At 59.1% G+C, this 55,282-nt stretch carries 58 protein-coding genes and 2 tRNA genes (2 of these 60 cut by a window edge); 27 read left to right on the top strand and 33 right to left on the bottom strand.

Features of this window, described 5'->3' with window-relative positions; genetic code table 11:
• The 6 genes from Z947_RS0119960 to Z947_RS0119935 all read right to left on the bottom strand — a co-directional run.
• Positions 1–881, bottom strand: the 5' portion of a protein-coding gene (locus Z947_RS0119960) for a hypothetical protein (RefSeq protein WP_025046048.1). 232 nt of this gene lie to the left of the window's left edge; 881 of the gene's 1,113 nt are visible here — the first part of the coding sequence; it begins with the start codon at positions 879–881; its stop codon lies off the left edge, out of view.
• Between the two features lie 15 nt (positions 882–896).
• Positions 897–2,171, bottom strand: a complete 1,275-nt coding sequence (locus Z947_RS0119955) for an HNH/endonuclease VII fold toxin-2 domain-containing protein (protein WP_025046047.1) — start codon at positions 2,169–2,171, stop codon at positions 897–899.
• Complete coding sequence (locus tag Z947_RS0119950) at positions 2,171–2,977, bottom strand: hypothetical protein (protein ID WP_025046046.1); 807 nt, start codon at positions 2,975–2,977, stop codon at positions 2,171–2,173. Before Z947_RS0119950 ends, Z947_RS0119955 begins: the two co-directional genes overlap by 1 nt.
• Positions 2,974–3,594 carry a DUF4123 domain-containing protein gene (locus Z947_RS21610; protein ID WP_025046045.1) on the bottom strand — a complete coding sequence of 207 codons (621 nt, stop codon included), beginning with the start codon at positions 3,592–3,594 and terminating at the stop codon, positions 2,974–2,976. The genes Z947_RS0119950 and Z947_RS21610 overlap by 4 nt, the downstream gene beginning before the upstream one ends.
• A gap of 195 nt (positions 3,595–3,789) precedes the next feature.
• Positions 3,790–3,865: transfer RNA gene (locus tag Z947_RS0119940), tRNA-Ala, on the bottom strand.
• Positions 3,866–3,959: 94 nt separating this feature from the next.
• Positions 3,960–4,292: a TIGR02300 family protein gene (locus tag Z947_RS0119935; protein WP_025046044.1), complete on the bottom strand. Its 333-nt coding sequence runs from the start codon at positions 4,290–4,292 to the stop codon at positions 3,960–3,962.
• A 125-nt stretch (positions 4,293–4,417) separates the two neighbouring features.
• Between Z947_RS0119935 and Z947_RS0119930 the strand changes: the two genes are divergently transcribed.
• Entirely contained in the window at positions 4,418–5,104 is a 687-nt protein-coding gene (locus Z947_RS0119930; RefSeq protein ID WP_025046043.1) for a M48 family metallopeptidase, read from the top strand.
• Here Z947_RS0119930 and Z947_RS0119925 read toward each other — a convergent pair.
• Positions 5,101–5,418, bottom strand: coding sequence for a DMT family transporter (locus Z947_RS0119925; RefSeq protein ID WP_025046042.1), 318 nt, complete (start codon positions 5,416–5,418; stop codon positions 5,101–5,103). The two genes, Z947_RS0119930 and Z947_RS0119925, sit on opposite strands and share 4 nt — an antisense overlap.
• A 148-nt stretch (positions 5,419–5,566) precedes the next feature.
• On the opposite strand from Z947_RS0119925, the gene Z947_RS0119915 reads away from it, so the two are divergent.
• A complete protein-coding gene (locus Z947_RS0119915) occupies positions 5,567–6,211 on the top strand; it encodes a GntR family transcriptional regulator (protein WP_386625206.1) in 645 nt (214 codons plus the stop codon).
• A gap of 161 nt (positions 6,212–6,372) precedes the next feature.
• Positions 6,373–6,759, top strand: coding sequence for a GNAT family N-acetyltransferase (locus Z947_RS0119910; protein ID WP_025046040.1), 387 nt, complete (start codon positions 6,373–6,375; stop codon positions 6,757–6,759).
• Between the two features lie 62 nt (positions 6,760–6,821).
• On the opposite strand, the gene Z947_RS0119905 is transcribed toward Z947_RS0119910, so the two are convergent.
• The 3 genes from Z947_RS0119905 to Z947_RS0119895 form a co-directional block, all read right to left on the bottom strand.
• Entirely contained in the window at positions 6,822–7,784 is a 963-nt protein-coding gene (locus Z947_RS0119905) for an acetyl-CoA carboxylase carboxyltransferase subunit alpha (RefSeq protein WP_025046039.1), read from the bottom strand.
• 60 nt (positions 7,785–7,844) lie between these two features.
• A complete protein-coding gene (locus Z947_RS0119900; RefSeq protein ID WP_025046038.1) occupies positions 7,845–8,441 on the bottom strand; it encodes a LysE family translocator in 597 nt (198 codons plus the stop codon).
• A gap of 64 nt (positions 8,442–8,505) precedes the next feature.
• Positions 8,506–9,462 carry an L-malyl-CoA/beta-methylmalyl-CoA lyase gene (locus Z947_RS0119895; RefSeq protein WP_025046037.1) on the bottom strand — a complete coding sequence of 319 codons (957 nt, stop codon included), beginning with the start codon at positions 9,460–9,462 and terminating at the stop codon, positions 8,506–8,508.
• A gap of 248 nt (positions 9,463–9,710) precedes the next feature.
• Here Z947_RS0119895 and dgcN point away from each other — a divergent pair, with 248 nt between their 5' ends.
• From dgcN to Z947_RS0119880, 3 genes are read left to right on the top strand one after another with little or no spacing between them, the layout of a single operon-like run.
• A complete protein-coding gene (dgcN, locus tag Z947_RS0119890; RefSeq protein WP_025046036.1) occupies positions 9,711–10,712 on the top strand; it encodes an N-acetyltransferase DgcN in 1,002 nt (333 codons plus the stop codon).
• 56 nt (positions 10,713–10,768) lie between these two features.
• Positions 10,769–11,734 (top strand): N-acetyl-D-Glu racemase DgcA, encoded by a 966-nt coding sequence (gene dgcA / locus Z947_RS0119885; protein ID WP_025046035.1) that lies wholly within the window; start codon positions 10,769–10,771, stop codon positions 11,732–11,734.
• A 3-nt stretch (positions 11,735–11,737) separates the two neighbouring features.
• Positions 11,738–12,598 carry a D-amino-acid transaminase gene (locus Z947_RS0119880; protein ID WP_025046034.1) on the top strand — a complete coding sequence of 287 codons (861 nt, stop codon included), beginning with the start codon at positions 11,738–11,740 and terminating at the stop codon, positions 12,596–12,598.
• On the opposite strand, the gene Z947_RS0119875 is transcribed toward Z947_RS0119880, so the two are convergent.
• Together Z947_RS0119875 and Z947_RS0119870 are read right to left on the bottom strand one after the other, a co-directional pair.
• Positions 12,595–13,485, bottom strand: coding sequence for a calcium-binding protein (locus tag Z947_RS0119875; RefSeq protein WP_156026673.1), 891 nt, complete (start codon positions 13,483–13,485; stop codon positions 12,595–12,597). The two genes, Z947_RS0119880 and Z947_RS0119875, sit on opposite strands and share 4 nt — an antisense overlap.
• 124 nt (positions 13,486–13,609) lie before the next feature.
• A complete protein-coding gene (locus Z947_RS0119870; protein ID WP_025046032.1) occupies positions 13,610–13,936 on the bottom strand; it encodes a DUF1244 domain-containing protein in 327 nt (108 codons plus the stop codon).
• Between the two features lie 199 nt (positions 13,937–14,135).
• Here Z947_RS0119870 and pyk point away from each other — a divergent pair, with 199 nt between their 5' ends.
• Both pyk and Z947_RS0119860 read left to right on the top strand, forming a co-directional pair.
• A complete protein-coding gene (gene pyk, locus Z947_RS0119865) occupies positions 14,136–15,581 on the top strand; it encodes a pyruvate kinase (RefSeq protein ID WP_025046031.1) in 1,446 nt (481 codons plus the stop codon).
• Positions 15,582–15,611: 30 nt separating this feature from the next.
• Positions 15,612–15,836, top strand: a complete 225-nt coding sequence (locus Z947_RS0119860; RefSeq protein WP_025046030.1) for a hypothetical protein — start codon at positions 15,612–15,614, stop codon at positions 15,834–15,836.
• Here Z947_RS0119860 and Z947_RS0119855 read toward each other — a convergent pair.
• Positions 15,833–16,225: a nuclear transport factor 2 family protein gene (locus Z947_RS0119855; protein ID WP_025046029.1), complete on the bottom strand. Its 393-nt coding sequence runs from the start codon at positions 16,223–16,225 to the stop codon at positions 15,833–15,835. The genes Z947_RS0119860 and Z947_RS0119855 overlap by 4 nt on opposite strands.
• 197 nt (positions 16,226–16,422) lie before the next feature.
• Here Z947_RS0119855 and rpmI point away from each other — a divergent pair, with 197 nt between their 5' ends.
• The 3 genes from rpmI (at position 16,423) to Z947_RS0119840 (ending at position 17,346) form a co-directional block, all read left to right on the top strand.
• Positions 16,423–16,623, top strand: coding sequence for a 50S ribosomal protein L35 (rpmI, locus tag Z947_RS0119850; RefSeq protein ID WP_025046028.1), 201 nt, complete (start codon positions 16,423–16,425; stop codon positions 16,621–16,623).
• Between the two features lie 15 nt (positions 16,624–16,638).
• Complete coding sequence (rplT, locus tag Z947_RS0119845; RefSeq protein ID WP_025046027.1) at positions 16,639–17,004, top strand: 50S ribosomal protein L20; 366 nt, start codon at positions 16,639–16,641, stop codon at positions 17,002–17,004.
• A 265-nt stretch (positions 17,005–17,269) separates the two neighbouring features.
• Positions 17,270–17,346: transfer RNA gene (locus tag Z947_RS0119840), tRNA-Met, on the top strand.
• Between the two features lie 64 nt (positions 17,347–17,410).
• Here the strand turns inward: Z947_RS0119840 and Z947_RS21605 are convergent.
• Positions 17,411–19,342, bottom strand: a complete 1,932-nt coding sequence (locus Z947_RS21605) for a DUF4214 domain-containing protein (protein ID WP_025046026.1) — start codon at positions 19,340–19,342, stop codon at positions 17,411–17,413.
• A gap of 201 nt (positions 19,343–19,543) precedes the next feature.
• Between Z947_RS21605 and aspS the strand changes: the two genes are divergently transcribed.
• From aspS to Z947_RS0119815, 4 genes are all read left to right on the top strand, one after another.
• Positions 19,544–21,394, top strand: a complete 1,851-nt coding sequence (aspS, locus tag Z947_RS0119830) for an aspartate--tRNA ligase (RefSeq protein WP_025046025.1) — start codon at positions 19,544–19,546, stop codon at positions 21,392–21,394.
• Between the two features lie 33 nt (positions 21,395–21,427).
• The gene (locus Z947_RS0119825) at positions 21,428–22,927 is read left to right on the top strand and encodes a DUF1800 domain-containing protein (RefSeq protein ID WP_240477549.1); all 1,500 of its coding nucleotides are present in this window, start codon (positions 21,428–21,430) and stop codon (positions 22,925–22,927) included.
• A gap of 9 nt (positions 22,928–22,936) precedes the next feature.
• Positions 22,937–24,103, top strand: coding sequence for a DUF1501 domain-containing protein (locus Z947_RS0119820; protein WP_025046023.1), 1,167 nt, complete (start codon positions 22,937–22,939; stop codon positions 24,101–24,103).
• 71 nt (positions 24,104–24,174) lie between these two features.
• Positions 24,175–24,900: a GNAT family N-acetyltransferase gene (locus Z947_RS0119815; protein WP_025046022.1), complete on the top strand. Its 726-nt coding sequence runs from the start codon at positions 24,175–24,177 to the stop codon at positions 24,898–24,900.
• Between the two features lie 7 nt (positions 24,901–24,907).
• Here the strand turns inward: Z947_RS0119815 and Z947_RS0119810 are convergent, their stop codons facing one another.
• On the bottom strand, positions 24,908–25,627 hold the full coding sequence (locus tag Z947_RS0119810; RefSeq protein WP_025046021.1) for a response regulator: 720 nt from the start codon (positions 25,625–25,627) through the stop codon (positions 24,908–24,910).
• Between the two features lie 129 nt (positions 25,628–25,756).
• Between Z947_RS0119810 and mce the strand changes: the two genes are divergently transcribed.
• Both mce and Z947_RS0119800 read left to right on the top strand, forming a co-directional pair.
• Entirely contained in the window at positions 25,757–26,161 is a 405-nt protein-coding gene (mce, locus tag Z947_RS0119805; protein ID WP_025046020.1) for a methylmalonyl-CoA epimerase, read from the top strand.
• Between the two features lie 3 nt (positions 26,162–26,164).
• Positions 26,165–26,458, top strand: a complete 294-nt coding sequence (locus tag Z947_RS0119800) for a DUF1467 family protein (RefSeq protein WP_025046019.1) — start codon at positions 26,165–26,167, stop codon at positions 26,456–26,458.
• On the opposite strand, the gene Z947_RS0119795 is transcribed toward Z947_RS0119800, so the two are convergent.
• The 5 genes from Z947_RS0119795 to trpS all read right to left on the bottom strand — a co-directional run bounded on the left by Z947_RS0119795 (position 26,418) and on the right by trpS (position 30,528).
• The gene (locus Z947_RS0119795; RefSeq protein ID WP_025046018.1) at positions 26,418–27,113 is read right to left on the bottom strand and encodes an EI24 domain-containing protein; all 696 of its coding nucleotides are present in this window, start codon (positions 27,111–27,113) and stop codon (positions 26,418–26,420) included. The genes Z947_RS0119800 and Z947_RS0119795 overlap by 41 nt on opposite strands.
• On the bottom strand, positions 27,110–27,688 hold the full coding sequence (locus Z947_RS0119790) for a nitroreductase family protein (RefSeq protein WP_025046017.1): 579 nt from the start codon (positions 27,686–27,688) through the stop codon (positions 27,110–27,112). The genes Z947_RS0119795 and Z947_RS0119790 overlap by 4 nt, the downstream gene beginning before the upstream one ends.
• A 3-nt stretch (positions 27,689–27,691) precedes the next feature.
• Positions 27,692–28,798, bottom strand: coding sequence for a class II histone deacetylase (locus Z947_RS0119785; RefSeq protein WP_025046016.1), 1,107 nt, complete (start codon positions 28,796–28,798; stop codon positions 27,692–27,694).
• An 82-nt stretch (positions 28,799–28,880) separates the two neighbouring features.
• Complete coding sequence (locus Z947_RS0119780; RefSeq protein ID WP_025046015.1) at positions 28,881–29,363, bottom strand: VOC family protein; 483 nt, start codon at positions 29,361–29,363, stop codon at positions 28,881–28,883.
• A gap of 145 nt (positions 29,364–29,508) precedes the next feature.
• Positions 29,509–30,528: a tryptophan--tRNA ligase gene (gene trpS / locus Z947_RS0119775; protein ID WP_025046014.1), complete on the bottom strand. Its 1,020-nt coding sequence runs from the start codon at positions 30,526–30,528 to the stop codon at positions 29,509–29,511.
• Positions 30,529–30,603: 75 nt separating this feature from the next.
• On the opposite strand from trpS, the gene Z947_RS0119770 reads away from it, so the two are divergent.
• Positions 30,604–31,290, top strand: a complete 687-nt coding sequence (locus Z947_RS0119770; protein ID WP_025046013.1) for a rhomboid family intramembrane serine protease — start codon at positions 30,604–30,606, stop codon at positions 31,288–31,290.
• Here the strand turns inward: Z947_RS0119770 and murJ are convergent.
• The 3 genes from murJ to Z947_RS0119755 all read right to left on the bottom strand — a co-directional run bounded on the left by murJ (position 31,287) and on the right by Z947_RS0119755 (position 36,902).
• Positions 31,287–32,828 (bottom strand): murein biosynthesis integral membrane protein MurJ, encoded by a 1,542-nt coding sequence (gene murJ, locus Z947_RS0119765; protein WP_025046012.1) that lies wholly within the window; start codon positions 32,826–32,828, stop codon positions 31,287–31,289. The two genes, Z947_RS0119770 and murJ, sit on opposite strands and share 4 nt — an antisense overlap.
• Positions 32,829–32,931: 103 nt before the next feature.
• Positions 32,932–35,721, bottom strand: coding sequence for a [protein-PII] uridylyltransferase (locus tag Z947_RS0119760; protein ID WP_052880633.1), 2,790 nt, complete (start codon positions 35,719–35,721; stop codon positions 32,932–32,934).
• A complete protein-coding gene (locus tag Z947_RS0119755; RefSeq protein WP_025046010.1) occupies positions 35,718–36,902 on the bottom strand; it encodes a penicillin-binding protein activator in 1,185 nt (394 codons plus the stop codon). Before Z947_RS0119755 ends, Z947_RS0119760 begins: the two co-directional genes overlap by 4 nt.
• 86 nt (positions 36,903–36,988) lie before the next feature.
• On the opposite strand from Z947_RS0119755, the gene rsmI reads away from it, so the two are divergent.
• The 4 genes from rsmI to Z947_RS0119735 are packed head-to-tail and all read left to right on the top strand — an operon-like array spanning position 36,989 to position 40,162.
• Positions 36,989–37,849, top strand: coding sequence for a 16S rRNA (cytidine(1402)-2'-O)-methyltransferase (gene rsmI / locus Z947_RS0119750; protein ID WP_025046009.1), 861 nt, complete (start codon positions 36,989–36,991; stop codon positions 37,847–37,849).
• 15 nt (positions 37,850–37,864) lie between these two features.
• The gene (locus tag Z947_RS0119745; protein WP_025046008.1) at positions 37,865–38,245 is read left to right on the top strand and encodes a YraN family protein; all 381 of its coding nucleotides are present in this window, start codon (positions 37,865–37,867) and stop codon (positions 38,243–38,245) included.
• Between the two features lie 58 nt (positions 38,246–38,303).
• Positions 38,304–39,239, top strand: coding sequence for a glutathione synthase (gene gshB, locus Z947_RS0119740; RefSeq protein WP_025046007.1), 936 nt, complete (start codon positions 38,304–38,306; stop codon positions 39,237–39,239).
• Positions 39,236–40,162 (top strand): alpha/beta hydrolase, encoded by a 927-nt coding sequence (locus Z947_RS0119735; protein WP_025046006.1) that lies wholly within the window; start codon positions 39,236–39,238, stop codon positions 40,160–40,162. The genes gshB and Z947_RS0119735 overlap by 4 nt, the downstream gene beginning before the upstream one ends.
• Here Z947_RS0119735 and Z947_RS0119730 read toward each other — a convergent pair.
• From Z947_RS0119730 to cobU, 4 genes are all read right to left on the bottom strand, one after another.
• Positions 40,128–41,642, bottom strand: coding sequence for a YifB family Mg chelatase-like AAA ATPase (locus tag Z947_RS0119730; RefSeq protein ID WP_025046005.1), 1,515 nt, complete (start codon positions 41,640–41,642; stop codon positions 40,128–40,130). The two genes, Z947_RS0119735 and Z947_RS0119730, sit on opposite strands and share 35 nt — an antisense overlap.
• Positions 41,643–41,731: 89 nt before the next feature.
• Entirely contained in the window at positions 41,732–42,415 is a 684-nt protein-coding gene (locus tag Z947_RS0119725; RefSeq protein ID WP_025046004.1) for a glutathione S-transferase, read from the bottom strand.
• 60 nt (positions 42,416–42,475) lie between these two features.
• The gene (locus tag Z947_RS0119720) at positions 42,476–43,054 is read right to left on the bottom strand and encodes a histidine phosphatase family protein (RefSeq protein ID WP_025046003.1); all 579 of its coding nucleotides are present in this window, start codon (positions 43,052–43,054) and stop codon (positions 42,476–42,478) included.
• Complete coding sequence (cobU, locus tag Z947_RS0119715) at positions 43,051–43,572, bottom strand: bifunctional adenosylcobinamide kinase/adenosylcobinamide-phosphate guanylyltransferase (RefSeq protein WP_025046002.1); 522 nt, start codon at positions 43,570–43,572, stop codon at positions 43,051–43,053. Before cobU ends, Z947_RS0119720 begins: the two co-directional genes overlap by 4 nt.
• A gap of 95 nt (positions 43,573–43,667) precedes the next feature.
• Between cobU and Z947_RS0119710 the strand changes: the two genes are divergently transcribed.
• The 5 genes from Z947_RS0119710 (at position 43,668) to Z947_RS0119690 (ending at position 49,400) form a co-directional block, all read left to right on the top strand.
• Positions 43,668–44,546 carry an RNA polymerase factor sigma-32 gene (locus tag Z947_RS0119710; protein WP_025046001.1) on the top strand — a complete coding sequence of 293 codons (879 nt, stop codon included), beginning with the start codon at positions 43,668–43,670 and terminating at the stop codon, positions 44,544–44,546.
• Between the two features lie 78 nt (positions 44,547–44,624).
• The gene (coaBC, locus tag Z947_RS0119705; RefSeq protein ID WP_025046000.1) at positions 44,625–45,824 is read left to right on the top strand and encodes a bifunctional phosphopantothenoylcysteine decarboxylase/phosphopantothenate--cysteine ligase CoaBC; all 1,200 of its coding nucleotides are present in this window, start codon (positions 44,625–44,627) and stop codon (positions 45,822–45,824) included.
• On the top strand, positions 45,821–46,273 hold the full coding sequence (gene dut, locus Z947_RS0119700) for a dUTP diphosphatase (RefSeq protein ID WP_025045999.1): 453 nt from the start codon (positions 45,821–45,823) through the stop codon (positions 46,271–46,273). Before coaBC ends, dut begins: the two co-directional genes overlap by 4 nt.
• A complete protein-coding gene (locus tag Z947_RS0119695) occupies positions 46,273–47,313 on the top strand; it encodes a HesA/MoeB/ThiF family protein (RefSeq protein WP_025045998.1) in 1,041 nt (346 codons plus the stop codon). Before dut ends, Z947_RS0119695 begins: the two co-directional genes overlap by 1 nt.
• Before the next feature lie 74 nt (positions 47,314–47,387).
• Positions 47,388–49,400, top strand: coding sequence for a M3 family metallopeptidase (locus Z947_RS0119690; protein WP_025045997.1), 2,013 nt, complete (start codon positions 47,388–47,390; stop codon positions 49,398–49,400).
• Positions 49,401–49,409: 9 nt separating this feature from the next.
• Here the strand turns inward: Z947_RS0119690 and Z947_RS0119685 are convergent, their stop codons facing one another.
• The 6 genes in view from Z947_RS0119685 to Z947_RS0119660 are tightly spaced (at most 52 nt apart) and all read right to left on the bottom strand, a layout consistent with a single transcriptional unit that may run on beyond the window.
• On the bottom strand, positions 49,410–50,345 hold the full coding sequence (locus tag Z947_RS0119685) for a 2-hydroxyacid dehydrogenase (RefSeq protein WP_025045996.1): 936 nt from the start codon (positions 50,343–50,345) through the stop codon (positions 49,410–49,412).
• A gap of 3 nt (positions 50,346–50,348) precedes the next feature.
• Positions 50,349–51,488 carry a rod shape-determining protein RodA gene (rodA, locus tag Z947_RS0119680; protein ID WP_025045995.1) on the bottom strand — a complete coding sequence of 380 codons (1,140 nt, stop codon included), beginning with the start codon at positions 51,486–51,488 and terminating at the stop codon, positions 50,349–50,351.
• Positions 51,485–53,428 (bottom strand): penicillin-binding protein 2, encoded by a 1,944-nt coding sequence (gene mrdA, locus Z947_RS0119675; protein WP_025045994.1) that lies wholly within the window; start codon positions 53,426–53,428, stop codon positions 51,485–51,487. Before mrdA ends, rodA begins: the two co-directional genes overlap by 4 nt.
• Positions 53,429–53,441: 13 nt before the next feature.
• A complete protein-coding gene (locus tag Z947_RS0119670; protein ID WP_025045993.1) occupies positions 53,442–53,981 on the bottom strand; it encodes a hypothetical protein in 540 nt (179 codons plus the stop codon).
• On the bottom strand, positions 53,978–54,874 hold the full coding sequence (gene mreC / locus Z947_RS0119665) for a rod shape-determining protein MreC (protein ID WP_025045992.1): 897 nt from the start codon (positions 54,872–54,874) through the stop codon (positions 53,978–53,980). The genes Z947_RS0119670 and mreC overlap by 4 nt, the downstream gene beginning before the upstream one ends.
• 52 nt (positions 54,875–54,926) lie before the next feature.
• Positions 54,927–55,282, bottom strand: the final stretch of a protein-coding gene (locus Z947_RS0119660; RefSeq protein ID WP_025045991.1) for a rod shape-determining protein. It continues 691 nt past the right edge of the window; only the last 356 of its 1,047 coding nucleotides appear in the window; the start codon falls outside the window, past its right edge — the gene reads right to left on this strand; it ends in the stop codon at positions 54,927–54,929.

Below are 55,282 nucleotides of genomic sequence, written 5' to 3'. Positions count from 1 at the left end.
CCGGCAAAGGGTGCCGGTACCCAGCTGTTTTCCTTGAAATCAAAGGTGAATAATCCGGCGTCAATGGCCCCGTAAAGCACATCCTTGAACCAGCACAGGTTCATGCCGGGCAAGGCGTTTTGCACCTGCGGTGCGAGGACGACAAAACCCTCGCGCCCGCCCAGCAGCAATTCGCCCTTGGTCCCTGACACGAAAACCTGACCATCGGGCGTGCAACAGATGTCATGGGCGCGAAACGGCGCCCAAGGCACATCTTCAAAGAGTTCTGTGGGAAGCGGGACTTGTCTGAAATCGGTACCGTTCCAGTGCTCGATGCCGGGTTTGCGGTCTGTGGCATTGCTGTCGTAAGGGCCAGCGTACCACATGAAGATGTCTGCGTCGCTGAACCCGTCAAACGGACCAAAGGCGCCAAGGTCGGTTTCCCGACTGACAAAGGGCACATGGTTGAAGACGGTCCAAGCATCGGGCGCGTCGCGGCGCAACAGGGACCGCCCGTCGCCGCAGATATAAAAGTGATCGCCGATGAAGCGCAGGCGATTTGCGCCGCGCACCTCTACGGGATGTTCCTTGCCACGGGGGCCATCGGGAAAGGTGAAGGCAGTGATATTGCCCATCGCATCCGTGAACAGCGCCTGAGGCGCGCCTTGCGCCGTCTGCCCGCCTGCAACACGGGCGAAGTCAAAGCCGCCGTCATATTGCTTGCCACCCCATGTGCCGGCGTTCAGATCGCAAAACACCAGTCGATTGTGGTATTTTGCAGGTGGCTTGGGGCCAGTATAGGTTTCATCCCAATTCGCGCCGAACGCAAATATGCCATCGTCGACAACCGCCGCCGAGACAATCGACAATCCCGTCAACGAGTCCTGCCATGTCTTACTCATTGTGGTTTTCCTCGTTTAGAAGTCACTTTCGGTGGGGCTGCTTGTCGGGGCTCTGCCGTTGCGGTCCAGCGTGTTCGGTGTGCAGCCCAAGGTGTCGTAGTAGCGTTCAAGTTGTTCCTTGATGCAGTCCTCGCGGCAGTGATCGCCAACACCGCTGTCGCTTAGCGAATCCGCTGCGGCATTCACGCCGTCTTGCATGGTCATCGGCTGCCCCGGCGGATGTCTTCGGGTCAGAATGCCGTTGAGCGCGCTATGGATGGCACCGTGGCTGCCCTGACTGCTGTTGACCCCTTCGACACAGACGGTTGGTGCCGCGCTGTGGTTATAGTTGGGGCAATTCGCCATCATCGCTTCGGGGATCAGGTGGTGTTTTGTCTGGCCCGGACAACATCCGCGGCTGTCGGACAGGTCCATCGGACCGGTGTCAAACAAACCCGGGGTGCCGCTGCCGCCCTGGTTCATGCTTGAGGGACCTTGGGTTCTGGTATTCTGGTAGGGCACGAGGAAACACTTGCGCCAGCGCAGGCAATCGTTGGCCGCTGCCGCAACTTGCATGGCGTTGGAAATGTCGGTTTGGGCCCGCGCCAAGGCTTCGGGATCCTGCGCCGCTTGCAAAACCGCTTCGGCGTTACCGCGAATGGTGGTCAGGGAATCAAGCATGCTGTTGATCTGGCGACCGGACCGGAACACATCCAAGGCCCCCGAAAACAGGTTCCATACCCCCGAGACCACGGTGAGCGCGGTTGCGCCCACGGCGCAGACGCCACCGCCCACGGCAGCACCGGGAACCGCCCCGACGCCAGCAGTCGGCGTGCCAGCGACAGCTGCGCCCCCGGCAGCGCACAGACCGGTCACCGCATAGCGTCCCGCCGTCGCCGCGCCCCAGCGTTGAAGCCGTTCCGCTGCGATATCAAAACCTGCATCAATCGCGTAATCTGTGATGTCCTGAAACATGGTGTCGGCCAGATCGTTTAACTGCTCCATCCGCTCGGTGATGTTTTCACTGTTCAGTTTCAGCAAGGCCGCGCCGCAGTGTTCGTCTTTCCACGTCATGTTGCGGACCTGAACCGCGCGCCGTGGCCGGTTGTTTCTGGGGCGGCGGTTGTTGTAGCGTTCGCGGCCCTGCACAAAGCGGTTGTTCTGGCGATTGCCGATGCCACATTCGCTGTTGATCCGGCGGCGCTCGCGGTTGCAATCCTCGGGGCCACCGGGGCAGTGTTCGCAAAACCCGCCGGCGGTGTCGTTGTTAAAACCAACCGCTGATCTGGCGTCGAATCGACCGCGTGCCATCAGGTGTCTCCGTTGTTGTCGTTGTCAGGCGCTTCCGGTGTCTCCGGTTCCGATTGCCATGCTAACGCAGGTTGGATCACATTTTCTATGAAAGATGTCCGAAGGGCCGAGGCGACATCGGTATCGGGCAATCGCTGGCGGTTTTGCAATGCGGGTAGGGCCCAGTCGTGTAACGGGTCGGCGTCAAAGGACTGGCCGATGAGAAACGCGATGCGGCAAAACCAGACACGCGCGCCGTGATCCTTGATGCCCAGTGCAGCGGCGCGTTTGCCTGCGCCCAGAATATGTTCGCGCAGGGCATCCGGTGCCAAATGCGATACCTTTTCCGGCCAAAGTGCAGCCATATCCGCGATCACGGGCGCAAAGGTGCCATCATCCGGCGGTGGCGGGGGCAGGGCCAGAAATCGCGCATATGCCGGTTCGGGGAAGATCGCATCCGCGTCCGGCCCCATCACAAATTCGCAATACTCGGTATAGGTGTTCCACAGGTCGTCAATCATCTCGTTGGTGAGATAGGAGCCGTCGTTCACGATATCGCGCGCCCATGGCAAGGCCGGATCGGTAAAGAAATAGGCCCCCAGCGACACTGCGATATTGCTAAACAGGAACAGCGCGCGTTCGCTTTCCAGATCAAAGGACTGACCGTGTTCAACAGCGGTCGTGGCGGCCTGAAACAGCGTTGTGCGCGTGCGACCTGCGACAACGGGGCCGCGATATCCGGGCAATTCATCAACCACCCGGCTGATAAAGCGGTGCATGGACGTATTTTCCAATGCCAGCATTTGTTCGCGCGAAAAGCGGATCATGCCACATCCTTTTGCAAGCGGGACAGTTGGCACAGCTCGCCCAAGGCGTTTTCAAACACAAACAGGTCGATCACCTCGCCGAAGATCGTACCGAGCTGGTCGTCGAACAGAGTTTCGGCCAGCATGCACAGAACGCGCGGATCAAAGAAACGCAAAATACAAAGCTCGCCGTCCGGATCCTCCACATAAAGGTTTTGTTTAAGGTGGGGAACAAGTGCGTCCGGCGCGGCGGTGGCAAAGACAATACTTGCAATGCCCTTGCCCCAAAAGCTGTGAAAACTCTCAAGGATAACGCGATGGTCCGAACAGGTGACCAACCGTGGCGCTGCATCAAGGAGGTCTGCATCGGTGTCTTCGGGAAACAGCGGGAAAATCTGTTCGCCTTGTTGGCCCAGATCGTCGAGGAGCGCGCCCCCCGACAGCCCGTCAACAAGCAGATAGGGCGTCCCGCGGGGGTGTTTTAACGCCTGAACAAGATCGTCGTACCCATCGGCGAATGTCTTTGCTTTTTGCGGGCATAGGAACACCAGCGGATTGCCCAGTGCGGAGGCCGCGCGCAGGCTGTCAACAACAGGGTGGCCACTGCCGGGACGTATGAAAGATCGTTTCTGCGGCATTGATCGGTAAATGTCCGGTTTTGGGTCTGCTCTACAGGCTTACAAAGACCAAAATACGGAAAGTTGTCCAGTGCCGATTGGGGCATTGTTAGCACGGGCGCTGGGTGGTGAAGTTGAGTTTTGCTGGAATGATTTACGGCTTCATTGTTCTTGCGGAACAGTTTTCGAAGCGGGGGCTTTTCAGAAGAAAAGCCTTGGTGGAGCATAGCGGGATCGAACCGCTGACCTCCTGCATGCCATGCAGGCGCTCTCCCAGCTGAGCTAATGCCCCGTTTGACCAATGGCCTAGGGTAGTGGCGCGTGACTAGAGCCAAGCGCGGGCGGGATCAAGAGGAAAATCCGTCCTGAACCCGCCTTTCGTTCATTTAGTCGTCGTCGGGCGCTGCAACGTCGGCGAGATCGTCCAATGGAACGGTATCATCGTCGTCGTCATCATCGTCCAGAATATCGTCGTCGAGATCTACATCAACGTCGTCATCATCGTCGAGTACGACATCCTCGTCGACATCGTCCTCCATCTTCTTGGCCTTGGCTGTCACGGCATCCTCGGCATCGGCTGCGATCATCCGCGATTTGGATGCGTCGATCTCAAGCACTTCGCCGGTGTACGGGCTGACGATAGGATCTTTGTTCAGGTCGTAGAACCGCTTGCCCGAGGTTGGGCAAAGACGTTTGGTTCCCCATTCTTCCTTGGGCATGAAACACCCCTTCTTGGTAAATTGCGTTTGCGTGGTGATGTTGGTCTAGCTGATTCAGGGCAAGTGCCATATGAGGGGGGGATAGTCAAAGGCTTTAGCCCCAAGTTGCGATGTGAGACGCCCCGTTGAGCGATATCTTTCTGCCCGGTAGCCCCCCGATCGGGCTGATTTTGCGTCGATCTGCGCGCGCAAGGCGGATCACGTTGCGCATTTCCCAACTGGACGGGCGGGTGACGCTGACGATTCCCAAACGGCTTGCCGCGCGGGAGGCCGTGGCCTTTGCCCAGTCCAAAGAGAGTTGGATCCGGAAGCATCTGGAGGCGCGCGGGGCAGATATCTGCGTCGGGCTTGGGTCAGAGCTGCCCGTGGGCGGGCAGATGTTGCGTGTTGTGGCAGGCAAGGGGCGGTCGGTGCGGATTGGCGCGGATGAAATTGCCGTGCCAGGGGCTGCGGATCGTGTGGGCGCGCGGCTGGGTGCCTATCTGAAACAGGTGGCGCGTGATCGGTTGGCGGGGGCTTGCGATGATTATGCGGCGCTGCTGGGCCGGCCCTACAACCGCATCACCATGCGCGATACGAGGTCACGCTGGGGATCGTGTACCAGCGATGGCGGTCTGATGTTTTCGTGGCGTTTGATTATGGCTCCGCCCGAAGTGCTGGATTATGTCGCGGCCCATGAAGTCGCGCATCTGGCGGAAATGAATCATTCGCCGGCGTTCTGGGCGGGGGTCGAGCGGATTTACGGCCCCTATAAAGCGCCGCGCGGCTGGTTGCGTAAAGAGGGTAACCAGCTGCACCGGTACAAGTTTTAAGCCAGTTTAAGCGTGGCGATACCGGCGATGATCAGGCCGATGCCCGCAAGGCGCTGCACTGTTGCACCATCGCCAAACAGAATCATGCCGGTCAGGGCCGCTCCGACGACGCCGATGCCTACCCAGACGGCATAGGCCGTCCCCAGTGGCAGGTCTTTCATCGCGGCGGCCAACAGCCAGAAGCTGGCAAAGGCGGCCACCGCAGTCAGAACACTTGGCCCGATCTTTGTGAACCCGTCGGAGGCTTTCATCGAGGTGGCCCAGACGATTTCAAGGAGACCCGCGATGACAAGCAAGAACCACGGTGACGACATTTCAATTCCTTTTTGAAAACGGGAGGGCAGGACAGATCAGGGTCTGTGATCCGCCCGCACGTTCGGGCGCGCGGGGGCAAAGGTCAAGGCGATGTCGTGCAAATCTTGTTGACCGGCGCGGCGGTTGTGATCACAAGGGCGCATGGCCATGACTGCCCGCCCTTCCGACGCCACCACTGTGGCCCATGACCGCGTGTTCCGGCACCTGCGCAGCCGTATCATGCATGGCGATCTGCCGCCCGGTCAGGCATTGACCCTGCGCGGCATCGCAAAGGATTACGAAGTTTCGATGACACCTGCACGCGAAGCGGCACGGCGGCTGGTCGCCGAAGGGGCGCTGACCATGTCGAATTCGGGGCGTATCGCCACACCGGAGCTGAGCAACGACCGGATCGAAGAACTGGCGGCGCTTAGGGCATTGCTGGAGGTGGAGCTGGCAAGCCGCGCCTTGCCGCGCGCGCATATGGCGCTGATCGAGCGGATGCAGACGATCAATGCGGTGATTGCCGATGCCGTCCAACGCGGCGATGCGGTGGCTTACATCCGCACCAACCTTGAATTTCACCGGACCCTCTATTTGCGGGCCCAAGCGCCGGCGATGCTGGCTATGGCCGAAACGGTCTGGTTGCAAATGGGGCCGACGATGCGGTCGCTTTACGGGCGTCTTAGGCGGACCGAGCCGCCGCAGTTCCACAGGTTGATAATTGCCGCGCTCAAGGCCGGGGACGAACCGGGGCTGCGGTTGGCCGTGCGTTCGGATGTCACGCAGGGGCTAAGGATGCTGGCGGGTTGACCTGCGGGCGCTTGTTTTGCATATCTGCTGGCATGTCTATGACAACAAATACCCGTTATTACCGCCGCTTCCCCTGAAAGCGACCCTTTTCCCTATTGTAGAAAAACCAGCCGCCACTTGCGCGGTTTTTTCGTTTGTGGCGTCCGGTTCGGAGATCTCAAATGAACGATATTCTGATCAGAGAAATACGGGAGGCGGATCTGCCTTCCGTTTTGGACATGGTCCGCGGATTGGCCGCGCATCATGGTGACGTGGCACAAGTTACGTTGGGCGATCTAAGGCGTGATTGTCTGGGCGATGTGCCGTGGTTGCGGGTTCTCGTGGCGGGCAAGGCGGGCGCCCTGTTGGGGTACGCTGCCCTTTGTCCCTTAGCACAAATGCAGTTCGGGGTACGCGGGATGGACCTGCATCATCTGTTTGTCACGGCGCAGGCACGGGGGAGTGGCGTCGGGCGTGCCTTGATCGACGCGTCGACCGCCCTGACCAAATCGCTGGGGTGCCGGTATATGACCGTCGGCACGCATCCTGATAACACAGCAGCTGCGTAAGTGTACCGTGCAGCGGGGTTCGACTGTTCGCCGCCCCCCGGTCCGCGTTTTCGGGTGAAATTTTAGGCGGCGAGACCCTTGCCGCCGATATCGAGGTATTTGCGGCGACGGTCCGCGATCAGGGATTTGGCGTCCTTGCCGCTTAGGTCCTTCAGCATGCCGGTAATCGCCTTGCGGACCGACTGAATCGCGGCTGCGGGATCGCGGTGCGCGCCGCCTTTGGGTTCGGGGATGATCTGGTCGGTGACGCCGAGCTTGCGCAGATCGTCAGCGGTCAAACGCATGGCTTCTGCCGCTTCGCGCATTTTCTCGCTGTCTTTCCAAAGGATTGATGCGCAGCCTTCGGGCGTGATCACAGAGTAAACGGAATGTTCCATCATCGCGACGCGGTTGGCGGTGGCAAAGGCAACGGCGCCGCCGGAGCCACCCTCACCGATGATTACGCTGATCAGGGGCACACCGATTTGCAGGCATTTCTCGGTCGAGCGGGCAATCGCTTCGGACTGGCCGCGTTCCTCGGCACCTTTGCCGGGGTAAGCACCGGGGGTGTCGACCAAGGTGATCACCGGCAGATTGAATTTGCCGGCAAGTTCCATCAGGCGCACGGCTTTGCGGTATCCTTCGGGGCGGGCCATGCCGAAATTGCGTTCGATGCGGGATTTGGTGTCATTGCCTTTTTCGTGGCCGATCACCACGACCGGCTGGTCGTTGAACCGCGCCAGACCGCCCATAACGGCCAGATCGTCCGCAAAATTACGATCACCGGCCAATGGCGTATATTCGGTGAACAATTCCTCGATGTAATCCTTACAGTGAGGACGGTTGGGATGGCGGGCCACCTGGCACTTGCGCCAAGGTGTCAACGATCCGTAAAGGTCATCGAGGATTTTCGCGGCTTTGGCATCCAGTGCCTTGGCCTCGTCGGTGATATCCATTTCCTCGTTCGCGCGGGCGAGGGCGCGCAGCTCTTCTGCTTTGCCTTCGATTTCGGCTAATGGTTTTTCAAAATCGAGATACTGGGTCATCGTTCACTCCGCCTTTGCGATTGCCCTTATATGGCGGCTGTGCAGCAGGTTTGCAATCTGTCAGCCCATTTGTAGCAGAGGATAAAGGGAAGCGAGCAACAAGGCGGCCATCGTCCAGTTGAACAGACGCAAACGCACGGGGTTTGTCAGGATGCGCGCCATCTGTTGGCCCATCACGGTCCAGATGCACACCGATGGCAGGTTGACTGTGACAAAGCACAAGGCACCGATGAGCAACATCCAAACCCCGCTGTCGGCGATGTAGACGGTGATCGCAGTCAGCGCCATGGCCCACGCCTTGGGGTTGACCCATTGAAAGGCGGCGGCTTGCAGGAAGGTCATGGGGCGGCTGCCTGCGTCGCGTTCCTTGATCGGGGCGGCATTGGCGATCTTCCACGCCAGATAGAGCATGTAGGCGACGCTTGCAATTTTCAGCAGGGTATAGCTGTGCGGAAAACGGTCGAAGACTTGGGCAAGGCCGAGACCGGTCAGCACGATCATCACCCCGAAGCCGACAGATATTCCAAGCATATGCGGCAAGGTGCGGCGAAAGCCGTAGTTGGCCCCCGATGCCATAAGCATCAGGTTGTTCGGTCCCGGCGTGCCGGAGCTGACAAAGGCGAAAAGCGCAAGCGCGGGGAGGGTGTCGAGGGTCATGGCGCGAACCATGGCAGGGTTCCTGCCCTATTACCATAGGACAGGAACATCTTTGCAACCGGTGTCAGCCTGCCAGCATTTCGGACTGGTGCACGATCACTTCGGCCTGTTTGATGCTGGCGATATCGACCAGGCGGCCCTTGTAAACCGTCGCGCCCTCGCCGTTGGCTTTGGCCGTTTCCATCGCGGCCAGAATTTCGCGGGCTTCGGCCACGGCTTCGTCGGAGGGGGTGAAGACCTCGTTCGCCAAGGCGATTTGTTTGGGGTGGATGGCCCATTTCCCGACCATGCCAAGCGTGGCAGAGCGGCGGGATTGGGCGCGGTAGCCTTCGTCATCCGAGAAATCGCCAAACGGCCCATCGACGGGCAGCACGCCATGGGTACGGCACGCGGCGACGATGGCGGCCTGCGCCCAGTGCCACGGGTCGGACCAATGCTGTGTGCCGTCGCGCAGCATATAATAGTTTTCCTGCGTGCCGCCGATACCGGTGGTCTGCATGCCCATGGAGGCCGCAAAGTCGGCCGCACCCAGGCTCATCGCCTCAAGGCGGGGGGAGGAGGCGGCGATTTCCTCGACGTGGGCGATGCCGGCGGCGGATTCGATGATCACCTCGAAGGCGATCTTTTTACTGCGGCCTTTTGCGGCCTCGATCGCCGTGACCAGCGCATCGACGGCATAGACATCTGCGGCGCAGCCGACCTTGGGGATCATGATCTGGTCAAGACGGTCGCCGGCGTTTTCCAAAAGCTCGACCACGTCTTTGTACCAATACGGCGTATCCAATCCATTGATGCGCACGGAAAGCGTTTTATTGCCCCAATCCACAGTGTTGATGGCGTCGATGACGTTCGTGCGCGCGATATCCTTGTCCGTCGGGGCAACAGAATCCTCGAGGTCAAGGTTGATCACATCCGCCGCAGAGGCGGCCATCTTTGCAAAGAGTTTGGTGTTGGAGCCGGGGCCGAAAAGCTGGCAGCGGTTCGGGCGGGCAGGGGCAGCAGGTTGAAGGCGGAATGACATGAGGAGATCCTTGGCGAAAGATTGTTGCGGGATGTTGCTGTTACGGAGGTATTAAATTGCGCGGAGTGCTGCAAGGGTCATTTCGCACGTGCAGCATTTGTTGTTGGCATCTAGCGCAATGAATGTGCGCCATACGGTATATGAGCGCACAATTCTTGCATTCGCTTGGCTGGTGCCCGCAAAGTTGCAAGCGAATTGCGCTGTAGATTGCTCAATATGAGGCGAAACCCTCTGCCGGAGTATATCCCATGATCCAAACACCATATTTGCTTTTCCTCGGCGACGCGCCTGATCAATTGTCCGCCAAGGTCGCGCAGGGCATCAAGGACTGGCGTCCTGACAATGCCGTTGGCCAGTTTCGTATGGAAGGCTGTCAGGCCGATGTGGGGCTGAAGGACCTGTCGCTGCAAGAGGCGAAAGATGCCGGAGCAAAGACGCTGGTGATTGGTGTCGCCAACCGCGGCGGCGTGATTTCGCAGGCCTGGAAGGAAGTGTTGGTCGAGGCGTTGGGCATGGGGTTTGATCTGGCGTCGGGCCTGCATAATCTTCTGGCCGAAGAAGGTGATCTGGTGGCGGCATCACAGGTGAGCGGGCAGACCTTGCATGATGTGCGGGTGCCGAACGTGCAGTATCCGATTGCGGACGGGAAAAAGCGCACGGGCAAGCGGGTGCTGGCCGTCGGGACGGATTGTTCAGTGGGCAAGATGTATACCGCATTGGCGCTGGACGAGGCGATGCGCGAAAAGGGCATGAAAAGCACGTTCCGCGCGACAGGACAGACGGGCATTCTGATCACCGGTTCCGGTGTGCCGCTGGATGCGGTCATTGCAGATTTCATGGCTGGTGCGGTGGAGTATCTGACGCCGGACAATGACGCGGACCACTGGGATATTATCGAGGGGCAGGGCAGCCTGTTTCACGTCAGCTATTCCGGTGTGACGATGGCGTTGATCCATGGCGGCCAGCCCGATGCGCTGATTATCTGTCACGAGCCGACACGCGAACACATGCGCGGCTTGCCTGATTATAAACTGCCGAGCATGCAGGCGGTGAGCGATATGGCGTTGACGCTGGCACGTGTTGCCAATGCGGGGTGTCAGGTTGTTGGCATTTCGGTGAATACACAGCATATGTCGCAGGATGAGGCGACAGCCTATCTGGAGAAAGTAGAGGCCGAGATGGGCCTGCCTGCTGTTGATCCTTTCCGCGATGGTGCGGGGCGTTTGGCGGATGCGATCGCGGCTCTTTGACACCTGCGCGGTTTGAGGGTGCGGACAGTATATAAGGCCAAAAAGAGGGGCAAGAGATGCGTATTGAAGTGACGCCGGATGTGTTCAAGCTGGCGGAAGTATTCACCATCAGTCGCGGATCACGCACCGAGGCCAAGGTGCTGACCGTGCGGATAACTGAGGACGGTGTGACGGGCTGGGGAGAGTGTGTGCCCTATGCCCGTTATAGCGAAACGCTGGAGTCAGTGACGGCACAGATTGACGGGCTACGCGGGAATGTGACGCGTGAGGGTTTGTATGATCTGCTGCCCGCAGGTGCCGCGCGCAATGCGGTGGATTGCGCGTTGTGGGATCTGGAGGCCAAGCAAGCGGGCAAACGGGTTTGGGAACTGGCCGGACTGGCGGCACCCAGGCCGGAGATCACGGCGTTTACCCTGTCGTTGGCAGAGCCTGCACAGATGCAGGCACAGGCGGCGAAGCACGCGCATCGCCCGCTGCTCAAGATCAAACTGGGAACGCCCGATGACATGCCGCGGCTTGAGGCGGTGCGGGCAGGGGCCCCGAAATCGACAATTATCATCGACGCGAATGAAGGATGGTCAGCGGACATTTATGCTGAACTAGCGCCGCATCTGCTGCGCCTTGGGGTGGCCTTGGTTGAACAGCCCTTGCCGGCGGGCGAAGACGACGCCTTGATCGGGATGGCACGGCCGGTGCCGGTTTGCGCGGATGAATCTGCACATGATTGCAGTACATTGTCGAAGCTTGAGGGGAAATATGATGTTGTAAACATCAAGCTCGACAAGACCGGCGGTTTGACCGAGGCGCTGAAGCTGCGGGCGGCGGCGCTGGCGCAGGGCTATGACGTTATGGTCGGGTGCATGGTGGGATCGTCGCTGGCGATGGCTCCCGCGACGCTGGTTGCGCAGGGCGCAAAGGTGGTTGATCTGGACGGTCCGCTTTTGCTAGGCGAAGATCGCGAGCATGCATTGAAATTTGACGGGGACGGGGTGCACCCGCCCGCCGCGGCGCTTTGGGGATAAACGATGAGAACAGTCTATGTGAACGGTAGCTACCTGCCGGAGAATGAAGCGCAGATTTCGATCTTTGACCGCGGTTTTCTGATGGCGGACGGTGTTTATGAAGTGACATCGGTACTGGATGGCAAGTTGATTGATTTCGACGGTCATGCGGTGCGGCTTAGCCGTTCGTTGAACGAGCTGGAAATGCGCAACCCGATCAGCAAAGGAGACCTGCTAGAGGTGCATCGCGAGTTGGTGCGGGTGAACGAAATCGACGAGGGTTTGATCTATCTCCAGATCACGCGCGGCTCTGACGGCGACCGTGATTTTGCTTTTCCCGATCCTGAAACGACCGAGCCTACAATTGTGTTGTTCACGCAGAACAAGCCGGGGCTGGCGGATAGCCCCGCGGCGAAAAAAGGTGCCAAGATCATTTCGATCGAAGACATTCGTTGGGGCCGTCGCGACATCAAAACTGTGCAACTTCTCTACCCTTCCATGGGCAAGATGATGGCCAAGAAAGCCGGTTGCGATGATGCGTGGATGATCGAAGATGGTTTTGTCACCGAAGGCACCTCCAACAACGCCTATATCGTTAAGGGCAATAAAATCATCACGCGCGCGTTGAGCAACGACATCCTGCACGGGATCACCCGAGCGGCTGTCCTGCGCTTTGCGAAAGAAGCGCAGATGGAAGTGGAAGAACGCAACTTTACCATTGATGAGGCCAAAGAGGCGGATGAGGCGTTCACCACCTCTGCCAGCGCCTTTGTGATGCCAGTGGTCGAGATTGACGGCGTTGCGTTGGGCGATGGCACGCCGGGGCGCGTGGCACCGCGGTTGCGTGAAATCTACCTCGACGAGATGCGCAAGGCGGCGGTTTAAGCCTGATTGTCCAGCAGTTCAGGCAATGTTGTGACAAAGGTCTGAATAAACGGGATGTCGGCGGGGGTCAGGCCAAACAGGGTCGCGACCTCCTGCCCGTCGACCGAGGCCCGCAGCAGTTTGGTTGCGAAGTCAAAGTCGAATTGCACGGTGGGGTCGACGGGCGCATCTTGCACAAATACAAGGCTGAGCAGGTCGTCGCGGAAATCGAAGTCGGTAATCACTGCCGGCGCGCCGGGGCTGTCTGAGGCTTTGACCACGATAAAGCTATCGGCCCCTTCGCCGCCTGTCATGACGTCGCCATCGTCACCCACCAGCGTGTCATCGCCATAACCGGCGTGGATCGTGTCGGGCGTGCTTTCTTCGGTCTCGTCGATGGTGCCGTCAGGGGACAGGCCGTCGACGGTCATGATGGTGTCGCGGCCAAGATCACCGTGGATGTGGTTGTGTCCTTGGGAATCAAACAGTGTGTCATCGCCGTCGCCGCCACGGATGAAATCGTCACCTGCGTCTTGTACTGTGCCATTCGGATCCAGCGTTGTATCATCGCCATCGCCGAGGAAGATCTTGTCGTTGCCTTCACCGCCAAGGCCCACGTCGTCGCCAGCACTGGTGAAAAGCCGGTCGTCACCGGTGCCGCCTTGCAAGGTGTCGTTGCCGTCGTGACCGCCCAAAAGATCATTGCCGGCGTCGCCAAACATAAGGTTATCAAGCGCGTTGCCTTGCACGTGTTCCTTGGCACTGGTCCCCTCAAAATGAGCGGTTTCGTCGTCCAGAGTGATATCGACCGGCGTTTCGTCCCCTTCGGCGGGATCATCATCCGGTGACAACAACTCCATCGCCAGGCCGAGGCCTAACAAGGACGGAAGGAGGAGAAGCTCGAGCACAGGCAGGCTACCTTGGGAGTTGGTTGCAACGTTAAGAAATGGTTAACGTGCCTTTATGTGCAGGGAATTATGGCATGAGCTTTGACAGAATGGGGCAATTGTGGGGTCTGCGCGCGGCGGCGGCTTAATCTTTACCGACGTTTTCGGCAAAGGACTTCTTGAACGCGTCTTGCTGTTCGGGTTTGGCGTCAGTCTGGTAGTTGGCCTTCCAGTCGTCCATTGTCATGCCGTAAAACAATTCGCGCGCTTCTTCCTTACCCATGTCGATGCCTTTTTCTGCGGCAGCTTCTTGATACCAGCGCGACAAACAATTACGGCAAAATCCGGCGAGGTTCATCATGTCGATGTTTTGCACATCTGTGCGATCTTGCATCAGGTGCTTTTGCAACCGGCGAAACGCGGCGGCCTGAAGTTCGATTTCCTGCTGGCTCGGTTTTTGGGTGCTGGTCATGGGGATCTCCTCTTTGGGTCATAGCTGGGCCGCAACACTCGTACTGTCAAGTTTATGTGCGGGAAATACGGTTGGCAGCGTCGTCACATTTGTGAAATCTTTGACAGGCATGCTGATGGCGTGTACTCGGTACGATGAAGGGCGCGTTATCGCTAACATCGCACTTTGACACTGGAACCAGACCAAAAGGACACCGCACATGAGACGCCTGCGAAACGTTAAGATAGTCGCAACGCTTGGTCCGGCATCGGACAGCTACGAGATGATCGAGGCGCTGCACAAGGCCGGCGCGGATGTCTTCCGGTTGAATATGAGCCACGGCAGCCACGAAGAAATTCGCGAAAAGCACCGGATCATCCGCGAGGTTGAAACGAACCTGAACAGCACGATCGGCATTCTTGCGGATTTGCAGGGGCCGAAGCTGCGTGTTGGCGTGTTTTCCGGTGACAGCGAGCAATTGGTTGTAGGTGCGCATTTCCGTCTGGATCTTGATCCCAGCGAAGGGGACGCATCGCGTGTTTGCCTGCCCCATCCCGAAATTTTCGCAGCGCTGAAACCGGGTGCCAGCCTGTTGGTCAATGATGGCAAGATCCGGCTTAAGGTTCTTGAGTGTGGCGATGATTTTGCCAACTGCGAAGTAGTGATCGGCGGCGTGATTTCGAATCGCAAGGGCGTGAACGTGCCGGATGTGGTGCTGCCTTTGGCTGCCCTGTCGGACAAGGATCGCGCTGATCTGGAATTTGTTTGTGAACTGGGTGTCGACTGGTTGGCGTTGTCCTTTGTGCAACGCCCCGAAGATGTGACAGAGGCGCGTGAGCTGGCCAAAGGGCGCGCGGCACTTTTGTCGAAGATCGAAAAGCCGTCAGCGGTTGAACGGTTCGACGATATTCTTGAGGTCAGCGATGGCATCATGGTTGCGCGTGGGGATCTGGGTGTTGAATTGCCGGTGCAGAATGTGCCGCCGATCCAGAAACGTCTTGTGCGCAAGTGCCGGACAGCGGCGAAGCCTGTGATTGTTGCCACGCAGATGCTTGAATCGATGATCGAAAGCCCGATGCCGACCCGCGCGGAAGTCTCCGACGTGGCGACGGCGATTTATGAGGGCGCGGATGCGGTGATGCTGAGTGCGGAATCCGCAGCTGGTGATTTCCCGATCGAAGCTGTCACCACAATGGATAACGTCGCCCAGGAGGTCGAAGTTGATCCGACCTATACAGAAATTATCGAATCCTCGCGCAAGGCCGACCGGATGACTGTCGCCGATGGTATTGTTGCCGCCGCCCGCGAGATTGCGGAAACCACGGACATCAAGGCGATCTGCTGTTTCACACAAAGCGGCACAACTGCGTTGCTGACGGCGCGCGAACGTCCGCGTGTGCCGGTGATCGCGCTGACGCCATTGGTGAACACGGCGCGGCGGCTGGCACTAAGCTGGGGCACCAATTGCGTGATCACCGGCGATGTTGACCGGTTCAAAAAGGCCGTTGTAAGCGCGGTGCGCGCCGCGCGCGAAGAAGGCTTTGCCGTAGAAGAAGATCACGTGGTGGTCACCGCCGGTGTGCCTTTCAATGTGCCGGGCAGCACCAATATTTTGCGGGTGGCCCCTTGCGACGAACGTTTGCTCTTTGCCGCTGATCTGGACTAGTATCGCTCAAGGTGTGACGGGAGAGCGAAAATGGATCCTGATTTAGCATTGTCCCTTGGGATGGTGATTGCGGCATTCTCGGTTCCGTCGATCCTGTCGGCGCTCTCGGACAAGCGGGCACCGCGGGCATCGGCGATCACCGTGCTTATGGGTGGTTTGCTGATTCTCTATGCTGTGCAAACAAAGCCCGGCGGTTATACGTTTGATCAGGTGCCGGATGTTTTCGTAAGCGTGGTCGCGCGGTATATGCCTTAACCGGCAGGTCGTTCGATTTGGGGCGTGTCCTGACTGAATATGTTGATCCATTCCTGACCGTCCCGTTGCCAGACAGAACTGACGTACATGACGTCCTGATTCGCCGTGGCACTGCGGCGAAAGCTGGCGCGATAGCTGAACAGCGCGTGATCAGGTCCCAGCTGCAATAGGCGGGCGTCTTGTATATCGTAGCTGTGGACGGTGGGCCCGTGATGAAGTTGGCCGCAATGGTCCTGTTTGCCGGCAAAGCCATCGGGGTAAACGCCAAGAAACTGCGCGCTGAGCAAGGCTGCATCGGCCGCCTTGTCCCCGGCGACCAGTGCATCCCAGACTTTGCGCTCGTATGCTGTGATGATCTGTTGCAATTGTGTGATGTCTTGATCTGTCATCGTGCCCTCGATCGTGACGGAAACTGCGGTCAAGATTGGCGCAGACCATGGGGCGGGGCAAGGTTTGCCGGCTATTGCACAGAACCCCTTGCCAAGCTTTGACAACCCTCCTATACGGCGTGACTTCAACCCGCACGTCCGGCCAATGTGGCATGCCGAGGCGCGCGTTAACCGAACTCAAGTATACGGAGACGGAAATGCCTAAGATGAAGACGAAATCGAGCGCTAAAAAGCGCTTTAAGATCTCGGCGACCGGCAAGGTCATCGCGGGTCAGGCTGGTAAACAGCATGGCATGATCAAACGGACCAAAAAGTTCATCCGTAACGCACGCGGCACGACAGCACTGTCTGCGCCCGATGCAAAGATCGTCAAGGGCTTCATGCCCTACGACCGCTGATAGAGGAGACCTAGCATGGCACGAGTAAAAGGTGGGACAGTTACCCACGCCCGTCACAAGAAGATCGTCAAAGCCGCAAAAGGTTACTACGGTCGTCGTAAAAACGTCTTTAAGGTCGCCACACAGGCGGTCGACAAGGCCAACCAATACGCAACCCGTGACCGCAAGAATCGCAAGCGCAACTTCCGCGCATTGTGGATCCAGCGGATCAACGCTGCGGTTCGCTCGCATGACGAAGCGCTGACATACAGCCGTTTCATCAATGGTCTGAACCTTGCCGGCATCGAAGTGGACCGTAAGGTTCTGGCCGATCTGGCGGTGAACGAACCTGATGCGTTTGGTGCGATTGTGAAGACAGCGCAGGACGCGCTGGCAGCCTAAGCGCTGATACAGATAGTTTAAGGAAAAGCCCTGCGCAGTTCGCGCGGGGCTTTTTCTGTTTGTGCACATGAAAACCGGCCGAAGGCCTGTGCGCAGCGGGTGAAACCGGGCTTCTGCGGCGGATCGCCTGCGCGTAATGGCGGTGGTTTTGCAAAGGCTTGCGAGCAGGCAGGCGATATTTTGCAGGAACGAGAATTAAACTGATGCAGGGGGCATTTTTGTCCTTGTGGTCCCAATCTCTTGCTCGTATACGGTCCGAACTTGGCGCGGGATGGAGCAGCCCGGTAGCTCGTCAGGCTCATAACCTGAAGGTCGTAGGTTCAAATCCTACTCCCGCAACCAAGCTAAAAGCCGCCCTTCGGGGCGGCTTTTGCTTTTCTTGGTCCAGTGTCTGGTGCGAACCCGATCAAACCGCAAACGGGTCGTCAGCCACGCCAACAAGTTGCATCAACAACTCACCGCTGCCATCAGCCAACGCAGCGGAATATTCGCCGTCGATCAGATCAACTGCCGACTGGATTGTGCTTTCGGATCCGCGCGCGAACAGCTGCATTGCGGCAGACGCATCTGCAACGTCAGACAGCCCTTTAATGACACCGAAGTAGGTGCCGATGTCTGTCTTTGTGCTCAGATATCCCCGATCGGCGAGTTGCAGGTCAATGTCGGCTTGCGTTGCACCGGCAGGCAGGTCGACTTTGGCACCCTTCAGCACCTCAAGGATGAACGCGCCGCGACCAATGTTGCCATCGTCCAACTGCCCTTGCCAGAACGCCAGTCCGCCAGCATCGGGGGTGCGGCCAAGGACGTTCTCGTAGACCTGAGTGGCGAATTGCAGGTTGCTGATATCCGCAGCATAGGTTTCGCGGGTTTCGTCCTGATCGAGGAACAGATTTGCGATCTCTTCCAGTGAGGTCCCGTTGGCAAAGGCAGAGCCCCAGAAGTTCAAACCAATAGCATCGGGTGCACGGTTAAAGTAGGCCACGTATAGTTCAACGAAGGTGCTGATCTGCGCGGCATCAAGGCCTGCGATGCCCTGAAACTGGCTAAGGTTGATCATGCCGTCGGTAAAGATCGACGCGCCACTGCCAAAGGACAAGGATTCGATGCCGGTCAGCAGGTCGGTGCCCTCGCCCCCGTCCGCGCGGTCCTGAACGGTCACGCTGCCATCAGCCGCGAACTGTAGGGTAAATTGTCCCAACCCGTTAAGAAAGCTTGCGACATCCCCGTCGCCTGCGCCGCCATCAATGGCGTCGTCACCGGTGCCACCGCGCAGCATATCATTGCCGAGACCGCCGAACAGATTGTCCGCATCCGCCCCCCCCAAGAGATTGTCGTCACCTTCAAAGCCGAACAAGACATCGGTGCCGACACCGCCGTCAAAAACATCGGCCAGTTTTGAAAGATAGAACCAATCGCCATGTTCGGACCCTGAAACATCGCCGTCCGGGCTAACGACAAAGCTGGGGTCGGAATTACGCGACCCGAGGATTAGCGTATCAAGCGCCCCGCCAAGGCCCGGCAGGATTGTCGCAAGGGCGTTTATCAATCCCTGAACCTGCGCTGCGGCCTGGCTTTCGGTGGCAGCGGGATCGGAGGTGCCCTGTGATGTGACAAGTGCGCCAATCTCTTGCAGGGACTGTAACGCTTGGGCACTGGCCGTTTCGGCGGCACCGGACGCGGCCGCGATTGCGGCGGCGTCGGCCCCTTCGTTGATCAGCTGGCCCAACACGCTGTCACGGCTGCCGATGAAGGACATAATCGCGTTGCCTGCCGCTTCGCCCAAAAGGTTAAAGAACTCGGCCAAAGTCGATCCGCCAAAACCGCCAACACCGGAGGACCAGACCCCCGATGCCAGATCGACGGCAAAGGTAGGCGAGGCAAAAACGCCGTTTTGGTCATCCCACAACAGTTCGGCAATGCGCGCTTCGGCGTCGGCAAAGGCGCTTTCGATCGCCTCGACGGACCCGCCGTTGGGGTCGATCCCCTCTATCGCGTCGCGCAGCAGGGTGTCGGCAGAATAGGGGGCCATCAGCGCGCGCGCCTCGGCAAGGGGGGCTGTGATCAGGGAAAAATCACCCGCTGCCCATGCTTCGAAGGTGGCGCGGGTTTCGGCATCCAGCCCCGCAGAGAAATTGGGGTTGTTCAAGAGCCCTGCAAACATCGAGCTGTCCAGCGAGGTCAGTGCGTTTTCTGCGGCGTCGATCAAGGCAAGGTATTCGCCAACTGTCCAGTTCAAGATGTCATCGGGTGAAGTGGGGACGGTCAAACCGCCGTATGCGCCGAGAGCACTGAAAGAGCCAAAAGCCTGTGCAAGTGCGTCGGAAAAGTCCTGATCCATGTGTAAAATCCATAAAAGTTCAATCTGAATGCCGAAAAGCTATACGATTTCAAACCTTGCTGTGAAGTGTATTAGGACATAGTGCGGCGGTTTTTGTTCCCCCCGATTGCCGCTTTTGCATACAAGGCCCGCTGCCCTTGACTTTTGCCCTGTCAAAAGGTGTATCTGCGCCAACAAATTCAGCCCTCGAAAGGGACCGACATGCACGCCTATCGCAGCCATACTTGCGCCGATCTGAACATCTCTAACAAGGGCGACGCTGTGCGCCTGTCCGGTTGGGTGCACCGCGTGCGCGACCACGGTGGTATCCTGTTTATCGACCTGCGTGACCATTACGGCATGACGCAGGTGTTGTGTGACCCGGACAGCCCCGTGTTCAAGGACATGGAAAAGGTGCGTTCCGAATGGTGTATCCGCATTGATGGAGAGGTAAAGGCGCGTGACGCTGACCTGATCAACACCAAGATCCCCACGGGCGAGATCGAAGTTTTTGTGCGCGATATCGAGGTATTGGGATCTGCTGCTGAACTGCCGCTGATGGTTTTCGGCGAACAGGAATACCCGGAGGAAACGCGCCTGCGCTACCGCTACCTTGATCTGCGCCGCGAGAAGATGCAGCAGAACATGGTGCTGCGTTCCGATGTGGTTTCCTCGATCCGTAAACGCATGTGGGACAAGGAGTTCAAGGAATTCCAGACCCCGATTATCACCGCGTCCTCCCCCGAAGGCGCGCGCGATTTTCTGGTCCCCTCACGTCAGCATCCGGGCAAATTCTACGCCCTGCCGCAGGCCCCGCAGCAGTTCAAACAGCTGTTGATGGTGTCGGGTTTCGATAAATACTTTCAGATCGCGCCGTGTTTCCGCGACGAAGACCCGCGTGCGGACCGGTCCCCGACCGATTTCTACCAGCTTGACCTAGAGATGTCTTTTGTCACCCAGCAGGACGTCTTCGACACGATCCAGCCTGTTATTGGCGGCATCTTCGAAGAATTCGGCGGCGGCCGTAAGGTCGATGAAACATGGGAGCAGATTTCGTATAAGGACGCGGCCCTGTGGTACGGCACCGACAAACCCGACCTGCGTAACCCGATCAAAATGCAGGTCGTGTCAGAGCATTTCGCAGGCTCCGGTTTTGCAATCTTTGCCAAGCTGTTGGAGCAGGAAGGCACCGAAGTGCGCGCCATTCCGGCACCCACCGGCGGTGGGCGCAAGTTCTGCGACCGGATGAACGTCTTTGCGCAAAAGGAAGGTCTGCCCGGCATGGGGTATATCTTCTGGCGCGAGAAAACAGCCGACGCCGTGGCGCAGGAGCTGGGCATCACCGTGAAAGAAGCACAGGCCAAGCTGAAATCCGGCGAAGTTGAGGGCGGCATGGAAGCGGCGGGACCCTTGGCCAAAAACATCGGACCAGAGCGCACCGAAGCCATTCGCCAGCAGCTGGGTCTGACCGTTGGCGATGCAGCTTTCTTCCTTGGCGGCAAGCCGAAAACCTTTGAAGCGGTTGCCGGTCGTGCGCGCACCGTGATTGGTGACGAATTGGGCCTGACCGATCAGGACCGCTTTGCCTTTGCGTGGATCGTCGATTTCCCGATCTACGAAAAGGACGAAGAAACCGGCAAGATCGATTTTGAACACAACCCTTTCTCGATGCCTCAGGGTGGCATGGAGGCGCTGCAAGGCGATCCGCTTAAGGTGTTGGGTTATCAGTATGATCTGGCCTGTAACGGGTATGAGCTGGTGTCGGGCGCGATCCGGAACCACAAACCGGAAATCATGTTCAAGGCCTTTGAAATTGCGGGTTATGGCAAGGAAGAAGTCGAAAAACGCTTTGGCGGCATGGTCAACGCTTTCCAATACGGCGCGCCCCCTCACGGTGGTTGCGCGGCGGGCATCGACCGGATCGTGATGTTGCTGGCGGATGAACAGAACATCCGCGAAGTAATTCTTTTCCCGATGAACCAACGGGCCGAAGACCTGATGATGAACGCACCCAGCGATCCATCCTCCGATCAGTTGATGGAACTTGGTTTGCGGGTCATTCCGCAGGAGTAAGATCGAGAAACAAGGAAAGGGCAGCATTGGTGTGTGCCCTTTCCGACCGGCCAGCGATTTATGGCCAAATGTCGCAAGACGCCGGATGAATTTGACTGCAATCGCAGGTATAGTGCCTGCGATGACACCCGCATTGCACAGATATCTCCGGTGAACTTTGATCCCTTCCTTGCCGAACATCGTTTCGGATACGGGCCAAGTACCACCGTAGCACCGCCTGAAAACGTGGCAGACATGGTGTCGGAGCTGGGCAGAGCGGATCACGCTCGATCAGCCTTTGAAATTCCGCCGTTCCAAGTGTTGCAAGATGCTTTGGCGTTGAGGATCCGGTTTAACAGCTACGCCCGTAAACATCCCGATACCGCTGAGGGGAAAGAAGCGCTAAAGAAAGCGCGCGGGATTTTGCGCGACATGCGCAAAGAGCACAGCCGCTGGTTTGTGCAGACCCAACTGCGCCGCATCACCGCGACCCATGGGATGCGTGAACGGCTCACCGCATTCTGGGCGAACCATTTCACCGCGCGTGGCGGCGGTGGTTTGTTGCGGTTTGCCAGTCCGCTGTACGTTGATGCCGCGGTGCGGCCGCATGTGACCGGCCGTTTTGCCGAGTTGTTGACGGCGTGCGTGACACATCCCTTGATGCTGGATTATCTTGATCAGAATACCTCTGTCGGGCCGAACAGTCGCGCGGCAAAGCGACGTAACGGTCGGCGGGGATTGAACGAAAACCTAGCCCGCGAGGTGCTGGAGCTGCACACCTTAGGCGTTGATGGTCCGTATGACCAAAACGATGTACGCGAATTGGCCAAACTGTTCACCGGCCTGAGTGCAACGCGCAATTACGGGTTCAAGTTCCGGCCCGCCATGACCGAACCAGGGGCGGAGACGGTGTTGGGCAAAACATATGGCGGCGATGGGGGGCTGACCACGATCCGTACCGTGTTGAACGATCTTGCGCGGCACCCCGCCACGGCCGCCCACATCGCACGTAAACTGGCGGTGCATTTCGTAAGCGACACACCGTCCGGTGATTTGATCGACTATATCGCGGGGGCATATCTGCGCAGTGATGGCGATCTGATGGCCTGTTACGTCTCCCTTTTGGAACACCCGGCGGCGTGGCACCCAAATGCAACAAACATGCGCGCGCCCGATGAGTTTGTCAGCGCAGCCTTGCGCAGTCTAGGGGTGACGGCGCAGCGGTTGCAACAAATGGATTTGGCCATGGTTCGAAAGATCTTTTTTCGTCCGTTGCAATTGATGGGCCAGTCATGGCTGGCCCCCGCCGGTCCTGACGGTTTTGGCGAAGCGGACAGTGTCTGGGCCACCCCGCAGGGAATTTCCGCGCGGCTTGACTGGGCAGTAACAGCACCGGCGCAGTTGATGGCGGACCTGCCAGATCCGCGTGATTTTGTGCAGCCCACATTAGGGGGGCGGGTGCCGGAGGCTGTGCAATTTGCCGCAAACACCGCCGAAACCCGCGAGGTTGCGATCGGGTTGATCCTTGCCTCGCCTGGATTTCAACGCAGATAGGAGCGCCGGATGACAGCCAGACTTTCCAGACGCGATATCCTGACCCGCGCAGGTGTGATCGGGTGTTCACTGGCGGCCAGCCCGCTGTTAACGCCCGTGACCTTTGCAAGAGCCCCTTGGGACACGCGATTGGTGGTAATCATTCTGCGCGGCGGGATGGACGGTTTGGACGTGGTGCGCCCTGTTGGTGATCCGGCTTATGCAGCCCTGCGCCCGAGGTTGGGGCAGGGCAAGTCGGGGTTGGATCTGGACGGCTACTTTGCGCTGCATCCGGCGTTGGCACCCTTGATGCCGCTGTGGCGGGCACAAGAATTGGGGTTCTGTCACGCGGTTTCCACACCCTATCGGGACAAGCGCAGCCATTTTGACGGGCAGGATATGTTGGAGGCGGGGACCGACACTCTGGCGGGCGGTGTGCGCGACGGGTGGTTGAACCGGATGCTGCAACAGGTGCCGGGGATCCGAGCCGACACGGCTTATGCCATTGGAAACAATGATATACGGATGCTTGACGGGGCGGCCCCGGTGGCCGATTGGGCCCCTGATGCGCGGCTGGGTCTAAGCCCGCAAGCGATGCGTCTGGCCGAATTGGTGATGGAGGACGACCCCGCATTGCATGCCGCATTGGCAGAGGCGCAAATGTTATCGGCGGGCAGCGCGACAACACGCGCCAAGGGGCAGCCACATGCAAAAATTGCGGCTTTCGCAGCATCGCGTCTGAAGAACGATGCGCGGGTCGCAGCGTTTTCGCTCGGCGGTTGGGATACACATCGCCGTCAGGACCGTGCTTTGCCCCGCAGCTTGGCGCATTTGTCTGAGACACTTTTGACCCTGCGCTCGGGGTTGGGCGCAAAGGTTTGGGGTAAAACCGCAGTGATCGCGATGACGGAGTTCGGCCGCACGGCGCGCGAAAACGGCACGGGTGGCACGGATCACGGAACAGCCGGCGTGATGGTCTTGGCCGGTGGCGCGGTTCGGGGGGGACAGGTTTATACCGACTGGCCGGGGCTGGCTGAAAATGAGCTTTATCAAGAGCGTGATTTGATGCCGACCGCAGATGTCCGCGCACCGGTGGCATGGATCATGCGGGGACTTCTAGGGCTTGAGCGTAGCGTGTTGGAAGGGGCAGTTTTTCCGGGACTTGACCTTGGCAGGGATTGGAAAGTGTTGAAATAGCGAGAAAATGAACATGGGCTCCCTGCGAATGGGGACTTGGCGCGCGGCGGCGTTCCGCCTAACGTACCGCTATGAATACTGAAACTTCACATTCCCGCCCCCTTGGCGCGCCGGTCGCCAACTGGACAGCTCCGGCCACCCCGACGGGTGAGGGGCTGAGCGGCCGTTATGTCGAGCTTGCGCAACTTTCGGCAGAGGCGCACGCCGCTTTGCTCTATCGCGAATTTGCAGGAAATGATGAGGTTTGGGACTATATGCCGAACGGCCCGTTTTCATCGGCCGCGCAATATCACCGTTGGGTGCGGGATCACGAAGGGTCAAGCGATCCGCTTTTTTATGCCATTCGCAATCTTGAAAGCGGCCATTGGGAAGGCGTTGCAAGCTATTTGCGCATTGCGCCGAAGTCGGGTTCGATCGAAGTGGGTTATATCAGTTATGCCCCCGCCTTGCAGCGCACCCGCGCTGCGACCGAAACGATGTATTTAATGATGAAATGGGCGTTCGAGGCAGGGTATCGTCGCTATGAATGGAAGTGCAATGCGCTGAACGCTCCGTCACGCAGGGCAGCGCAGCGATTGGGCTTCAGCTTTGAAGGGGTGTTTCGTCAGGCGGATGTCGTCAAAGGGCGTAACCGCGATACGGCATGGTTCGCAGTGATTGACAGCGATTGGCCCGCGTTGAAAGAAGCGTTCGAGGCATGGCTGTCACCCGCAAATTTTGATGAAAACGGGCAGCAGCAAGAGCGCCTTGGTGATCTGACCCGTTTGGTGCGGGTCGCGGGCGACCCGACCCTTTAACCTTGATCTAAATTGCAATTCTTTCTGCCAGTCGCGATTGGATCAGGCCGGCAATCTGTGCGGTTTCAGAAGCGGCAGTTTTCCCGTTTGCGCGTTTTTCGGCGAGCGCTTTGGCCGCATTTTCCAGAACCGGATCATCGGCAGAGCGGGCGAGCCCACTTAGGAACTGGGCGACGTAGTCCAGCGTGTGATCACTCAACCCCTCGTCCAGCACATCCGCGATATGGGCCATATCATCCTGATAGGCCAAACGATCCGGTGCGACGGCAGTATCGTCCACGCGACGCGGACCCTTAGGGCGGCGTTCCGGTGGCAGCATCGCAAGTATCTTTTCCTGAAACGCGCCAATCGACAGGATGGGTTTTTCCAAAAAACCGTCCGCACCAGCAGCAAGAGCTGTGTCCTCAAGATGGGGATCACCGGAGATCGCGAGAATGCCATCGACACGTGGCACCGCTTCGTTCAGCTCTTGTATCAGGTCGGCACCATCGCCGTCTGGCAAGCCCAGATCAATCAGTACGACAGAGGGCCGGTAAACCCTGAAATGGCGCCGCGCAGAACGCAGGCAATCCGCCCGCCTGATCCGCGCACCGGAACGTAGACATAAAAGACGCATGGCTTCGCACGCGAAACGGCTGTCTTCGACCACCAGAACCGTCAGCCCCAATAGCGGGCGCGCTGACGTGGGCATCGGAATGTTCGCGGCAAAGGGGTCGGTCGTGTCCATGATAGCCTCCAGTTGATCCACCTTGATGAATATCCAGAGGTGGCTAACAGCGGGTTAACATGACGCATTGCTCTTCATCATTCTTGCCGCCATAAACGCCGCTACCGTGCAAAGTTGAAGGAAGAGAAGATGATCGGACGCCTGAACCATGTTGCCATTGCCGTGCCTGACCTTGAGGCGGCAGCGGATCAATATCGCACTGCACTCGGGGCCAATGTCGGCCCGGCGCAGGATGAGCCGGATCATGGCGTGACCGTCATTTTCATCGAGCTGCCGAATACCAAAATCGAATTGTTGTACCCTTTGGGGGATGACAGCCCGATCAACGGTTTTCTGGAAAAGAACCCGTCAGGCGGTATTCATCACATCTGTTACGAAGTGGATGACATTATCGCCGCGCGTGACCATCTGAAATCAACAGGGGCCCGTGTGCTGGGCACTGGCGAGCCCAAGATCGGTGCGCATGGCAAGCCGGTATTGTTCTTGCATCCCAAAGATTTCAACGGTGCCCTCGTCGAGCTGGAGCAGGTGTAAACCATGGGAATTGTTTCAGGGCTGGTCCTGTTTGCGGTGATCTGGTCGATGGTGTTTCTGATCGCCTTGCCCATCCGCGTGCAGACCCAAGGGGATTTGAACGACATCGTGCCGGGCACCCATGCAGGATCGCCCGAACACCACCATCTGCGCAAGAAAGCGTTCTGGACCACGCTGGTGTCGCTGGTGATTTGGAGCTGTGTCGCGACGGTTATCTTGTCGGGGTGGATTACTGTCGATGATGTAGAGAGCCTGTTTAGGGCAGGCGCTTGGTCAGGCCGTGAAATAGGTGAGTGAAGGTTGCCGCGCCCAGAATCGGGATGATTAGGTTCAAAAGCGGAATAGAAAGCGGCATGGCCATCAAAACACCGGCCAGCCAGATGGTGCCAATGAAGCGGCGGCGCAGCTTCTTTGCTTCTGTGCGGCCAACGTGGCGGATTGCGACCATCGTGAAATATTCGCGACCCAGCAGAAACCCGTTCACGCCCCAAAAGATGAACAATGCCGCGGGCGCAAATAGAACATAAAGCACAATTGCAAGGACGTTCGCGCCGATCAGCACTCCCAGAAAGTTGACCGTGTCGCGCAATGCGTCGGCAAAGGGGACAGGGGTCGAGGGTGGTGCGTCCGGATAATGTTCTGCTTCTACGGCCTCTGCCACCTCGTCCAGAAACATCGAGGTGATGGCAGAAGCGACGGGCACCATCAGAAAAACGGACAGGAACATCAGCAGGAATGCAGCGCCCCACGATAGCAAATCGCTGACCCAGCGGACTTCGCCCAGGATCGGCAGCCAGACCTCTTCGGGGGTCAGCCAGTTGATGAACCCGGTGAAAGCGGCAGTAAACCCGACAAGCAAAGCCAGCGCCAGCGCAATGCCAATAAAGAACACCCGGCGAAAGCGCGGATCGGACAATTGGCCAAGGGCTAGAAGGAAAGCGCGAAAGATCACTTGGGCATCCATGTCGTTATTTGGTCGATGTCGGGGCGCGGGCGGTCCGGTGGGACCGAGGTTTCGGTGCCGATGTGGATCAGGCCGGCGATGCGTTCATGATCGGCGAGGTCGAAGGCTTCGCTCATGAAGCCGCGATCATGCGAGGGCCAGCCGCTGAGCCAGTTCGCCCCCCAACCGGCAGCAAGGGCCGCATTCACCAGCGCAAGGCAAACTGCGCCGGCGGAATAGGTTTGTTCAAGCGCGGGGACTTTCGCGGATGGTTTTTGGACTTCGATCACAACCACGGCAAGGTTGCCCTGATCAAATTGGCCGCGCCCTTTTGCAACCTGTTCAGGCTCAAGCCCAAGCGCCGTGCCGCGCGATTCTGCAATGTCGGCCAGCCGGGACATCGCGGGTTTTTCGATGACGATGAAACGCCAGGGTTCCAGTTTGCCGTGATCCGGTGTGCGGGCGGCGGCGATGAGCAGCGGCTGCAAAGCATCGCGATCTGGCACCGGCAAGGTGAGCGTTTTTGCCGGACGCGAGCGGCGGGTTTGCAGGAAATTCAGCGCTTCGGAGTTCAATTCGGGCATAGATTAGAGGTCCAACTGTTGTGCCATGTCGTCAATCGACTGGCGTAGGAAAAGGTCAAAAGCTGGCGACGGCTGGCGATTGTTCATGGCGATGGCCAAAGGGTCGGGTGCGTCAATGCTGCTGCCTGACAAGGCGGCGATTGAGGCGTGGCCGCAGAACGGCACATAAACTTCGGAATATCCGCCTTCATGGACAAGCACCAGCTTGCCATCGCACAAGCGTGCGGCGGTTTCCTTGATTTTGCGGGTCATCGCGCCAAAGGTTTCGACGGTGGCCTGCATCCGCGAAAGCGGGTCGATAATTGCGGCGTCATAGCCACAGGCGACGATGATCATATCGGGTTTAAACGTCTCCAGCGCGGGGATTACGACGCGGTCCAAGGCGTGTAGATACGCGGTGTGACCTGAACCGGCATGCATCGGCAGGTTGATGTTGTAGCCCTCGCCGGAGCCCGTGCCACGGTCCGTTATCGCACCTGTGGTCAGGGGATAGTTCCCCTCTTGATGCAAGGAGATCGTCAGCACGTCGTCGCGCGCATAAAAGATGTTTTCGGTGCCATTGCCGTGGTGGACATCCCAGTCAAGGACAGCCACGCGCCCCAGCAACCCCTTGGCCTTCGCCGCTTCGATCGCGATGGCGATATTGGCCAGCAGGCAGAATCCCATCGGTTTTTCGGGTTCACAGTGGTGGCCCGGCGGACGGCTGAGGGCATAAGCGTTTTCCAAGGTACCGCTTGCCACCGCATCTACGGCCGCAACGGTCAAACCCGCAGAAAGGGTTGCGATTTCATAACCACCGCGGGCGAAAGGCACATTCGGCCCCATCTCGCCGCCGCCGGCGTCAGATGCGGCTTTGAAGGCGTCGAGGTAAGACGCGGGGTGCACGCGTTCCAGCATGTCGCGAGTGGCGTTGGGAGCGGATTGCGCGGCCAGCTCTGCCGTCAGTCCGGTCACATCCATCAGGTTTTTCAAACGGCGCTTAGTTTCGGGGTTTTCGGGAATACCGCCCGCGGCAAGCGGTTGCACCAGCCCGCCAAAAGGGACCGTGAAGGCATAATTGCCGCCGGCATGCCAGAAACAGCTTTCATCCCAGAAAAAACCAGTAGCCATTGTGATGCTCCTCTTCTACCGGCGTGAACCTGTCTTAGGTGGGCGGGATTGTCCATGGGGCCGAATGGTTTGCATGCCGCGTCTAAGCCTGCGCCGCTTCTGCAAGAAGTGCGGGGATGTCCAAGGGTCTGTTGACCATTTCCAAACCTCCCGCTGCGTCGCGGGGCCAGTCCGCTTGCGCGCGGTCGCGGTACAGTTCGACCCCGTTGCCGTCAGGATCCCGCAGATAGACGGCTTCGCTTACCCCGTGATCTGCCGCTCCGTCCAGCGCCATGCCGGCGTCAAGCACACGCTGGATCACCGCCCCCAAGGACGCGCGATCAGGATAGAGGAAAGCCGCGTGATAAAGACCGGTATGCCCCGCGGGTGGCGGGGTGGCGCCGGCGCTGTCCCATGTGTTCAGGCCAATGTGGTGGTGATAGCCACCCGCGCCCAGAAAGGCCGCGCCATTGCCCATGCGCTGGTTCAGCGCAAAACCCAATATATCGCGGTAAAAGGCGATGGAACGGTCAATATCAGAAACGCGCAAATGGACGTGTCCGACGGAAGGGTGGGAATGTGTCATGGGCACCGCTTTCATTGTGTTGCCCAAGATTTGTATGTCTTGCAGAGGTGTTTCAACCTGCCGCTGCGCATATGATCTGTGCGCAGGATGTAAAACGCAAACCCGCCCCTCCCTGCAGGGGCAGGTTTAAGTGCTGCCTTGCCGGTTACCCGACCATCCCGACAATATCGTAAGTTTTCTTGAGGATCGGGGCGGTGATCTCGCGTGCCTGCTCCGAACCGCGCTTGAGGATGCGGTCGATTTCGTCGGGTTCAGCCATCAGGCGGGCCATTTCGGTTGAGATCGGAGCCAGTTTGGCCACGGCAAGTTCGGCAAGCGCCGGTTTGAACGTGCCGAACTGCTGGCCGCCCACGTCGCGCAAAACCTCCTCGATCGTTTGCTCGTTCAGGGCCGCATAGATGTTCACCAGATTGCGTGCATCGGGACGTCCCTCCAGCCCTTCGACTTCGGACGGCAGGGCATCTGGATCGGTCTTGGCCTTGCGGATCTTTTTGGCAATCGCATCGGCATCATCGGTCATGTTGATGCGGCTGGCGTCGGATGGATCGGATTTCGACATCTTTTTGGAGCCATCGCGCAGCGACATCACGCGGGTTGCCGCCCCCTCGATCACCGGTTCGGTGATGGGAAAGAAATCGACGCCGTAGTCGTGGTTGAATTTGGCCGCAATGTCGCGGGTCAGCTCAAGATGCTGTTTCTGGTCGTCGCCAACCGGCACATGTGTCGCATGATAGATCAGGATGTCCGCCGCCATTAGCGCAGGATAGGCAAACAGCCCCAAAGACGCGGCTTCGGCGTTTTTGCCTGCCTTGTCTTTCCACTGGGTCATTCGACCCATCCAACCCATGCGTGCCACGCAGTTGAAGATCCATGCCAGTTGCGCGTGTTCGGGCACTTGTGACTGATTGATCAGGATTGATTTCTCAGGCGAAACGCCGGAAGCGATAAACCCTGCGGCCAGTTCGCGGGTGTTATGGGCCAAAGTTTTGGGATCAAGGAATTTGGCGGTGATCGCGTGCATATCGACCATGCAATACACGGTCTCGTAATCCTCGTCCTGCATCGACACAAAGCGTTTGATTGCGCCCAGATAATTGCCCAGCGTCAGACCGCCGGACGGCTGGATGCCAGAGAAAACGCGGGGGGTAAATTTGGTATCGGGCATATGCGGACCTCGAAGGGGTGGATTAACGGATGCCTGCGGCGTACCCCTAGCACATCATCGCGTCAAGGAGCGGCCATGCAAGACCCCGAATTTGAACCACCGGTAAATCCATTGCCCCCCATCGTCACGCTGACCTTTCTCGCGATTGCCGGTGTCGAGGCGGGGCTGTCGCTGGGCGAGGCCGGAATGATCGGCGGACCCGGTGCTGTCGGTTGGCGGCTGGGACTGATCCGCGATTTTGGATTTTCTGGGCAGATCTTTGACTGGATGATGGCCAACGGACAATGGCCCCTCGCCGAGGTGATGCGGGCCTTTACCTATCCGTTCATCCATTTGGGGTTCACCCATGCGTTGTTTGCAGTGGTGTTGTTGCTTGCACTGGGCAAGCTGGTGGCCGAAGCGATGGGGCCTGTCACCTTTGCGGTGATCTTTGTGCTGGCAGGGGCTGGCGGGGCGGGGTTTTACGCGCTTTTGCTGGATGACCCGTCGTGGCTTGTCGGGGCATATCCCAGTGTTTACGGGCTGATCGGCGGATATTCCTTTGTCATGTGGCGGCAGTTGACGGGCACGGGCGCGCAGCAGTACCGCGCCTTTACGCTGATCGCCTTCCTGATGGGCATTCAACTGGTTTGGGGGGTGTTCTTTGAGGTGGGCACACAATGGGTGGCCGAATTGATCGGTTTTTTCCTTGGCTTTGGCCTGTGTTTTGTCATGGCACCGGGGGAATGGGCGCGGATCGTTGATGCCATGCGGCGGCGTTAACCGCGCCGCACGGCGGCCTTGAACTCCGCCAGCCGGAAGGCCCCGAACAACTGGCCCACACCAAAATAGCTGATCGCGCCGATGCCAATCAGCAAAACCAGCCCCAGACCGCGCCACCACGGCGTGTTCAATACGCTTTCCAGCAACATGTTGCCCAACACCAGCGCCACGCCCATCACCAGAGAGGCCGCGATGATCCGCCAGATGCGTTTGCGGAACCGGTCGTCAAACCGTGCGGCATCGCCGAATTTGCGGGACCCGAGAAACAGGCAAAGCACCATCGCCCAGCCGGCAAAAGTGGTGGCGATGGCAGGGGCGATCCAACCGATGAAGGGGGCCAGACCGACAGCCAACGCGATGTTCACCACCATTGACACCAGCGCGAAATGGAAGGGGCGGCGGGTGTCTTCGCGGGCGAAATAGATCGGTTGCAGGACTTTTTGCAGCACAAAGGCGGGCAGACCCAACCCGTAAACCGCCACGGCGGCAGCGATGGCGGCGGTGTCATCCACGTTCGAGGCCCCGCGTTCAAACAGCACCGAGACCAGCGTTTGCGGCACCACCATCAACGCGATGGCCGACGGGATGGTCAGCGCCAGCGCAATCTCCCCTGCGCGGCTCAGGGCAATGCGCGCGCCAGCGTCATCACCGGCGCGCAACCGGCGCGACAGATCAGGCAGCAACACAATGCCCACAGCAATGCCGACCACACCCAAGGGCAGTTGATACAGCCGGTCAGCCGCGAACAGCCACGACACGGCCTTATCGTATTGGCTGGCGACAACCTGTCCGACCACCAGATTGATCTGCATGACACCAGAGGCAAGCGCAGCGGGCAGGGCGATCACCACCATCGCTTTCATATCCGGCGTCCAGCGTGGGCGGGACGGGCGCAGGGCAAACCCCGCCTGTGCCGCGGCGCGCCATGTCAACGCCAGCTGTGCCACGCCTGCGACCGGAATGGCCCAGATCAACCATGTGATGATCGGCCCGCCGGTCACCGCCCCGACAACCATCGCCCCGACCAGCAGGATGTTCAGCAGCACAGGGGCCGCAGCCGCAACAGCAAAGCGGCCCGTGGCGTTGAGGATGCCGGAAAACAGCGCGGCCAAGGACATGCACAGAATGTAGGGAAAGACGACGCGGCCATAGCCGACGGTCATGTCGAACCGTTCATCGCCTGCGAAGCCTTCGGCGGTCAGCCAGACAAAGGCCGGCATGAAGACCATACCAAGACCCACAAGGATCAGAACGGCGAAACCGAGGCCGTTAAACGCCTCTTGCGCGAATTTTTGCGCGCCTTCATCCCCTTCCAGTTTCTTGGAAAACATCGGCACAAAGGCCGCGTTAAACGCACCCTCGGCAAAGAACCGGCGGAACATATTGGGTAAACGGAACGCGGCGACAAAAGCATCCATCACCGGGCCGGGACCGATCAGCGCAATCAGCAGTGCTTCGCGCACAAAGCCCAACACACGGCTGAACAGCGTCCAGAAGCCCACGGTAAAAAAGCCGGACATAAGACGGATGGGTTTCATCGGGTGCTTTCAGCCATGAAGGGTCGGGCAGGCTTAGCCTGCGCTGGTGATTTGCGCAATTGGCATCCTTGGTCTGCGGCGATGTGCGGGGCAGGTTCGCGCCTTACTTGTCGGCGCGCTCCACCCCTTCTGCAATCGCTTGGCGCAGACGTTTTTCCAATGTGCGCTGCTTGCTTTCGGAATAATATTTCAGCCCGAACATGTCCTTGACGTAAAAGGTATCGACCACTTGTTCGCCGTAGGTCGCGATGACGGCATTCGCGATATAAACGTTGCAGGCTGCCAGACTGCGCGCCAGATCATACAACAGTCCGGGGCGGTCACGGGTGTCGACCTCGATGATCGTGTAAATCTCGGACCCGTCGTTATCAAAGGTGATATGCGTCGGCACCTTGAACGCTTTTTCGCGCTTTTTGACTTTGTCGCGCGATTTCAGTGCATCACGGGCCACAACCTCTCCGCGCAGGGTCTTTTCGATCATCTGGCGCAGGCGGGGCAAGCGGGCGGATTCATACGCGTTGCCCTCGGCGTCCTGTATCCAGAAGGCATCCGTTACAAAGCCGTCTTTGGTTGTATAGCTGCGAGCGTCCACAACATTGGCACCGACCAGCGCAAGAGCACCGGCAAGACGCGAAAAGATGCCCGGGTGATCCGGCATGACAAAACAGGCGCGGGTGGCGTCGCGATCTTCGTCAGGGTGTAGATCAATGCGCACATCGTCGTTCCCGATGCCGCGCAACAGGTTCGCAAACGCCACATGGGCCGTGACATGTAAGCCCTGCCAATAAGGATCATAGTGGCGCGACGTTTCAGCCTGCAATTCCTTGCGGGGCCAGTCGGTCAATTCCAGACGCAGTGTCTTTTTCGCCTCCGCCCCACGATTTTCGCGATTCAAATCCTCAAGACCGGTTTCAAGCGCACGTTCGGTCTGTCGGTACAGCCCTCGGATCAGCACCGCTTTCCAGTTGTTCCAAGTGTTCGGGCCGACCCCGCGAATGTCGCAAACCGTCAGCACACAAAGCAGATCAAGCCGCTTGACCGTCTGCACGGCCTTGGCGAAATCACGCACCGTGCGCGGATCGGCAATGTCGCGTTTCTGCGCCATGTCCGACATCAACAGATGATAGCGGATCAGCCATTCAACGGTGTCCACCTCTTCCTGCTTCAGCCCCAGACGCGGTGCCACCTGACGGGCAATCTTGGCCCCCAGAATCGAATGATCCTCGGGCCGTCCCTTGCCGATGTCATGCAACAACAGCGCCGTATAAAGCACCTTGCGGTTCACACCTCGTTGCAGGATCGACGAGGCGACAGGCAACTCTTCCTCAAGCTCGTTCTTCTCAATCATCGCCAGATTGCGGATCGTCTGGATTGTATGTTCGTCCACGGTATAGCTGTGGTACATATTGAACTGCATCATCGCGACGATGGGTTCGAATTCGGGGATAAACGCACCCAGCACGCCCAGTTCGTTCATCCGCCGCAGCGCCCGTTCGGGGTTGCCGTGTTTCAACAACAGATCGAAAAAGATCCGCCGCGCCTCAGGTGTGGTGCGCAGATCCGCGTCGATCAGATGCAGGTTGGCTTTGACCAGTCGCATGGCGTCGGGATGGATCAGCATGCCGGTGCGCAAAGCTTCTTCGAACAGGCGCAGCAGGTTCAATTTGTCCGACAGAAACGCGGCCTCGTCAGGGATGGCGATGCGGTTGTGCACCACGACATAGCCCTTTTTGATCTTGGGCTTGCGGCGAAACAGCCGCTCCAGCAGCGGTTCCGCCTTGACGTGGATTGCTTCGAGGTTGGTCAGGAAAATGCGGGTTAGATCGCCCACGGCAGTGGCATGGCGAAAGAACGCCTGCATGAACACTTCGACACCGCGCCTGCCGCCAGTGTCTTTATATCCCAACGCTTCGGCCACCTGCACTTGCATGTCAAAGGTAAGCTGTTCGGTGGCGCGGCCCGTAAGCAGATGCAAATGGCCGCGCACGGCCCACAGGAAATCCTCCGCGGCGCGGAAGGTGGCGTACTCCTCGGGGCGAAAGACACCTTTTTCGACCAGCTCGGAGGAATGGTTCACCTTGTAAATAAATTTCGCGATCCAGAAGAGCGAATGCAGATCGCGCAAGCCACCCTTGGCTTCCTTGACGTTCGGCTCCACCACATAGCGCTGGCCCTGTTTTTCGTGCCGTTGGTCGCGTTCTTCCAGCTTGGCCTCGATGAAATCATGACCATTGCCAGAAAATAGCTGTGCCTCCAGCGCCTGCTCCAATTCTGCCTCAAGTGCGGCATCGCCGGTAATAAACCGGTGCTCCAGCAAGGCGGTCTGGATGGTGAAATCCTCTCCACCCAAGCGGACACATTCCTGTATGGTGCGGGTCGCATGACCCACCTTCAACTTCAGGTCCCACAGCATATAAAGCATGCTTTCGATCACGCTTTCGGACCATGCGGTCGCTTTGTAAGGAATCAGAAACAGTAGATCGACATCGGAAAACGGGGCCATTTCACCGCGCCCGTAGCCGCCAACGCCAATCAGGCAAAGCCGCTCGCCCTCGGTCGGGTTCGGCTTGGGGTGCAGCACCTGCGTTGAGAATTCGAGCGCGCTGCGCACTAGCTGGTCGGTCAGATAGGTATAGGCACGCGTCATCGGACGGGCATCAAAGGGCGCAGCGGCAAAGCTCTCTGCAATGATGGCACGTCCGGATTTTTGTGCGGCGCTCAGGATTTTCACAGCCGCGGCACGTTGGTCTGCGGGCGGCAGGTCGGCACCGGCTTGTTGCAGCGCAAGCGCGACAGCTTCGGTGTCAAAGATCAGTTCGGGTGCGCAAATCAGGCGCGGTGTGTGACCCGCGCCTGATTGCTTTGCGATGGACGAAGAGGTGGTCAAGTTCAGAAACCAGCGCCGCCAAAGGCTTTGGGTGCGCCTTCCAACACGACAACGGATTTGTTGCGGATGGTTGCCACGGCCAGGCCACGTTCATTGGTGCCATCACGGCGCAGGCGGAAGATGCCGCTGGCCCCGCGAAAGCCCGCGCCTTGGGTCAACGAGGCACCGGTCAGCGCATTGGATTTGCCGGATTTAACCAGTGCACCCACGGCTGCGATCCCGTCAAAGGCGAGCCCCGCCAGCGGATGCGGTGACGCCCCATAGGCGGCGCTGTATTTCTGGTTAAAGGCATTTGTCGCTGCGGGGTCTGGTTGAGCGAACCAACCGCCCTGCACACCGGGCAGGTCCAGCGTCTGTTTGGGAATGTCCCAACGGGTCAGACCGATATACTGCGAGGTGGCGGAACTGACGCCGGCCTCCGGCAGCAATTGCGCGAACAACGGAAGCGCCGACGCAGATGAGGTTGTCAGGAACAGCGCATTTGCACCGCCAGACCCGACAGCCGCTTTGACGCGTGGAATGGCGGCAACGACTGATTCCTGGCTCAGGGCGTAATCCACGGTCCCCGCCAGCGTCGCGCCATTGGCCGAGATCGCCTGCTGGATGGCATTGCGCCCCAACTGACCGGCGACATCGCTGGCATGCAGAATGACGATTTTATCTTTGCCATTGCGTTTGGCGTAGCCGACCAGACGGTTGGCGGTGTTGGCAAAGGTCTGCCCCAGAACAAAGACGTTGCCGCCCGCGATGGTCGGGTTGTTAGAGAAGGACAGGACGTTAACGCCCTGCGATGCCACTGCAACACCTGCCGCATTTGCGGATTCACCGTAGATCGGTCCAAGGATGATTTTGGCCCCGTCGTTGACGGCCTGTGATGCCATGTTTGCCGCTGTGGCAGAGTTGCCGGCGGTGCCATAGACCCGCAGATCAATTTTGACGCCGCCCAGATCGCGGATCGCCAAACGTGCGGCGTTTTCAAGGTTCTGCGCTAACAGGTTGTCGCTTTGTGATCCGCCGCGCGGGATCAGCAGAGCTACTGGCACGGGGGCGTTCGCGTCAATCTTTACGCCGCCACCGGTGGCAAGCGATCCGACGGCAGCAGGATCACAGGCGGCCAGCAAAAGGGCGGCAAAAGGCAACATCAGTAACCGCAACTTCTTGCGGCCGGCGTTTAAAAAGGCAATCATCGGTACTCACTCCCCCAAGGTTGATGGATGCAGGCGCACCGCATCACTCGGGCGTGATCATAGACGGTGCGAAAGGCGGGTCCAGCGTGAATTACCAAATGGTGCCATTGTCGGCAGGTTTGTACTTTGTCGGCGTGCCTATCGGCACGGCGCGGGACATCACGTTGCGCGCGCTCGATGTGCTGGCCTCGGCGGATGTGCTTGCGGCGGAGGACACGCGATCCTTGCGCAAACTGATGGACATCCACGGGGTGCCCCTGCGCGACCGGCGCATCGTCGCCTTGCATGATCACAGCAGCGAAGGCGTTGGTGCGCGGCTGGTCGACGCGGTGAAAGAAGGCAAATCGGTCGCTTATGCGTCGGAAGCAGGGATGCCGCTGATTGCGGATCCGGGGTTTGAATTGTCCCGTCTGGCAGCGCGCGAAACGATCACAGTTACCTGCGCGCCCGGCCCATCCGCTGTGGTGACAGCACTCGCGCTGGGGGGGTTACCAACCGACGCGTTTTTCTTTGCCGGTTTTCTGCCCAGTACCACGACAGCGCGTTCTGCCGCGCTGGAAAAGCTCAAGGACGTCGCCGGGACATTGGTTTTTTACGAATCACCCAAGCGGGTGGGCGCTATGTTGCGGGATGCCGCGGTGGTTCTGGGCGCGGGGCGGTCTGCCGCCGTGTGTCGGGAACTGACCAAGAAATTCGAGGAAATTCGACGTGGCTCGCTCGAGGAGTTGTCGCAATTTTATGAAAAAGCCAATCCTAAAGGCGAGATCGTGGTGCTGGTGGATCGTGGCCATTTAGAAACTGTTAAGCAAGTCGACATAGAAACAAGCCTACGTACGGCGCTGAAAGAAATGTCTGTGCGCGATGCGGCAGATATGGTGTCACAAGCCCATGATCTGCCCCGTCGCAAAGTGTACCAGATGGCTTTGGCGCTCGACCGCGATGGATAATGCGAAAGGGTGATCATGACGATTTCAGGCGACAGGCATCATCGGGGACGAATGGCGTTTCATGCTGGCGTCGCTGCCGAATTACGGATTGCCCAAGATTATGAACGCCGGGGTTTCGCCATAGCGCGCCGGCGCTGGCGTGGCGCAGGTGGCGAAATCGATCTTATCGTGCGCGATGGCAACGGACTGGTTTTTGTCGAGGTCAAGAAAAGCCGCAGCCTTGCCCGTGCAGCAGAAAGCCTGTCATCGCGTCAGATGCAGCGTATCTATGCATCAGCGGAAGAATTTCTGGGCACAGAACCGCGTGGAAGTCTGACAGATGTGCGGTTTGACGTGGCATTGGTAGATGGTTCCGGCGATCTACAGATCATTGAAAACGCTTTCGGGCACGGCTGACCCATTGCACCTGTCCCCCTGCTGCGCCATCTAAAGGAGGTGTAGCAAGGATAGACTTATGAAAATCGCCTTTCAGATGGACCCCATTGGGGATGTAGACATCAATGCAGACAGCAGTTTCCGCCTCGCCGAAGAGGCACAGCTGCGCGGGCATAGCCTGTTTTTCTATTCACCTGATAAACTCGCCTATCAAGAAGGCCGGATTACGGCGCGCGGGCATGAATTTACTGTGCAGCGTATTCAGGGCGATCATGCCCGGCTTGGCCCAGAGGTCGAAGTTGATCTTGCCGGTTTCGATGTCGTCTGGCTGCGCCAGGACCCGCCGTTTGACATGCATTACATCACGTCGACACATTTGCTGGATCGCCTGAAAGGGCAGGCGTTGGTGGTGAATGATCCGTTTTGGGTGCGCAACTATCCTGAAAAACTGATGGTTCTGGATTTTCCCGACCTGACGCCACCCACAACGATTGCGCGGGATCTGGACACCATCAAGGCGTTCAAGGCCAAGCACGGTGATGTCATTCTTAAACCTCTCTATGGCAACGGTGGGGCGGGTGTGTTCCGTCTGGACGCACAGGACCGCAACCTGACCTCGTTGCACGAATTGTTTACCGGCTTTTCGCGTGAACCGCTGATCGTGCAGAAGTTTTTGCCCGCGGTTGAAAAGGGCGACAAGCGCGTCATTCTTGTGGACGGCGAAGCAGTAGGGGCCATCAACCGCGTACCGGCAAAGGGCGAAACGCGATCAAACATGCATGTCGGCGGGCGACCAGAGAAGATTGGACTTTCCGACCGCGATCTGGAGATTTGCGCAGCCATCGGCCCACTCCTTAAAGAAAAAGGGCAAGTGTTTGTCGGCATTGATGTGATTGGCGACTACCTGACCGAAATCAACGTGACCTCCCCCACCGGCATTCAGGAACTTGAACGGTTCGACGGCAAGAATATTGCCGGTAAAATCTGGGAGGCGATTGAAGGGCGTTTGGCATGAGCTTGCGCGCAAAGCTACTGAATCGATGGCTGCGGCGGGTCGAGAAACCGGCGATGGCGCGGGCGAAAAGCCCCGCCGCGTTGCGCAAGCGCATGGACATGCAAGCGCGTTTGCTGTTTCACCCGCCGCACGGCACGCAGATGAAGTGGCAAGTGTTGGAACAGGGACCGGCCCGTGTTGATGTGCTTGAGGTCGTGCCCCGCACTCTGACGTCGGATCTGGTCGTTCTTTATCTACACGGCGGGGGTTTTGTTTTCGGTAGCCCGCCCGCCTATTCGGCATTGGCGGGTCAACTGGCGCGGCGCTTGGGGGCCCGCGTGGTGCTTGCGCGATATCGTTTGGCACCCGAACACCCGTTTCCCGCCGCGTTCGAGGACGCGCGCACCGCGTGGGACGGTTTGATAAACAGTGGTGTTGCGCCCGACAGAATTGTGATCGGCGGGGACAGCGCCGGCGGTGCTTTAACGCTGTCCTTGTTGGGGCAGCTTGCCGTCGAAAAGGCATCGATGCCCGCCGCCGCATTTTGTTTTTCCCCCCTTACGGATGTGACTTTCGGCGGTGACAGCTTTAGCCGTAATGCAGAAGCCGAAGCGGTCCTGCCTGCCGAAGGCGCGCATGATATGGCGGAACTGTATCTGAACGGCGCTGATGCACAAAACCCGCAGATCAGCCCGCTTTTCGGTAGTTTCACCGGGGCTGCGCCGGTGTGGATCACCGTGGGGGACACGGAAATTTTGCACGACGACGCGCGCCGGATGGCGCAGGTTTTGCAAAGGGACGGCGTGCGCGTGACCTATCAGGAGCAGCAGGATTTGCCGCACGTCTGGCCGCTGTTCCATAATATTCTGCCCGAAGCGCGGCAAACTTTGGATGATCTTGCCGACTGGATCACGCAAACACGGGCGCAGCAAGGCGAAAGCTGACCGCTTCTGCGATATGGGGGCGGCGCACCTCGGCAGAACCGTCCAAATCGGCGATGGTACGCGCCACGCGGATGACGCGGTGATAGCCGCGCGCGGACAGTTGAAACCGTTCTGCGACTTTGCTGAGTAACGCGCGCGCTTCTGTGTCGGGCGTGGCAATTTCCTCAAGCAGATCGCCAGTTGCATCTGCATTCACCATCAGGCCGTGGCTGCCGTGGAACCGTTTTAACTGGATATTGCGGGCCTGCGCGACGCGGGTTGCCACCACGGCAGAGCTTTCGCCAGTAGCCGGTAGATCAAGGTCGCTGAAGGCCACCGGCGGCACATCCACGCGCAAATCAAAGCGGTCCATCAAGGGCCCTGAGATGCGGCCCAGATAATCCTCGCTACATTGTGGAACACGGGCGCAGGCGCGCGCAGGATCGGAGAGATAACCGCATTTGCAGGGATTTGCGGCGGCGACCAGCATGAACTTGCAGGGATATTTCACATGGGCGTTGGCGCGGGCGATCATGACCTCGCCGGTTTCAATCGGCTGGCGCAGTGTTTCAAGCACGGTGCGGGCAAATTCGGGAAATTCATCCATGAACAACACACCGTTATGGGCAAGACTGACCTCGCCCGGTTTGGCCTGCCGCCCACCGCCGATAATCGCGGCCATGGAGGCGGTATGATGAGGTTCGCGAAAGGGACGTGCACGCGATATGCCGCCCTCATCCAACAATCCGGCAAGCGAATGGATCATCGAGGTTTCCAGAGCTTCCGTGGCGCTGAGCGGTGGCAGGATGCCCGGCAGACGCGCGGCAAGCATGCTTTTCCCCGACCCCGGCGCGCCGACAAACATCAGGTGATGGCGCCCCGCCGCAGCGATTTCCAGAGCACGTTTGGCGCGTTCCTGTCCTTTGACTTCACGCAGATCATGCTTTGACGGACCCAGTGTAACTTCGCCCGGTGTGGCGGGGGGCAGCGGGGTTTGGCCGGTGTAGTGTCGCACCACATCGCCAAGGGTTCGGGCGGCGATCACTTCGGCGTCCCCGACCCATGCGGCCTCCGCGCCTGATCCGTGCGGGCACAGCAGGCTGCGACCCTGCTCCGCAGCGGCCATCGCGGCGGGCAGGGCGCCAACAACGGGCACCAAGGTCCCATCCAATGATAATTCGCCCAAGGCGACGACCGATTGCGTTACATCATCGGGTAGAATGTCGAGCGCCGCGAGCAGGGCAAAGGCGATGGGCAAATCGAAATGGCTGCCTTCCTTGGGCAGGTTTGCGGGGCTCAGGTTCACGGTGATCCGTTTGGAGGGCAGGGCAATGGCCATAGAGGTCAGCGCGGTGCGAACACGGTCGCGCGCTTCGGAGACGGCCTTGTCCGGCAGGCCAACGATGGAAAACGCGGGCAGGCCGGCGGTGACGGCGCATTGCACCTCTACCATCCGCGCCTCGACCCCTTGAAACGCGACTGTATAGGCGCGTGATACCATGCAACTGCTCCTGCCTACCGGTGATCAGGTGTTAACCATGTTCAGAGGTAGGCAGGGATTGTTTAAGAAGTGTTAATTTCGGGTGGACTTCAGGACACCGGCCAGTCTCGTGTCGGGAGACCCAGATCATAGGGGAAGGGATCATATGTCACCTTCAGCCCTTCGGCACGCCAAGCCTTGAAGGCGGGATCGTTCAGGGTTGTCGCGCAATAGGCTCTGGCGTTTTCAGACACGGGCAGATCGTAACCGGTGATCCGCGCCACGACGGGGGCATAAAACGCATCGGCCAAAGAATAATCGCCAAACAGCCAAGGGCCGTCGTTCGTACGCATCGCGCGGGCGTGTTCCCACAGCACGTCGATCCGGTCGAGATCTGCCTGAACGTCCGGCGTGACAGTGAAACCTTGCATGACATGCTGTAACTGCATCGGGCAGGTGCCGCGCAGGGCAGAAAACCCACCGCACATTTCAGCGGCCAACCAGCGCGCGGTGGCGCGGGCGGCGGGATCAGCGGGCCACATGGCGGCATCGGGATGCCGTTCTGCAAGGGTTTCGGCCATGGCAAGGGATTCACCCACAACCGTACCTTCGGGGGTGCGCATGGCGGGAACCAGTCTGACCGGGGCCAATGCCGCAAGGTCGGCCGCCATCGTGCCGCTGTAAAGCCCGACCAGATGTGCGCGGTAAGGCAGGTTAAATTTTTCCATCATCAGCCAGCCCCGTAAGGACCAGCTGGAGAAGGTACGATCGCCGATATAAAGGTCATATGTCATAGGGTTAGACGCTAACCCGTGAATTGCGGTGCGACAAATTCAATTTTGTGCAGCGAAGGATCACACAAGATGATTTATGGTCTCGACCTGCCAGATGCCCGCATCGTGGGCAATTCGGGTCACCGACAGGTTGTCGATTTTATGGGCCATCGCCGCATAAGCGGTCACGCCCAAGGCCCGTTGGATCTGCGTCAGGATCACGCCAAAATGGGCCACGGCAATAATATGCGCGTCGGGATGGGACGTGTTCATATCGTCAACCACCGCGTTCACCCGTGCGGCAGTCTGGTTCCAGCTTTCGCCTTCGGGTGCCTGAACATCACCGGGGGTTTCCCAATAGGCCCGCGAAAGGACCGGATCGCGTGCGGCGACCTCTTTGAAATGCAGGCCGTCCCACACCCCGAAATGCAGTTCACGCAGGTCACGATGATGGGGCAGGCGCCTGCGCGACTGTTCCAACGCGTCCGCCGTCGCTGTACATCGGATCAGGTCGGAGGAGATGATCAGCGCCTCTTTCGGCAGATGGTCCTGCAAACGGGCGATCTGTGCCGTGTCAGACAGATCGGCAGGGACGTCGCGCCACCCGACAAAGGTTTTTTCGTGGGTCGGTCCGTGGCGGACCCAGTGCCAGACGGTCATGGCAATGCCCCTTTCAAAACGAGTGGCAGCCCCGCGACGACCTGAACGGCGAGCTCGGCTTGCGCAGCCAATGCGATATTCAATTGCCCTTGCGCTTCGCGAAACTGACGCGCCAGGGCGTTGTCGGGAACGATGCCCTGGCCGACCTCGTTTGAAACGATCACCCAAGGGGCGGCGCAGCGGCGCAGGGCGGTCAGCAGCGTGGCCTGAGCCTGACCAATGTCGTGTTGCGCCATCAAATGATTGGTCAACCACATGGTCGCACAGTCGATCAGGATCACCTGATCGGGGCGCGCCGCGTCAAGAGGGGCCGTCAGGTCGAACGGTTCTTCGATGGTCTTCCAGCGATCATCGCGTCGATTTTTGTGAATCTCGACTTTGGCGGCAACTTCACTGTCAAATACCTGCCCAGTTGCGATGTAAGTCATTGACGTATCGTAGGATTTCACAAGCTCTTCGGCCCAAAAAGACTTGCCCGATGCGGCGCCGCCCAAGACAAATGTGGAGTTTGGCAACATTTTTTTCACTTTTTTGGGAACCGAAACAGGGGTTCGTTCGTACAGAACACAAAGGTCTGCAAAAATACAAGCAACGGCTCAGGGAATTATTTAACATGGCAATGGAAACGGCTCGGGACTTTTCGATCACACGTACCGCTATGAAAGCTGAAATGCTGGACGCGGAAACGGAACTTGAACTTGCACTGGCGTGGCGCGATCACCGCGACGAAGCGGCGCTGCACCGGCTGATCAACGCGTACATGCGGTTGGCTGTGTCAATGGCTGGCAAATTCCGCCGCTATGGCGCGCCGATGAACGATCTTATTCAAGAGGCCGGGCTTGGCCTGATGAAAGCTGCCGAAAAGTTCGATCCCGACCGCGGCGTGCGCTTTTCTACATATGCGATGTGGTGGATCAAGGCGGGCATTCAAGACCATGTGATGCGCAATTGGTCAATGGTTCGCACCGGCACAACGTCATCGCAAAAGTCCCTGTTTTTCAATATGCGCCGGATTCAGGCGCGGATGGAGCGCGAGGCCAGCACCGCTGGTCAAGAGCTTGACCGCCACCAGTTGCGCCAGATGATTTCCACCGAGATCGGCGTGCCGTTGCATGACGTCGAAATGATGGAAGGGCGTCTGTCGGGTTCCGATTATTCGCTGAACGCGACGCAATCCGCCGAGGATGAAGGGCGCGAATGGATTGATGCGTTGGAAGATGACTCCGCGCAAGCAGCTGAGAAGGTTGAGTATAATCACGATACCGCGCAGTTGCGCGCTTGGCTATTGTCTTCCATGCAGGAATTGCGCGAACGCGAGCAATTCATCCTGCGCGAGCGCAAATTACGCGACAAACCCCGCACTTTGGAAAGCCTTGGTGAAGAGCTGAACCTGTCCAAAGAACGTGTGCGCCAGTTGGAAGCGGGCGCTTTGGTAAAAATGCGCAAGTCACTTGAGGGGCGCTCGCCAGAGGTGATGCACCTGCTTGGCTAGAAGCAGCGCGGTCGGGGCTGGCACTGGCCCCGCTTGGCGCTTATGGTTCTGCCAATCAAATGGCGGAAGGGGCGCATCATGCTGGCAAACAAGCATATATTGCTGATCATCGGGGGCGGGATCGCGGCGTTCAAGTCGCTTGACCTGATCCGGCGGCTGCGCGAACGCGGGGCGCAGGTGACCCCTGTCTTGACCCGTGCAGGCGAGGAATTCGTGACGCCATTGTCGGTTTCTGCATTGGCTGGGAACAAGGTTTACCGCGAACTATTCGATTTGGGTGACGAGGCCGAAATGGGCCACATTCAGTTGAGCCGTGTTGCCGACCTGGTCGTTGTGGCCCCCGCGACCGCGGATCTCATGGCGAAAATGGCACAGGGGCTTGCCAACGATCTGGCCTCTACCTTGTTGCTGGCCACAGACACGCCGGTGATGATCGCCCCCGCGATGAACGTGCGGATGTGGGATCACGCGGCGACGCAACGCAACCTCAAAACTCTGCAAGGTGACGGGATCAAGGTTGTTGGCCCGAACAAGGGCGATATGGCCTGCGGCGAGCACGGACCGGGGCGTATGGCCGAACCGATGGAAATTGTCGCCGCGATCGAAGCGCAGTTTGCCGATGGTCCGTTGCAGGGCAAACGCATTCTGGTGACCTCTGGTCCAACCCATGAACCCATTGATCCTGTTCGCTATATTGCAAATCGGTCTTCTGGCGCGCAGGGGGCTGCAATTGGTCAGGCTTTGGCCGCACAGGGCGCGGAGGTGATTTTTGTGACCGGTCCCGCCGATGTGGCCCCGCCCGCAGGCGTGAAAGTGGTCGCGGTGCAAACTGCACAGCAAATGCTGGCGGCGGTACAGGATGCGCTGCCGGTCGACGCGGGCGTGTTCGCCGCTGCTGTCGCCGATTGGCGGGTTGAGGGGGCCGGCGACAAGAAGCTGAAGAAATCCAAAGACGGCTTACCTGTTCTGCAATTCGCGGAAAATCCCGACATCCTGAAAACCGTCAGCCGTATGGAAACCGGCCGGCCACCTTTGGTTGTGGGGTTCGCGGCAGAAACCAATGATGTGCTGGCCCATGCGACTGCGAAACGGGAACGCAAGGGATGTGACTGGATTCTGGCCAATGATGTATCGCCCGAAACCGGTATCATGGGGGGCAGCGAAAACGCCGTTACCCTGATCACCGCGCAGGGGGCCGAGGACTGGCCGCGCATGTCCAAGGATGCGGTCGCAACTGCCCTGGCCGTGCGTATTGCGCAGGCGTTGGGTGAGACATGACCGTGATCAAGTGCACATGGGCGGCAGGGGCAGACCAGACGCTTGGCTTGCCTGTATACGCCACAACGGGTGCTGCGGGTGCCGATCTGCGCGCGAACCTGCCAGACGGTCCGGTGTTCATCGAACCGATGGCGCGCGCGCTTGTGTCGACCGGATTGCATATGGAAATCCCGCAGGGTTTTGAGGTGCAAATCAGGCCGCGGTCCGGTCTTGCGCTGAAACACGGGATCATGTTGCCCAATAGCCCCGGCACGATCGACAGCGATTATCGCGGTGTTGTCGGCGTGATTGTTTTGAACGCGGGCGCGGTACCGTTTGAAATCACCCATGGCATGCGCATCGCGCAGATGGTTGTGGCAGCAGCCCCGCAAGTATCGTTTGAAATTGCCCAAATGCTGGATACGACCGACCGTGCCTCTGGCGGGTTCGGTTCAACCGGAGAAAACTGATGCTGCTCGTGCTGGTCATCGCCGGGGCGCTTTGGTTTGGCGGGCGTTTCATGGGCGTGCCCCAAGCGGCGCGGATGTCGCTGTTGGGGTTGTTGTTTGTTGCAGTCTTGGGAATGCAGGTGGCCCTGCCCGAAACAAGCCCGTTGCGTCAGGCGACGGGGGGAAGCGCCGCGCTGTGGCTGATCCTTGGCGGATTTGCCGCCGTGATCTGGGCCTACCGGCGGTTGATCATGCATTTACGCGGGCGTGTGACGGCGCAAACCCCTGACGCCCCTTCCAAACAGGGCAGTTTTTCCGACACGGAGCTTGACCGCTATGCCCGCCATATCGTGCTGCGCGAGATCGGCGGCGCAGGGCAAAAGGCATTGAAAAACGCCAAGGTACTGGTGATTGGCGCCGGCGGTTTGGGGGCACCTGCCCTGCAGTATCTCGCGGCGGCAGGTGTCGGCACGATCGGGGTGGTGGATGACGATGTGGTGGAAAACGCCAACCTGCAACGGCAGGTGATCCATCCAGATGGAAACATCGGCATGCCCAAAGTGTTTTCCGCCCAAGCGCAGATGGAAGCGCAAAACCCCTTTATTACCGTGCGCCCCTATCATCGCCGCTTGACCGACGAAATCGCGGCAGAACTGGTGCGCGACTATGATCTGGTACTCGATGGCACGGATAACTTTGAAACCCGCTATCTGGTGAACGCGGCCTGTGTCGCGGCAGGTGTGCCGCTTGTGTCTGGCGCGTTAAGCCAGTGGGAAGGGCAACTGTCGGTTTTTGATCCCGCCAAAGGTGCGCCTTGTTACCGGTGCATCTTTGCGCAGGCACCTGCGGCACATCTTGCCCCCAGTTGCGCAGAGGCCGGTGTCATTGGCCCCTTGCCCGGTGTTATCGGATCAATGATGGCAGTTGAAGCAGTTAAGCTGATCACAGGTGCAGGCACGCCAGCGCGGGGGCAGATGTTGATCTATGACGCGCTTTATGGCGAGAACCGCACGATACAGATTTCGCGACGGACAGATTGTGCAACCTGCGGCCAAAGCTGAACCGGCTTGGTTTTCGCCAACGGATTGTAACCCGCCCTTCGCGCCCTTAGCTTGAGCGCAAAGGAGAATTTCCCATGACAAACCCTCTGCTGGCCCATTGGGCCACACCCTTTGAAATTGCGCCGTTTGACCGGATTTCAGACGATGATTTCGCACCGGCGCTGGACGAAGCGCTCAACGCGCATAACGCCGAGATTGATGCGATTGCAAGCAACCCAGAAGCGCCAAGTTTTGCCAATACAATCGAAGCTTTGGAAGGTGTGGGTGAGGCGCTGAACAAAGTGCTGAGTGTGTTTTTCACGGTAGCGGGCGCAGACAGCAACCCGACCCGCGAGGCATTGCAGCGTGACTTTTCACCGAAGCTGGCCGCACATTTTGCCGAGATTTCCGGCAATAAGGCGTTGTTCGCCCGTATCGCCGCTGTTTGGGAGGCACGCGACACCCTTGATCTGACAGACGAACAGGCGCGGATCCTGATGATTGCGCACCGCGATGCGGTCCGGTCCGGTGCCGCGCTGGTCGGGGATCAGGAAAAGCGGATGAAAGAGATTAAGGGGCGTTTGGCCGTTCTGGGCACGCAGTTCACGCAGAACCTGCTGGCGGATGAACGCGAGTGGTTCATGACGTTGGCTGAGGAAGACCTTGAAGGGCTGCCGGAATTTGTTGTCAGCGCGGCACATGCTGCGGGCAAGGAAAAGGGCGCAGGTGGTCCCGTCGTCACCCTGTCGCGCTCGCTGATCGTGCCGTTTTTGCAATTCTCGCCGCGTCGTGATCTGCGTGAAAAGGCGTTTCGCGCATGGGAGGCGCGCGGCGCCAATGGCGGTGAAACCGACAACCGCGCCATTGCGGCGGAGACTTTGGCGCTGCGCGAGGAACGCGCGCAATTGTTGGGGTATGACAATTTTGCCCGCTTCAAGCTGGAAACAGAAATGGCCAAAACACCCGATGCGGTGCGCAAGCTGCTGATGGAGGTGTGGGAACCGGCCAAGGCGCAGGCCAATGCCGATGCCGAAGTCTTGACCGAAATGATGCATGCGGATGGCGTGAATGGTGATCTGGCCCCGTGGGACTGGCGCTATTACGCGGAGAAACGTCGCGCGGCAGAACATGATCTGGATGAAGCCGCGCTGAAGCCCTATTTCCAACTCGACCGGATGATCGAGGCGTCATTCGCCTGTGCGACCCGCCTGTTCGGACTGGAATTCACCCCGCTGGACGTGCCGCTTTATCATGCGGATTGTCGTGCGTGGGAGGTGACGCGGGGCGGCAAACATGTGGCTGTATTCATCGGGGATTATTTCGCACGCGGCTCGAAACGGTCGGGGGCGTGGTGTTCTGCCATGCGCGCGCAGGCGAAATTTCCCAAGGTGCAGTCGCCGGTTGTGATCAACGTGTGCAATTTTGCCAAATCCGATCCGGCGCTTTTGTCCTATGATGATGCGCGCACGCTGTTTCACGAATTTGGCCATGCGCTGCACCAGATGTTGTCGGATGTGACCTATGAAAGCGTCAGTGGTACATCCGTTGCGCGTGATTTCGTTGAACTGCCAAGCCAGCTTTATGAGCATTGGCTGGAAGTGCCAGAGGTGCTGGCCGAATTTGCCACCCATGCCACCACGGGCGAGGCGATGCCGAAAGAGATGTTGGACAAGGTATTGGGCGCTGCGACCTTTGATATGGGGTTCCAGACGGTTGAATATGTCGCCTCTGCGCTGGTTGATCTGGAATTCCACGATGGTGCGCCGCCCGCTGATCCGATGGCAAAACAGGCCGAGGTACTGGACGCATTAGGCATGCCCGCCGCAATCCGTATGCGCCACGCCACGCCGCAGTTCGCGCATGTCTTTGCCGGTGACGGATATTCCAGTGCCTATTACAGCTATATGTGGTCGGAAGTGATGGATGCCGATGCATTCCAAGCCTTCGAAGAAGCCGGTGGCGCATTCGATGCCGAGCGGGCGAAGGCGTTGGAAACGCATATCCTGTCGACCGGCGGATCACGGGATGCGGCAGAACTCTACGTGGCGTTTCGCGGTCGTTTGCCGGGCGTCGAGGCCTTGCTAAAGGGGCGCGGTTTGGCCGCGTAAAACGCGCGGCTAGTACCCCAAAGCGCGGTCAACGAGGTTGATAAACGGCTCACCTGCCTCCCCACGGCGGATGTTTTCGACAATCACCTCGCTGGCCGTGCTGGCCCGCGTATCGGCGGCGATATGGGGTGTCACTGTCACCTTCGGATGCGACCAATAGGGGTCATCGGCAGGCAGGGGTTCAACCCGAAACACGTCCAGTGTGGCATGGGCAATTTGCCCGCTGTCCAGCGCGGCCAGCAAGGCGGCATCATCGATCAGCGGGCCGCGACCGGGATTGATGATGAAAGCCCCCTTTGGCATCTGCGCCAGCGTTTCTGCGTTCAAGGTGTTTTCGGTCGCCGTTGTGTCCGGCAGCAGCAGCACAGCGATTTCCGCCAGCGCCAAGGCTTCTGCCAGACCGGCCTCGCCATGCAGGCAGGTCACGCCTGTGACGTCCTTGGGGCTGCGCGCCCATCCTGTGACGTTGAACCCGAGACCAACAAGTGTTCTGGCCACTTCGGCACCCAAGGCCCCAAGGCCGAGGATCACCACCTGCCGCTCCTGCGCTAGGGGCGGGGTGCGGGGTGCCCATTTGGCATCGCTGCGCAAAATATCGGTATCCATCCCCAGATGGTAACGCATCACATGGCCGGTGACCCATTCCACCATGCCTTTGGTCAGGCCCGGATCAACCATACGTGCCAGCGGTATGCTCAGGGTTTCATTGCCGGTAATCGCCTCGACACCGGCCCAAAGGTTCAGCACCGCTTTGGCGCGGGTGTAGGGTGTGAAATCCTGCAACCGGCTGTTGGGGGCGTAAATGATATAATCGACGTCTTCGGGTGGCATATCCATCGCCAGTGTCGCATCGCCAAACCCGGCCTTTTCAAGGGCGCTGCGCAGCGGGCGTTCATAGGTTGACCAGCGTTCGGAGCGGGCGGCGAAAAGCAGGTTCAGGGACATGGGTTACCTCGGTCTGTGGACATGGGCGGATTGGACAAGGCCGAAAGCCAGAAGCAGGACCAGCATCGCCGACCCACCATAGCTGACCAGTGGCAAGGGCACGCCGACGACGGGTGCCATGCCCATAACCATCGACATGTTGACGGCGAAGAACAGGAAGAAATTCAGCGCGATGCCCAGTGTCAGGAGCGACGAAAACCGGTCCTTGTTGCGGATCGCGGTGATCACGCAAAAGATGATGATCAGCGCATAGAGCCCCAGCAAGGAAATCGCCCCGACAAAGCCGAATTCCTCTGCCAGTGTGGTGAAGATAAAGTCGGTGTGTTTTTCGGGCAGGAAGTTCAGCCGCGATTGCGTCCCTTGCATGAACCCGCGTCCTGTCCACCCACCGGAGCCCAATGCGATCTTGGATTGGGTAATGTGATAGCCTGCGCCCAAGGGGTCGGCGGCGGGGTCCAGAAAGGTATCAATCCGGCGGTACTGGTAGTTGTTCAACAACTGCCAAGCAGTGCCGCGCGACTGAAACACCGCTGTCACCAGCCCCACACCAGACGCGATAACAGCGGCGAAATAGGCCCAGTGCACACCGGCCAGAAACATCAGCCCTGCACCGGCGGTCAGCAACAGGATCGACGTGCCAAGGTCGGGTTGTTCCAGCACCAGCGCAGTGGGGGCAAGGATGATCAGCACCGGTAACAAGACCCAAAACGGCTTTGATACCTTTTTCGCGGGCAACCAGTCGTAATAGGCGGCGAGGAACATCACCAGCGTGATTTTCATTAGTTCGGACGGTTGCAGATCCATGAAGCCGAGGTCCAGCCAGCGTTGCGATCCTTTGCGTTCTTCCCCGATCAACGCGACCAGCACCAACAGGATCACAGAAACGCCGTAAGCCACGCCCGACAGGTTACGCCAGAGCCATATCGGTACCATCGCCACGCCCATCATCAGGGCCAAGCCAAGGCCGAACCGTTTGATCTGTGGCTCTGCCCATGGGGTGAACGACCCGCCCGCCACGGAATACAGCATCAAGAAACCGACACCACAAACCGACGCCAGCAGAAGCGCCAAAGGCCAGTTCATGTGCAGGATTTTGCGGAACCCCGTGGGGACGGATTTGACCGTATATTCAAGATAGCTCATGCTTGGTCTTTGCCCTTGATCGCCACCTCGGGCTGCACCTCGCGCAGACGGTTTTGCTGGGTCTTGATGCGGGCACGGTCGCCGGTGGGATAAGCGTCCAGCGGTGGTGCGCCTTCCGCTAATGCTTGTAACAGAACATCCCGCGCAATCGGGGCCGCCGCGGTTGAACCCCCGCCGCCATGTTCCACAAGTACCGACACGGCATAGCGTGGTTTGTCGTAAGGGGCAAAAGCCACAAACAGCGCATGGTCACGCCGTTCCCACGGCAGATCGGCGTTGCGGGTCACGCCGCGTGCGCGTTCGGCGGCAGTGATGTTGCGCACCTGGCTGGTGCCGGTCTTGCCTGCCATGCGCCATTCATCAGCGATGATGCGGCTGCGATACGCGGTGCCGCGCCGGTCGTTCACGACCTCGTACATGGCACGCCGCATCTTGCGCAGGTTGTTGTCGTTCATATTAAGTGGCCCGCCGTCGCCCAGCGGTTGCTCCACCCCGTCACGGGATTTGATCAGACGCGGCGTTACCGCGCGCCCTGTGGCAATCCGCGCCGTCATCACGGCCAGTTGCAGCGGCGAGGCCAGCATGAAACCCTGCCCGATAGAGGCGTTTACCGTGTCACCAATCACCCAATCCGCACCGCGCGCTGTGCGTTTCCACTCTTTTGTCGGTGTCAGGCCCGAATTGACCGAAGACAGCGCCAGATCATGGCGGATGCCAAGGCCAAAGCGGTTTGCCATGGCGGTGATCTTTTCGATGCCGACCTTCAGCGCCAGATCGTAATAATAGACGTCGCAGGATTGTTTCAGCGAATTGCCCAGATCGACCCAACCATGGCCCGCGCGTTTCCAGCAGTGGAACTTGCGCCCCGCCACTTCCAGATGTCCGGGACAATAGACGGTTTCATCCGGTCCCACGATGCCTTCCTCGATGGCGGCCATCGCAGTCATCATCTTGAACGTGGAACCGGGGGGATAGGCACCTTGCACCGTTTTATTCACGAGCGGGCGGTATTTCGAATTAAGCAACGGATCGTAATCCGCCGATGAAATCCCGCCGATGAACAGGTTCGGGTCATAGCTGGGCGCGGAGGCAATGGCGGCCAGATCGCCGCTTTCGCAGTCGATGATCACCACGGCCGCGCTTTCCCCGCCAAGACGTGCCTGCACATAGCCTTGCAGCTTGGAATCAATCGTCAATTGCAGGTCCGCACCCGATTGCCCCTCGCGCCGCGCCAGTTCGCGCATGACACGACCCGTTGCGTTGACCTCAACCTGTTTGGTGCCAGCCACCCCGCGCAACGCATCTTCGGCGCGGGCCTCGACGTTGATCTTGCCAATCTGGAAACGCGGAATGCGCAGCACCTGATCGGGGTTTTCCAGCGCATCCAGATCCTTTTGGCTGACGCGCCCGACACGCCCGACCACATGAGCGAAATCCGACCCGCGGGGATAGACCCGTGTCAGCCCGACTTCCGGTGTGACGCCGGGCAGGGCGGGGGCGTTGACGCTGACCTTGCTGACCTCATCCCAACTGACATCTTCAACGATGGTAACGGGCAGGAAAGGGGCCGAGCGTTTCAGTTCCTCGAGAGCGCGTTCATAGGTTTCAAGATCAATCTCGATGATCTGGCTGAGCCGTGCCATCACCGCATCCACATCACCGGCATCCTCGCGCACCATGACGATACGGTAGGACGGCACGTTTTCCGCCAGCCGCACACCGTTGCGGTCAAAGATTTCGCCGCGTGTGGGCGGGATCAGGCGAATGTTGATGCGGTTTTCTTCGGCCAGCAGCCGGAACTGATCGGCCTGATCAATCTGCAAGTACCGCATTCTTGCGGCCAGCCCGCCCATGAACAACAGCTGCGCGCCCCCCAGCAGGGCGGCCCGCCGCGTCAGCTTGGCGTGACTTGCATCATTTTCCGCGCGGTTGCGTCTCATGTGTTCATCCCCGTCAAATCCGCTGCCCGTGGCCGTCCAGATCCCCCGGACTGGCCTTGCGCACACCCATGCCGAAATGGGTAACCGCGACAACAACAGGATAGATCAGCAGCGTCAGAAACAGCTCTGACAGGCCAAGCGACAGGCTTGGCTGCTCGATCAGGACAATGGCCAGAATGACCCTGTTCGCGAGGGCGATGCCGATGATGATCACGCCAACGCTGATCCACTCGGTGGCAAAATTCGCGTCCCGCAAGGACCGTGCGCGTCCTTTCAGGTTCTCACAGCCGACCAATGCCAGTACAGCCCCCAAGCCGGGCGGGCGCTGCAACAAAAGATCCGCCAGCATAAAGGCGCAGGCAAGGGCGGGTGCGGGAACATAATCGGGGCGTCGCAGACTCCACGCCAGTGCAAAGCACAACAGCAAATCAGGAGCCGCCCAGCGGCGCGGTGTGGTTTCAAGCGGCAGCAGATGGAAGAACAGAATGATCAGCGTCAGCAACAGGAACGCGCCGCGCATCAGCCAAAGGCGTGTGGCCGTCAGGTCGTTCATTCGGTTACGACCTCCTGTGCTTCCTCCAGCGGTCCGTTTTCGGTGATGACCCGCGCGGTGTCGGTCACGTTTTCGGTGCCGTAATGACGCAGCACACGCAGGAATTCGAGACGCTCGTAATCGGCAGCAAGCCGCACCCGCAGCCGTCCGCCAGGATCGGCGGCGACCTGCCCGATAAGCAAGCCCGCCGGAAAAACACCGCCATCGCCAGAGCTGATGACACGGTCACCGGGGCGCACGAGGTCGGGGTTTTCAAGGAAGTCGACAGGCGGCGCGATGGTATTGTCACCCGCCACAATTGCGCGTTGGCCCGAGGGCTGGATCGTTGCGGGAATGCGACTGGTAGCGTCGGTCAACAGGATCACTCGCGCGGTGTTTTCAGCCACGCCTGAAATGCGCCCGACCAACCCGATACCATCCATCGTGGCCCACCCATCCACCAAACCGTCCCGCGCACCCACATTCAGCAGGACCGACTGACGAAAGGGAGAGCCGGAGTCAGCAAGCACAACACCGGTGATAAAGGTCAGGCGCGGATCAAGCCGGACCTTGTTGAGATCCAGCAAACGGGCGTTTTCCTGCTCCAGTTGCAGCGCGGCTTCTTTCCACGCCTGCATCTGGCGCAACTCGCTGCGCAGCTCCTGATTTTGTTCGGACAGCCGTTGGTAAGAGCGGAAATCGCGTAACAGGTTGACGGTGCCGGTCACGGGGGCCATGGCCCAGTCAAGGTTGGGCACCAGCCGGTCTGTTATCTGGGCGCGAAAGCGTTCAACGCGCGGGCTGTCGATGCGCCACAAAAGAAACGTCGCGCTGAGCAGCAAGATCAGGACAGCCAACAGCAACCGCCGCAAGGGGGCGGTGTAGTCACTGCTGTTTGAACGGTCGCTTGCCATGTTTCTTGCGCTCCTGCCCGAATTTCAGGCCTTGCTGCGAGCCTAGCAAAAATCAGCTGTCGTAGTCGATGGCGTGGCGCAGCTGTTTTTCGTACTCCAGCGCCTTGCCGGTGCCCAGTGCCACACAGTTCAGGGATTCGTCCGCGATTGAAACGGCAAGGCCGGTCTGCTCGCGCAGCGCCAGATCCAGATCACCCAGCAAAGCGCCACCACCGGTCAGCATCACGCCGCGATCCACGATGTCGGCGGCCAGATCAGGGGGGGTTGTTTCAAGCGCGGTCATCACGGCCTCGCAGATTTGCTGCACTGGTTCAGCCAAGGCTTCGGCGATTTGCGCCTGCGTGACTTCGATTTCCTTGGGCACGCCGTTCAACAGGTCGCGTCCGCGGATTTGCATGGATGTACCGC

Origin of the sequence: Sulfitobacter geojensis (genome assembly GCF_000622325.1) — a bacterium.
GTDB lineage: Bacteria > Pseudomonadota > Alphaproteobacteria > Rhodobacterales > Rhodobacteraceae > Sulfitobacter > Sulfitobacter geojensis.
The sequence above is the reverse complement of the archived record's forward strand: the minus strand, read 5'-3'. Positions and strand labels throughout refer to the sequence as shown.

What these genes read in the sequence shown, in the direction of transcription:
- Z947_RS0119955 (WP_025046047.1), bottom strand. Translation starts at nt 2,171, where the DNA reads ATGGCACGCGGTCGATTCGACGCCAGATCAGCGGTTGGTTTTAACAAC.
- Z947_RS0119950 (WP_025046046.1), bottom strand. Translation starts at nt 2,977, where the DNA reads ATGATCCGCTTTTCGCGCGAACAAATGCTGGCATTGGAAAATACGTCC.
- Z947_RS21610 (WP_025046045.1), bottom strand. Translation starts at nt 3,594, where the DNA reads ATGCCGCAGAAACGATCTTTCATACGTCCCGGCAGTGGCCACCCTGTT.
- Z947_RS0119935 (WP_025046044.1), bottom strand. Translation starts at nt 4,292, where the DNA reads ATGCCCAAGGAAGAATGGGGAACCAAACGTCTTTGCCCAACCTCGGGC.
- Z947_RS0119925 (WP_025046042.1), bottom strand. Translation starts at nt 5,418, where the DNA reads ATGTCGTCACCGTGGTTCTTGCTTGTCATCGCGGGTCTCCTTGAAATC.
- Z947_RS0119915 (WP_386625206.1), top strand. Translation starts at nt 5,567, where the DNA reads ATGACTGCCCGCCCTTCCGACGCCACCACTGTGGCCCATGACCGCGTG.
- Z947_RS0119910 (WP_025046040.1), top strand. Translation starts at nt 6,373, where the DNA reads ATGAACGATATTCTGATCAGAGAAATACGGGAGGCGGATCTGCCTTCC.
- Z947_RS0119905 (WP_025046039.1), bottom strand. Translation starts at nt 7,784, where the DNA reads ATGACCCAGTATCTCGATTTTGAAAAACCATTAGCCGAAATCGAAGGC.
- Z947_RS0119900 (WP_025046038.1), bottom strand. Translation starts at nt 8,441, where the DNA reads ATGACCCTCGACACCCTCCCCGCGCTTGCGCTTTTCGCCTTTGTCAGC.
- Z947_RS0119895 (WP_025046037.1), bottom strand. Translation starts at nt 9,462, where the DNA reads ATGTCATTCCGCCTTCAACCTGCTGCCCCTGCCCGCCCGAACCGCTGC.
- dgcN (WP_025046036.1), top strand. Translation starts at nt 9,711, where the DNA reads ATGATCCAAACACCATATTTGCTTTTCCTCGGCGACGCGCCTGATCAA.
- dgcA (WP_025046035.1), top strand. Translation starts at nt 10,769, where the DNA reads ATGCGTATTGAAGTGACGCCGGATGTGTTCAAGCTGGCGGAAGTATTC.
- Z947_RS0119880 (WP_025046034.1), top strand. Translation starts at nt 11,738, where the DNA reads ATGAGAACAGTCTATGTGAACGGTAGCTACCTGCCGGAGAATGAAGCG.
- Z947_RS0119870 (WP_025046032.1), bottom strand. Translation starts at nt 13,936, where the DNA reads ATGACCAGCACCCAAAAACCGAGCCAGCAGGAAATCGAACTTCAGGCC.
- pyk (WP_025046031.1), top strand. Translation starts at nt 14,136, where the DNA reads ATGAGACGCCTGCGAAACGTTAAGATAGTCGCAACGCTTGGTCCGGCA.
- Z947_RS0119860 (WP_025046030.1), top strand. Translation starts at nt 15,612, where the DNA reads ATGGATCCTGATTTAGCATTGTCCCTTGGGATGGTGATTGCGGCATTC.
- Z947_RS0119855 (WP_025046029.1), bottom strand. Translation starts at nt 16,225, where the DNA reads ATGACAGATCAAGACATCACACAATTGCAACAGATCATCACAGCATAC.
- rpmI (WP_025046028.1), top strand. Translation starts at nt 16,423, where the DNA reads ATGCCTAAGATGAAGACGAAATCGAGCGCTAAAAAGCGCTTTAAGATC.
- rplT (WP_025046027.1), top strand. Translation starts at nt 16,639, where the DNA reads ATGGCACGAGTAAAAGGTGGGACAGTTACCCACGCCCGTCACAAGAAG.
- Z947_RS21605 (WP_025046026.1), bottom strand. Translation starts at nt 19,342, where the DNA reads ATGGATCAGGACTTTTCCGACGCACTTGCACAGGCTTTTGGCTCTTTC.
- aspS (WP_025046025.1), top strand. Translation starts at nt 19,544, where the DNA reads ATGCACGCCTATCGCAGCCATACTTGCGCCGATCTGAACATCTCTAAC.
- Z947_RS0119820 (WP_025046023.1), top strand. Translation starts at nt 22,937, where the DNA reads ATGACAGCCAGACTTTCCAGACGCGATATCCTGACCCGCGCAGGTGTG.
- Z947_RS0119815 (WP_025046022.1), top strand. Translation starts at nt 24,175, where the DNA reads ATGAATACTGAAACTTCACATTCCCGCCCCCTTGGCGCGCCGGTCGCC.
- Z947_RS0119810 (WP_025046021.1), bottom strand. Translation starts at nt 25,627, where the DNA reads ATGGACACGACCGACCCCTTTGCCGCGAACATTCCGATGCCCACGTCA.
- mce (WP_025046020.1), top strand. Translation starts at nt 25,757, where the DNA reads ATGATCGGACGCCTGAACCATGTTGCCATTGCCGTGCCTGACCTTGAG.
- Z947_RS0119800 (WP_025046019.1), top strand. Translation starts at nt 26,165, where the DNA reads ATGGGAATTGTTTCAGGGCTGGTCCTGTTTGCGGTGATCTGGTCGATG.
- Z947_RS0119790 (WP_025046017.1), bottom strand. Translation starts at nt 27,688, where the DNA reads ATGCCCGAATTGAACTCCGAAGCGCTGAATTTCCTGCAAACCCGCCGC.
- Z947_RS0119785 (WP_025046016.1), bottom strand. Translation starts at nt 28,798, where the DNA reads ATGGCTACTGGTTTTTTCTGGGATGAAAGCTGTTTCTGGCATGCCGGC.
- Z947_RS0119780 (WP_025046015.1), bottom strand. Translation starts at nt 29,363, where the DNA reads ATGACACATTCCCACCCTTCCGTCGGACACGTCCATTTGCGCGTTTCT.
- trpS (WP_025046014.1), bottom strand. Translation starts at nt 30,528, where the DNA reads ATGCCCGATACCAAATTTACCCCCCGCGTTTTCTCTGGCATCCAGCCG.
- Z947_RS0119770 (WP_025046013.1), top strand. Translation starts at nt 30,604, where the DNA reads ATGCAAGACCCCGAATTTGAACCACCGGTAAATCCATTGCCCCCCATC.
- murJ (WP_025046012.1), bottom strand. Translation starts at nt 32,828, where the DNA reads ATGAAACCCATCCGTCTTATGTCCGGCTTTTTTACCGTGGGCTTCTGG.
- Z947_RS0119755 (WP_025046010.1), bottom strand. Translation starts at nt 36,902, where the DNA reads ATGATTGCCTTTTTAAACGCCGGCCGCAAGAAGTTGCGGTTACTGATG.
- Z947_RS0119745 (WP_025046008.1), top strand. Translation starts at nt 37,865, where the DNA reads ATGACGATTTCAGGCGACAGGCATCATCGGGGACGAATGGCGTTTCAT.
- gshB (WP_025046007.1), top strand. Translation starts at nt 38,304, where the DNA reads ATGAAAATCGCCTTTCAGATGGACCCCATTGGGGATGTAGACATCAAT.
- Z947_RS0119735 (WP_025046006.1), top strand. Translation starts at nt 39,236, where the DNA reads ATGAGCTTGCGCGCAAAGCTACTGAATCGATGGCTGCGGCGGGTCGAG.
- Z947_RS0119730 (WP_025046005.1), bottom strand. Translation starts at nt 41,642, where the DNA reads ATGGTATCACGCGCCTATACAGTCGCGTTTCAAGGGGTCGAGGCGCGG.
- Z947_RS0119725 (WP_025046004.1), bottom strand. Translation starts at nt 42,415, where the DNA reads ATGACATATGACCTTTATATCGGCGATCGTACCTTCTCCAGCTGGTCC.
- Z947_RS0119720 (WP_025046003.1), bottom strand. Translation starts at nt 43,054, where the DNA reads ATGACCGTCTGGCACTGGGTCCGCCACGGACCGACCCACGAAAAAACC.
- cobU (WP_025046002.1), bottom strand. Translation starts at nt 43,572, where the DNA reads ATGTTGCCAAACTCCACATTTGTCTTGGGCGGCGCCGCATCGGGCAAG.
- Z947_RS0119710 (WP_025046001.1), top strand. Translation starts at nt 43,668, where the DNA reads ATGGCAATGGAAACGGCTCGGGACTTTTCGATCACACGTACCGCTATG.
- coaBC (WP_025046000.1), top strand. Translation starts at nt 44,625, where the DNA reads ATGCTGGCAAACAAGCATATATTGCTGATCATCGGGGGCGGGATCGCG.
- dut (WP_025045999.1), top strand. Translation starts at nt 45,821, where the DNA reads ATGACCGTGATCAAGTGCACATGGGCGGCAGGGGCAGACCAGACGCTT.
- Z947_RS0119695 (WP_025045998.1), top strand. Translation starts at nt 46,273, where the DNA reads ATGCTGCTCGTGCTGGTCATCGCCGGGGCGCTTTGGTTTGGCGGGCGT.
- Z947_RS0119690 (WP_025045997.1), top strand. Translation starts at nt 47,388, where the DNA reads ATGACAAACCCTCTGCTGGCCCATTGGGCCACACCCTTTGAAATTGCG.
- Z947_RS0119685 (WP_025045996.1), bottom strand. Translation starts at nt 50,345, where the DNA reads ATGTCCCTGAACCTGCTTTTCGCCGCCCGCTCCGAACGCTGGTCAACC.
- rodA (WP_025045995.1), bottom strand. Translation starts at nt 51,488, where the DNA reads ATGAGCTATCTTGAATATACGGTCAAATCCGTCCCCACGGGGTTCCGC.
- mrdA (WP_025045994.1), bottom strand. Translation starts at nt 53,428, where the DNA reads ATGAGACGCAACCGCGCGGAAAATGATGCAAGTCACGCCAAGCTGACG.
- Z947_RS0119670 (WP_025045993.1), bottom strand. Translation starts at nt 53,981, where the DNA reads ATGAACGACCTGACGGCCACACGCCTTTGGCTGATGCGCGGCGCGTTC.
- mreC (WP_025045992.1), bottom strand. Translation starts at nt 54,874, where the DNA reads ATGGCAAGCGACCGTTCAAACAGCAGTGACTACACCGCCCCCTTGCGG.